The organism is Rhodanobacteraceae bacterium, from assembly GCA_016713135.1.
Taxonomy (GTDB): Bacteria; Pseudomonadota; Gammaproteobacteria; order Xanthomonadales; family SZUA-5; genus JADKFD01.
In genome coordinates this window covers 519044-576714 of sequence record JADJPR010000001.1, presented here as the reverse complement: position 1 = coordinate 576714, position 57671 = coordinate 519044, and the positions used below count along the sequence as shown (strand labels likewise).

Sequence of the window (57671 nt, the reverse complement as noted above, 5' to 3'; positions counted from 1 at the left end):
AGGGTGTCGTCGGCCAGCGCCTCCGACAGCATCTTGATCGCCACATGTCGCTGCAGCGAGGGCTCGAAGCCCTTGTAGACCACGCCCATGCCACCGCGCCCGAGTTCGGCGACGATGTCGTAATGACCAACCTTGCTGCGCTGTGCCATGGCGGTTCCGATCTGCGCGGTTAGGCGCCAGTGTAGCGCCGTGCGGGTGTGGGGATGCTGACCAGACACGCAGTCCCGCACAGCGCGGGGCCGCCGTCCGGTCAGTCCTCAGATGGGGAAACGCAGCGAGGCGGCGCGGGAGCACACGGGGCGGCGCGGGTGTTCAGGTTGGGGAAAGGCGGGGGAGAGCAGAGGCGGGGCAGGGGGCAGGGGGAGCAACCTTGCCGCACGGCCCGACAGTGACGCGGGCCACGTCCCTTGCCCCCTGCCCCGCTCTCGCTCTTCCCCGCTTTGCGCTCAAAACGGCACCAACTCCACCCGCCGGTTCTTCGCGCGTCCGGCTTCATCCGCGTTGCTGGCGACCGGTGCGAGGTAGCTGACGCCGTTGGCGGCCAGGCGGGCGGCGTCGATGGCGTGCTCGGCCACCAGCGCGGCGCGCACCGCTTCGGCGCGGCGTTTGGACAGGCCGAGGTTGAAGTCCAGGCCGCCCTGGTTGTCGGTGTGGCCGACCACATGCACCTTGAGTGCCGGGTCTTCCTTCAGCAGTCGCGCGATCTCGGCGAGGGTCGGCTGCGATTCGGGCTTCAGGGTCGCCTGGTTGGTGTCGAAGTAGATGCCGTAGAGGGCGACCTTGCCGGCCACCGTCAGCGCCTGCTGCATCTCGCTGGCGGAGACGAACTGGATGTCCTTCTTCATCCCCGCGACCTCGATCACCTCGACCGCGGCATAGGCGCCCTGCACCGACTTGTAGGTGGCATCCGGCTGCGGCCATTCGACCGTGATCAGCGAGACCCAGGTTTCGCCATCGTCGCCGGCGCGCTTGAGGGTGGCGCTCTTCACGGTCGAGTCGCTCGCCGCGTACAGCACGTATTCGCTTCGGTTGTTGCGCGGCTCGTTGTCGAAGAAGGGCGCGAGAAAGTTGGTGAATTGGCCCGCGGCCGGATCGCGGCTGGAGTCGTAAACGATCTCGAAACCCTTGCCGGCCAGTTCCGCCTGGTACTGGCGCAACATCTCCAGCGCGCTCAAGCCCGGCGCCTCGTACCAGATCGTGGTGCGCTTGCCTTCCACCGTCACCGGCGGCTGCGCGTAAACCCGCTTGCGCGCTGCGAGGTCGTACTCCTTGAAGGTGCTGGTCTGGAAGCTGTAGCTGTCGAAGCGCTTGCTGTCATAACCAACGATCTCGCTGCCGCCTACGCGGCCGAGCAGCGGGTGGTCCTGGCTTTGCGGCAGGTCGGCGGCGGCCAGCGGCAGGGCCAGGACGAAGGACGCGAGGGCAAACATTCGACGCATGGGAATCTCCGGTTTTCGGGTACTGTGCCAGATACGGAACAACGCGGCTGGAGGCGACATCCGTGCACATTCTGATGCCGCTGCCGCGCGCCGACTACGACCCGAGCGAGGCCGGCGTGAGCCATGCCGTGCTCACGGCCGCGGGGCACCGGATCAGCTTCGTCACGCCGGACGGGCAGCCGGCGCAGGCGGATCCGCTGATGCTGGACGGCTGCGGCTTCGATGCCTGGGGCCGCGTACCGGGGCTGCGCCGGCTGCCGCTGATCGGCCTGCTCCTGCGCGCGGACCGGCGCGCGCGGGCCGCGCACGCGGCGATGACCCGGGACCCTGCGTACGCGCGCCCGCTGCGCTACGACCACATCGATCCGCAGGCTTTCGACGGGCTGCTGCTGCCCGGCGGCCACGCGCAGGGCATGCGCGAGTACCTCGAGAGCGCGGTGCTGCAGCAGGTCGTCGCGGAATTTTTCGGGGCTGGCAAGCCGGTAGGTGCGATCTGCCACGGGGTGGTGCTGGCGGCACGCTCGACCATGCCGGGAACTGCGCGCTCGGTTCTGCACGGAAAGCGCACGACAGCGCTGACCTGGGCCTTCGAGCGCAAGGCCTGGATGATCACGCGCTGGGGCGGCCGCTGGTGGGACCGCGACTACTACCGCACCTATCGCGAGCAGCCGGGCGAGCCGGAAGGCTGGTGCAGCGTGCAGGCCGAGGTCACGCGCGCACTGGCACACCCCGAGGATTTTCTCGATGTGCCGGCGGGCGCACCGCACCACTGGCGCAAGGCCGGCGGCATGGCGCGCGACACCCCGGACGACGAGCGCCCGGCCTTCGTGGTGGTCGACGGCCAGTATGTTTCCGCGCGCTGGCCGGGGGACGCGCACACCTTTGCCAGGCGATTCGAGTCCTTGTTACGCTGAACCCGTGGAGCGGAGCTTGCTCCGAACCCTGCGCATTCCACCAGCCGAGCGAGCCCGGCTCTACTCGCCGCGGAAAATCTGATCGATGGCGTGTCCGTTCTCGTCGTCCCAGTAGCCCTTGGTGTCCTTGAGCTTGTCCTCGACCAGGAAGCGCGGCGGCGGCTGGCCGAACGGCGCGACGGCCACGCCGGTCTTGTGGCTGTCCGGGTAGCCGACGACCTCGGGCACCTGCAGGGTGGAGATCGCGAGGTACACCAGGTCCACGTTGCCGGTGTTGATCAGCTGGTGCGCATGCTCGGAGGAACCGGGCGCGCAGTAGATGTAGTCCTGCGGGCCCACCTCGTACCACTCGTCGCCGTAGCGCAGCACGCCGGTGCCGGCGAGCACGAAAAAGTGCTCCTCGTTGGCGAAATGGTGGTGCGCCGGGAATGCCGCCTTGCCGGGCGGCACGCTGGTGACATTGCTGCCGATCCTGGTGGCTCCGAGCGGGTGCGCCAGGCGGCGCATCCGGGCCTCAAAGCGGTCGCCGTGGGCGATTTCTACCTGGGGCGCATCGGCCAGGTTCAGGATCGGCTTCATGGCGGCTCCGGGAAAGGCGGCGTAAACGCCAGCTTACACCTGAGGACTCTTCAGCGCGCCGGATGGAGCACGAACGAGGCCTCACCGGAGCGCAGCGGCAAGCCGCGCAGCGTGCCGGCGTGCTCGCTGACGCGATGCGATTCGGTGCACACGGTCGGCGGATTGTTCTGCACGCAGACATCACCGAGCTGGGTCAGCGGATTGCGCATGCGGGTGTAGCCCTCCTCGCAGAAATACACCAGGGTGGGAAAGACGTAGCGACTGGACAATGGGCGAATGGCCTCGGGAGCAATGCTGCGGCGATAGGCCTGGAGCGCCGGATGTTCGCCAGGTCCGACCGCGAGTTCCAGGTTGAACAACAGCACTGTCAGATCCGAGGACTCACAGACATTGCCCGGACACATCCCGCGCAGGCGAGTGGCGCGTGCCGGCGGTGCGCTCCCCTCGTAACGCACGCATGCGCCATCGAGTGCCGGTTGCAGCTGTGCCGCACGGCTGTCGCGGCCACGGGGGGTCTCGCTGACCATCGTGTAGTCGCCGGCAAGGCGCGCCGACGGGAAGTCGAGTGGCTGGTCGGCCGGGCTGAAGTAGCGCAGTGGGCGCCGGATCGCGCCTTGCTGGAATTCCGCCTCCGCGTTCGAGCGGAACACGATGGTCGCCACGCCCAGCGGACTGGGACGCACATCCGGTGCGCTGACCGGGCAGGTCGGGCAGGGACCAGTGATCTCCTGCAGGGGCGCGCGCAGGGTGGCCAAAGGCGCCCCGGCGGCCTGCTCCAGTTCGTTTGCCAGCGTCAGCTCGCCGCGCATCGTGCGCCAGCTGGGGCGGCCCTGCTCGTCGAATTCCGAGATGACGACAAAGGTGCGTCCGGAGGGCGCGATCTCGACGGCATAGAAGCGCCCGGTGACCGGCTCTTCCCACCACAGGCCGGAATTGGGCTTGAGGGGCGCGGCGAGCGCGGAGAATGCGCTCAGCAACACGGTAGCGGTGAACATCAGGCGCTTCATGGTGGAATCCTTGATCATTCTGGCGTGAAGTTTGTTGACGCTTGGCGCACGAAGTTCAACGCCTTCGTTGCGTCCTCACCGCAGGTCGTGAAAACCTTGCGCCTCGCCGCCGAGCCCTGTCCGAGAGCATGAATCCGATCGTCTACGCCATTCCGGTCTTCTTTGCGCTGATGGCGCTGGAATGGGCGGTCGCGCATGCGCGCGGCCAGCGCGCCTTCCGCCTCGGCGACACCATCAACAGCGTGGGCCTGGGCGCGATCTCGCAGATCAGCGGGCTGTACGCGCGGCTGCTCGGTTTCGGGGTCTACGTGGCGGCCTACGAGGCGCTGGCGCTGTGGCAGCTGCCGGCGGATGCCTGGTGGGTGTGGGCGCTCGGCCTGCTGTGCTACGACTTCATGTACTACTGGCACCATCGCCTCGGCCACGAGATAGGCGTGCTGTGGGCGGCGCACGTGGTGCACCACCAGAGCGAGGACTACAACCTCGGCACCGCGCTCAGGCAGACCAGCAGCGGCTTCCTGCTCGGCTGGGTGTTCTACCTGCCGCTGGCGGTCGCCGGGATCCCGCCGCTGGTGTTCGGCGCGGTCGCGCTGATCGATCTGCTTTACCAGTACTGGATCCACACCGAGCAGGTCGGGCGCCTCGGCTGGTTCGACCGGGTGTTCGCCTCGCCATCGAATCATCGCGTGCACCATGCGGTGAACGACCGCTATGTGGACAAGAACTATGGCGGCATCCTGATCCTGTGGGACCGGCTGTTCGGCACCTTCGAGGACGAGCGCGCGGACGACAAGCCGGTGTACGGCACGCGCAAGCCGCTGCACAGTCTGGACCCGATCTGGGCCAACCTGGAGGTTTACGCGGCCCTGGCGCGGATGAGCTGGCGCACGCGCAACTGGCTGGACAAGCTGCGCGTGTGGATCAAGCCGCCCGGCTGGCAACCGCCCGACCTGGCGGCCAGCGAGCCGCACCCGCCGTTCCAGATCGCCGCGCTGCGCGAATACGATCCGCCGCTGGCCGGCCCGGCGGCGGTTTACGCAGGCCTGCTGTTCCTGCTGCTGATCGCCGCCGGCACCCATGTGCTCGCGCTTGGCGGCGGCGCGCCGCTGGCCGGCCTTCCGGGCGGCGCCTACGCGGCCTGGGTGGTGCTGTCGCTATGGGCGCTGGGACGCTGGACCGAGGCGAGGACCGAATCCCGCTGGACCTTGAGCACGCTGCAGGCCGCCGGCGCGGCCGCCGCGGCACTGCATGGCGCGCCCGTGGTGGCGGGGGTGCTGGGGGGGGCGGCGGTTGCGGCGGTCATGCTGGCACGCTCGCGCTGACGGCGCGCGTTGGTGTTGGTGTTGGTTGTTGGTGTTGGCAAGAGCCGCCAGGCCGGTCATCCCGGCATGTCGCTCCTTCCAACACCCACAACCAACACCAACACCGCTTATCGGGAGTCGGTCATAGCCGCCAGGCTGGCCACCACGGCTCTTCGCTCTTTCCAACACCAACAACCAACACCCACACCCGCTTCTGCCTTCAGCGTCCCGCCATCAGCGCCTGTCGCAGCGCTTCCTTGACCTCATCCTGGGTGCCGCGCTTGACCGGCTGGCCTGCGCGCATGAGTTCGAAGCAGATCACGTCCTGGCGGCCGTCGGGGTGGTGGCGCACGATCTTGTTCAGCGCGTACTCGCCCTTGGTGCCAAGTGCGATGCGCACGTTTTTCGGCGCGGCGGGCGCTGGCGCCGGTGTGCGTGCGGGAGCGGGCTGGGGTGCCGGCGCGGAAACGGGCACCGGCTGCGTGATGGGCGAGGACAATGCGCCCTGCATGGGCAAGTCCGGGAACTCACTGTTGCCCTCGTCCATCGGCAGCAGGTCGAAGCGCGGGGCGGATGCATCGCGCAGTGGCACGGTGTCGAACAGCGGCTCTGCGGGGCGGCGCTGCTCGACCACGTCGAACCCGGGAATTGACGGCGGCGCCGCGGGGCGCGCCGGGGACGGAGTGCGCGGAGTCGGCGGCGCGGCGGTTGCCGTTGGGGCCTCGATGATGTCGAACCCGGGAATGACCGGCGCGGCTGGTTTGGATGCCGGCGGCGCGTCAATCAGGTCGAAGCCGGGAATCGGGCCCGGCGCCGCCGGCGGACGGGCATCGACCATGTCGAATCCGGGAATGCCTCCAGGCGCGGCCGGCGGGCTGGCGGCTGCGGGCGCGGCGGGTCGAGGTGGCGCAACCGGCGCTGCGGGTGCGGCCGGCCGTTCCGATGCGCGCGGCGTTTCAGCCGCAGGCGTGCGCACCGCGGGTGGCTTGGTCGAGATCAGGCCCGGAGTCCATTCCAGGGGCGGCAACTCCTCACGCGTCTCGACCGGTGGCGGTGGCGGTGCCTTGACCGGCGGCTTCTGGGCGCCCGGTGTCGCGCCGAGTTTGGCTGCCCAGGCCGCCTTGGCGGCAGGCGGACCGCCCGGGCCGGGCGGCGGCGGCGGTGGCAATGCGGGGCCTCCCGCGGTCGCCGGCACCATGCCCGCCGGGGTGGCCGCCTGCAGTGCCTGCGCTGCCCGCGCGCGCGCCGCTGCGGCCAGGCTGCTGGCCCGCCTGGCGCGTTGCGCGGCCTGGTCCGCCTTGCGCCGCTTCTGGATCGCCCAGGTCACGGCGCTTCCGATCGCGATCAGCAGCAGCGCGGCGATCCACGGCCGCGCCGCGAGCCAGCCGACCACGATGGTGACGAGGCCCGCAATCAGTCCGAACAGGCCGCCGGCAATCGCGAGCGAGACCGAGACCAGGCGCCCGACCACCGGGATCATGCTCAGGAAGCCGCCGAGCCAGCTGGCAACACCGGCGGCGCCGATCACCGCACCGGCCAGCCCTACGATCCGCAAGGTATGGGTGAGGCTGTCCTGCTGCTCCTCGGCCATCCTGACGAGGGACCGCGCGTCCAGGGTCCCGCCGGCCGCCAGCAGGATTTCGTCGCCGTTGCTGGCGCGCCACGGGTACAGATGCTCGCCCTCCTGGCGCGCGATCAGGGTCAGCGGATAGTCGTTGGAGTAGGCGTAGAAACTGACCTGGAGATCGCCGAGCTCGGGCTCATTGGAGGCTTCGTTGCCGCGGTAGTAAACGCCCGGCTCCAGCTGGTACCAGCGTTTGGCGGCCAACCCGCTGCTGATCCGCGGCAGCTCCTGCAGATACTTCGGCCAATTGCCGAGGCTGTTGGGTTCGTCCGGAGTATCGATCTCCCACAGCGCCTGGCGCGCAACCTCCTCGCTGTCGAAGCGATAGGGACCAAAGCGCGCATCCGCGGCGAAAAAGCCGTCGCTCTCGAGCACCGGCCTGGGGTTCTCGTGGCCCTGCGGCTGATGGAACTGGCTGGAATCGTGATACTCGGAGTCCCAGCCCTGTTCGTAGTGATAGGTGGTCCGCTTCTTGCGCCCGCGTCCGGTGGTTTCCTCGTACTCGATCCACTGGAACATCTCGACATGGCGATAGAGCACCGCGCCGTCGGTACCGATGCCGAAGAAGGGATCGCGCGCGCCGGCCTGGCTGTGGACCCGCGCGCTGAGGTGAATCGGCTTGCCATCCAGCGCCGGATTGACCGCGCCGAGCTGCGCGCTCTGCACCTGGTCAGCCAGTTCGGCGAGGCCGTCGGCGTGCTTCTTCGAGTAGCTCTCGTTCCAGAACAGCACGAACAGCGAAGCGAGGAAGATGAAGCCTGCGCTGAAGGTGCGCGTGCCACCGCTGGCGCGGCTGAACCAACTTCCGCCCTCGTCGCTGCTGCCGTCGTCCGTGCCCTCGATCTCAACCTCGTCCAGCATGCAGACCACTCGCCATTGCGCACAATTCGCGAATGTTAACGGTCGTCAGCGCCCCGTGAACAGGCCTCGGGCAGCGCCGCCGGACGGTAGCGGAAGTGACCCGTCAGCTGAAAGCCGCGGAGCATGTCTTCCTCGCGCGTACCGGCGCCGATGTTGTGCACCACCAGCGGCGTGCCTGAGGCCGACTTGCGGTCCGAGACGATCCCGATGTGCGGCACGCCCGACGGCAGGCGCCAGGTGACCAGGTCGCCCGGCAGAAACTCGGCATCCTCGCCAGCGGTGCCGAGGGATTGCCCGTGGCGGCTGAAGAAAGTGGCGAGGTTCGGCACCCGGCGATGGTCGATGTTGCGGTCCGGAGCGCGCAGGCCCCAGTTCTGCGGGTAGCGTGCGAAATGCGCGCGCATGTCCTCGTGGACCAGTCGCTGCAGATCGATGCCGAGGCGGCGCCAGGCGCGCACCAGGACATCGGTGCACACGCCACGCTCGGGCGGTACGTCGCCGCCGGGATAGGCCAGGCGGACATAGGTGGGGTCGTAGTGCAGGGTCACGCCGATCTGCTCGCGGCTGGCATCCACCAGGCACTGCAGGCCGGATTCCTGCGCGATCGCGATCACGGGCGCCGCGGCCAGCAGCCAGGCGGCGACCAGCCGCCGCAACGCCGTGCGCATCACGCGAGCGCCTCGCACTGCTGCTCCAGGGTCATCAGGTGGTCCTCCCAGAAGCGCGCCTGGGTGGCGAAGGGGAAGGCACGCGGGAAGGCCGGATCGTCGTGGCGAGCGCACAGCCAGCCGCCGTAGTGCAGCAGGCGCAGCGCGCGCAGCGCTTCGATCAGTTCCACCTGGCCCCAGTCGAACATGCGGAACACCTCGTAGCCCTCCACCAGCGCGGCGAGCGCGCGCTGGCGCCCATCCTCGTCTCCGGGCAGCAGCATCCACAGGTCCTGGATTGCCGGGCCCTCGCAGCAGTCGTCGAAATCGACCAGCAGCGGACCCGATTCGTTCCACAGCAGGTTGCCCGCATGCAGGTCACCGTGCAGGCGCAGCGTGGGCAGTTTGCCGACCTGCGCGTAGCGTTCATGCACCGCGTCCAGCAGGCGCGCGCCGGAGCTGGCATAGCGCGCCTTCAGGCCGTCCGGAATCAGCGGGCCGGCGAGCATTGCCTTCAGGCCGCGCTCGCCGACGCGCGCAACCGACAGTGGCGGGCGCTTGCGGAAGTGCCCGCGCGCGCCGATCTGGTGCACCCGTGCGACCAGTCGCCCGAGCCATTCGAGGTGTTCCTCCGCCTCCAGCTCCGGCGCGCGCCCGCGCAGCCGCGGGAACAGCGCGACGCGATAGCGCGCGGCGGCGTGGCCGGCAGCGTCCTCACTGTCGCCGCGCGCGGCGATGTCGATCTCCACCAGGCTGCGGCCTTCGCCATCGCGGATAGGTGCCGCGACCGGCAGCTCCGCCGCGGCCAGTTCGTCGAGAAAGGCGTGCTCTTCAAGGATCTCGGCGTCCGTCAGGCGGCCGGGACGGTAGAACTTCGCAATCAGCGGCTCGACGCCCTCGCGGCCGACCTGGTAGACCCGGTTTTCGAAGCTGTTGAGCGCGAACAACCGGCCATCGCTGGCCACCCCGAGGTGCTCCACCGCGGCGAGCACCGTCTCCGGCCGCAGCGCATCGAAAGGATGGCCGTTCACGGCACCTTCTGCACCACGGCCATGGTCAGGCGCGAGATGCAGCTCAGCTCGCCGGCATCGTTCTCCAGGCGGATCTCCCACACCTGGGTGCTGCGGCCGATGTGCAGCGCACGTGCGGTGCCGGTGACCCAGCCCGATTTCACCGCCCGCAGATGGTTGGCATTGACCTCGAGGCCGACGACCTTGGCGCCACTGCCGGCGACCACCAGCCCGGCGCCGATGCTGCCGAGCGATTCGGCCAGCACCACCGAGGCGCCGCCATGCAGCAAGCCGTAGGGCTGGTGGGTGCGCGCGTCCACCGGCATGCGCCCACGCACGTAGTCATCGCCGATGTCCGTGATCTCGATGCCAAGCGAATCGTGGATAGTGCCGCGGCCCAACGCGTCGAGCTGCTGCGCGGACACCGGGGATTGCCAGAGGGCCATGGAGAGTTCGCCGTCAGGATGGCCGCTCAGGTTAACCCGGAAGTCTGCGGAACGCGTAGCCGGCACGCGGCGCAGACCGTTCCAGGCTCCTTGCAGCAGGCACCCGATGACGCGCGGCGCGCGCCACCGGGTCATCCCGCCTCAGCGCGTCAGCCGCCGCACCGCCGGCAGCACCAGCAGCAGCGCCAGCAGCCACAGCGCACCGCCGCCGAGCGTCGGGATCGGCTCGAAGGCCAGGATCACCACCGCCGGGTCCGCATCATCCTCATCACCACCGGCGTTGCCGATCTCGTCGTCGACCTCGGTGTCATTGCCGGCATCGCCGTCCGGATCGGAGTCGCGGTCGAGGATGCTCGGCACCGGCTGGCCCTGGTTGTCCTGCGCGCTGCTGATTTCCGCGACATTGCGCAGCTCGCCGGCCAGCGCGGTGTTCTGCACCCGCACCGTGAGCGTGACCTGCGTGCTGGCCCCCGGTGCCAGCGGTCCGGCGATGGTGCGCGTGGCGACATTGCCATTGCCGGTCCACTGCGCGTCCGCGAGCAGCAGGCCGGGCGGCAAGGTATCGCTGACGACGATGTTGCGTGCCGCCACGGTGCCCTGGTTGTACACCTCGATGGCGAACACCACCGTCGCGTTGAGTCGCACCGGATTGGCCTGGCCGGGGGCGAGCGTCTTGCGCAGCGCAAGATCGAAGTTGTACACGAGGCCGAAGTCCACGCTCAGGTTGGAGTTGGCGTCGCTGTCGCCATCGGTGACCGGTTCGGCGCCGAATTCGAGGCCCACGCCGCGCGCGCAGATGCGCGTGACCGGGGTGCCGGCGCTGCCGTTGTCGTCGCCGTCGATGTCGCCATCCGGATCGGCGGCGGGTTCGGTCGGGCCGGGCACGCCGTAGCGGCGGCCGCTGCCGGAGCTGGAGATCCAGTCCGCCGGCGCATCGATGCACACCAGGTAGACATCCGGCACCAGCTCGGCGAACAGGTAGCGGCCGTCCGGCCCGGTGGCCTGGCTGGCGATGGCCGCGCCATCCGGCGTGCCGTTGTCGTCGGCATCGCGGAACAGCTGCACCGGGATGCCCTCGAAGGGCGTGTCCCCGGCGTTGAAGCTGCCGCTGTTGTCGCGATCGCGATAAACCAGGTTGCCCAGGCTCATCTCGCCGACACCGACGCTGGCGGTGTAGTCCTCTACCTCGCCGCCGGCAACCAGCCCGGCCGCCACGCAGGCGGCGCTGGCGGGCTGCAGGCGCACGCGCGCCCAGGTCTGGCCGGTCGGGCCGAAAGACGGCACCGCGCCAAAGGCCAGGGTGAAGCTGGCGCCATTGCTGCCGCTGGGTACCGCCACGCTGGCGGCTTCACGGGTGTCGTCGAAGTCGCCGTCGCGGTTCCAGTCGATATAGCCGCAGGCCTGCGCGGCCGCGCCGGTGCTGTTGCTCGCGGTGATTCGCAGATTGGCCGGGCTGCCGAGGTGGAAGCCGGCGAGATCGGTGGTGTTGACGCCGTCCTCGTCGTCCGGCGTGCCGGCGAGGTCATCGCCGTTGGCCGCGGTATTCGGCACACCATCGGCCTCGGCATCGACCAGCGCGCCGAGGTACAGGCCATCGACGATGTCGTGCGCCGCGCCGCCATCGGCGAGCAGCGTGCGGTAGTTGCCGTTGTCCACACCGGCGCCGGTGTCCGGCAAATCGCCGTAGTCGCGCCGCGTGATGGTGACCGGGTAGTCCTCGACCTCGCCGTCGGTGTAGGCACCCGACTCGGCGCAGCCGGCCTGGGTGCTCAGGCGGAAGCGCGCGTAGCTGCTGCCCACCGGCGCGATCGGCGCTGTGCCGAAATCGACGGTCACGAGCTGGTCGACGCTGCTTCCCGGCACGTTGGTCGGCGCCACCAGTTCGAGCGTGCCGCCCACGGTGTCGGCGAAATCGCCGTCGCCGTTCCAGTCGACCATGCTGCACAGGTAACCGGCGCGCCCCGTGGTGTTGGTCACGCGCACCCGTACCTGGGCCGGCAGGGTCGAGATGAAGCCGAGGTCGGCCACGGTGACGCCATCCTCGTCATCGCCCGCGACCGCGCAGCTGCCGCTGGCGGCGCCGGCGCCGAGATCGTCGCCGTCCGCGCCGCTGCCCGGCTGGCCGTCGGCTTCGGCGTCGACACAGGCGCCGATGCGCAGACCGGGCTCGATACCGTGCGCCGCGCCGCTGTCGGCCACCCGCGTGAAGTAATTGCCGGGGCCGGTGGCGAAGGCCGGATCGGGCAAATCGCCGAAGTCGCCCGCGCGCACCGTAATGCGGTAGTCCTCCACTTCGCCATCGACCAGGCTCGCGGCATCGCCGCCGGTGGCGGGCTGCGCCGCACAACTGGCGCTGGAGTAGCGCAGGCGCAGGTAGCGCTGGCCCTCGCTGCCGGCCGGGACGATGCCGAACACGGCGAGCACGCCGGCGTTGCTGGCACCGTTGGCGACCGGCGTGACGCTGGTTTCCGCGGCATCGGCAAAGTCGCCGTCGCCGTTCCAGTCCACATAGCCGCAGAGGTTGGCGCCGGCGCCGCCGGGCAGCAGGTTGGTCGCGCGCACCAGGAACTGGGATGGCGCGCCGGTCACCGCGATGCGGATCAGCGGATCGAGCCCGTCCTCGTCGTCGCCGGCCAGGTCGTCGCCATCCGCGGCGGCATTCGGCTGGCCGTCGCCCTCGGCGTCCACGCCCGCACCGAGGAACAGCGTGCTGCCGGTGGTGTCGATGGTGTGCGCCACTCGCGCGTCGCTGCGCAGGGTCACGTAGTTGCCCGCGCCGCTGCCGGCGCCGGTATCCGGCAGATCGCCGAAATCGGCCACGCGGATGCCGGCGGTGTAGTCCTCCACCTCGCCATTGGTCGCGGCGCCGTCGGGCGCGCAGGCGCCGGCGGTGTCGGTCGACAGGCGCAGGCGCGCGTAGCGGGTGCCGGCCTGGGCGCCGGCCGGAACCGCGAAGTTGAGGGTCGCCGTGGCATTCGCGCTGCCATCCGCCACCGCGGCCGACTGGCTCTCGCCGGCGTCGGCGAAGTCACCGTCGCCGTTGTAGTCGATGAAGCCGCACAGCCGCGCCGCGCTGCCGGTGATGTTGGTCACCTGCACCGGGATCGGGTTGCTGCCGCCGGCGATCAGGTTGCCGAGCGCCGCCAGCGCGGCCGCGGAAAGCCCGTCCTCATCGTCGTTGGCGGTCGCGCAACCGCCCTGCAGCGTGATGCCGGCGGCCAGGTCGTCCCCGTCGGCCGCCGTGCCAGGCGCGCCATTGGCTTCGCTGTCCACACACGCGCCCAGCCGCAGGCCATCGCGCAACGGGTGCAGCGGGCCGCCGTCGGCGAAGCTCGTGCGGTAATTGCCCGGGCCGCTGCCGGCGCCGGTATCGGGCAGGTCGCCGTAATCCGGCGGCGTGATCGTCACCGGATAGTCCTCGACCTCGCCGCGCAGGGCCGCGCCGCTGGCGGCGCACGGCGTGCTGCCTTCCTGCAGGCGGAAGCGCGCGTAGCTGGCGGTGGTCGTGGTGACCGGCACATTGCCGAAATTCAGCGTCTGGGTGGCGTTGCTGACGCCAGTGGCGACGCTCAGCGTGGCACTCTCCGGGGTGCCGCCGACGGTGTCGGCGAAATCGCCGTCGCCGTTCCAGTCGATGAAGCCGCAGAGGTTGGCGGGTGCGCCGGTGTTGTTGCTGACCACCGCGCGGACGCTCGCCGGCAGGGTCGACACCAGCGCGAGGTCGCCCACGGTGACGCCGTCCTCGTCGTCATTGGCGAGCGCGCAACTGCCCTGGGTGACGCTGCCGGCGCCGCTGTCGTCGCCGCTCGCCAGTGCGCCGGGCTGGCCGTCCGCCTCCGAATCCACGCATGCGCCGAGGCGCAGGTTGCTGTCGAGGCCGTGCACCGCGCCCTGGTCGGCGATGCGCGTGCGGTAGTCGCCGGCGGCCGTGCCGGCGGCCGCGTCCGGCAGGTCACCGAGGTCTGCGGCGAGCACCGGGACCAGGCCGTCCTCGACTTCGCCACGCGCCGCCGGGCCGGTCGGCGCGTTGCCATCGCCGGCCTGGTCGGAATAACGGCAGCGGTAGTAGACGCTGGTGTTGCCGGCGCTGGCCGGCACCGCGATGGTGAGGGTCTGCGTGCCTGCCGCCAGCAGGGTCTCGTTGAAGACCTGCTCGCCGCTGTCGACCAGGCTGCCATTGCCGTTGAAGTCGAAGAAGCAGTTCAGGCGGCCGGCGGCGCTGGCGATGAGTTGCACCGGATTGCTGCGGCCGGCCACCAGGCGCCCGACGTATAGCGCATCGACGCCAGGGAAGCTCACGCCGTCCTCGTCGTCGGCATTCAGGTCGTCGCCGTTGGCGTTGACGTTGGGCTGGCCATCGCCCTCGGCGTCCACGCCGGCGCCCAGGAACACGCCCGGCACGATGCCGTGCGAGGCGCCCGCATCGGCGCTCAGAGTCGCGTAGTTGGCCGGTCCCGCGCCCGGGCCGGTGTCCGGCAGGTCGCCGAAGTCGCGCGCCTCGAAGGCCACGCGGTAGTCCTCGACCTCGCCATCGGCCGCCAGGCCGTTGGGCGCGCAGGCACCCGCGCCCGAGGCCAGGCGCAGGCGCAGGTAGTTCACCCCGGTGCCGATCGATACCGGTGCCGTGCCGAAGTTGATGTTGACGCTGGCCGGCGCGCCGCCGGACGGCACCGCGACCGCGACCGACTCCAGCGCACCGCCGACGGTGTCGAGGAAATCGCCGTCGCGGTTCCAGTCGATGAAGGCACACAACTGCGCCGCGCCGCCGGTGCTGTTGAGCACGCTGACGCTGGTCGCCGTTGCTGCGCCGGCAAGGTAGCTCGGGACGGTCGCGAAGCCGTCTTCGTCGTCGCCGGCCACCGCGCAACTGCCCTGCAGATTGCTGCCCGTTCCCAGGTCGTCGCCGTTGGCGTTGGCGTTCGGCTGGCCATCGGCATCGGCGTCGACGCAGGCGCCGATGCGCAGGTCCGGGCGCAGCGGGTGGCCGGGGCCGCCGTTGGCGATCAGGGTCTCGTAGTTGGCGGGGCCGATGCCCGCGGCCGTATCCGGCAGATCGCCGCGGTCGATAGGCACCAGCAGCGTGCCGATGTAGTCCTCGACCTCGCCGTTGGGCGCGGCAGCGTCGTTGTCGGCGGCGCAGGCGGACTGGTTGTCGGCCAGGCGGAAGCGGAACAGCCGCGAGGCCTGCGGCGGCGTCAGGTTGTAGGTCGCCGGACTCGCCGCAAGCGTGCCGAAGGCGAGGGTCACGGTCTGCGCGCTGACCGCGCCGCCGATGTCGACGAAGGCGGTCTCGTTCGCATCGCCGAAGTCGCCGTCGGCGTTCAGGTCGGCGAAGCCGCACAACCGGCCGGGGTTGCCGGTGGTGTTGGTCACCAGCGCGCGCACATTGGCCGGCAGGCCGGTGGTGAGCGCGAGGTCGGCCACGGTGATGCCGTCCTCGTCGTCCGGCGTGGCCCCGGCGCTGTCGTCGCCACTGGCCGCGGCACCGGGCTGGCCGTCCGCTTCGTTGTCCACCGCCGCACCGAGCAGCAAGCCGGGGACGATGCGGTGCTGCGGGCCGTTGTCGCCGGCGCCGCGCAGCAGGGTGCGGTAGTTGCCGCCGCCGATGCCGGCCGCGCCGTCGGGCAGGTCGCCGAGGTCGAAGCCGAGGATCTCGGCCTGGTAGTCCTCGATCTCGCCATCGGCCGCGGCGCCGGTGAAGCTGGCGACGCCCGTGGTGGACACGCGGAAGCGGAAGTTGGCCACCCCGCGCGAGGCACTGCAGGGCACCGCCAGCGGCAGCGCATTGGCGCCCGCCGCGAGGACCACGCCGCTGGCGATCCGCTCGCCGGGATCGCCCCAGTTGCCGTTGCGGTTGAAGTCCGCCCACGCATCGAGCAGGCCGGGCGCGGTGCTGGTCACCTGCTGTTGCGGCAGGCCACGATCGGCGCGAAGGCGACGCCATCCTCATCGTCGCCGGCCACCGCGCAGGCGCCGACCGCCGATCCGCCGGCGGCGGCATCGTCGCCGCTGGCGGCGGCATTCGGCTGGCCGTCGGCCTCGGTGTCGACGCAGGCGCCGAGGCGCAGCGTCCCGGCAGGATCCACCGCGTGGCGCGCGCCATTGCTGGCAGAAAGCGTCGGTAATGGCGCTGGCGCATCGCCCCAGTCGTTGCCGAGGATGGTGACGCGATAGTCCTCGACCTCGCCGTCCGCGCCGGTGCCGGTGGCGCCGAGGCCACCCGCGCGGCTGATGCGCCAGCGGCTGTAGGTCTGCGCCGCGGCGGCGCTGCAGGGCACATTGAAGTTGAGCGGGTTGGCGCCGGCCACCAGGGCCTGGTTGGCGTACACCTGCTCGCCTGCACCGAACACCCCGTCGGCGTTGAAATCGACGAAGGCGTCCAGGCGCCCGCTGGCGCTGGCAGTGACGCTCACCGTGGCATTGCCGCAGGCGGCCAGCGGGCTGGTGAAGCTCACGCCGTCCTCGTCGTCGAAGCACAGCCCGACGCGCTCGCTGCCGGCCGCCAGGTCGTCGCCGGTGGCGGCGACGTTCGGCTGACCGTCGGTCTCGAAGTCGACGCAGGCGCCGAGGTAGACCGCATCCAGCGGATCGATCGCATGCTGCGCCGCGCCGCCGCCCTGGGTGCCATAGCTGACCGGCGCATCGGGGAAATCGCGGCCCTGGATACCGACCACGTAGTCTTCGACTTCGCCATCGGGCGCGGCGCCGGTGGGCCCGGTGCCGGCCACGCTGGCGCAGCGGAAACGCGCATAGCTGCGGCCTGGCGAGGCGCCGGCCGGCACCCCCGAGGTCAGCACGGTCGGCGGCCCGACCGGCACCGCGAGGTTGCTCGCGACCTGTTCGCCGACGCCGTCGCCGAATACGCCGTTGCGGTTCCAGTCGACCCAGGCATTCAGGGTGCAACTGGCGCCGCCGGCGGTGACGCTGAAGCTTGCCGTGGCGCCCGGGACGAAGGGCCCGCTGAAGCTCACGCCGTCCTCATCGTCGCCCGCGCTGGCGCAGGCACCGACGACGCTGCCGAAGCCGGCGCTGTCGTCGGCGTTCGCACCGATGCCCTGGTTGAAGCCGTCGTCGCCATCGACGCAGGCGCCCAGGCGCGGCGCGCCCGGCACGCCGATGCGATGGAAGGCGCCGTTGTCGAGCACGCTGGTGTTGTAGTCGCCGCTCGCGCTGCCGGCGATCACGTCCGGCGCGTCACCGTAGTCGTATTCGGGGACCGCCACCACGCCGCCGGGAATGAAGCCGAAATCGACCGTCAGGTTGGTGTTGTTGTCGCCATCCTCGCTGGTCGGCTCGCCGCTCGACGTCAGGGTGACCGCGCGCGCACCGATCAGCGCGCCGATGTCGCTGCCATTGTCGTCGCCGTTGACGTCGTTGTCCGGATCCGGCGCGGGATCGTTGCCTGTCGCGGTGACCCGCCCGAACAGCGCGCCGGCGCCGCTGAAGGCCTGCGGCGAAACCACCACGATGTAGTTGCCCGGGGCCAGGCTGGAGAAGCGGTAACGCCCGGCGAAGCCACTGGCGGTGGCGGTGGTGGTCGTCGCGAGGAATTCGTCGAGGTCCGGCACGGTGTTGCCGTTGGCGTCGAGGTAGAGGTCGAGGCGCACGCCATCGACGCCGGTCTCGCCGTTTTCGGGCTCGAACACGCCATCGTTGTCGCTCTCGTTCCACACCTGGTCGCCAAGCGCCAGGGTGCCGGTCGGCGCGACCAGGCCGGCATCGACGGTGCGATTGACTTCGGACGGCGCGAGCACGACGAAGGCGGTCACGCCATTGGCCAGTGCCGCGTCCGAATCGATGCTGTCGTCGCCGCCGGCGTTCTGCGCGGTGAAGGCGGTGGCCACCGCCGGGCGGATGAACTGCACGAAGTAGCGCACGCCGGGGATCAGGCCGTCGAACAGGTAGTAGCCGGGCGCGCCGTAGAGGTCGTCGGCGGTGACCGTGGTGGCCGCCAGGGTGTCGCCGGTACCGGGCTCAGCCACGCTGTCGCCATCGTCGATCCACAGGCGCACGCTGACACCGTTGGCGCCGTCGAAGGGCGACTCGGTCTGGGTGCCGTTGCTGTTGCGGTCGAACCAAACGTAGTCGCCGAGCGCCGCGCGCTCGGTCGGCACCACGCCGAAATCGTTGGTGGGATCGGCCTGGTTGGCGCCGAGCACGCGGATTCCGGTGCAGCCGGTGGCCGGGTTCGCATCGGAATCGGTAGTGTCGCCGCCGACATCGCGCGGGCTGAACACGAAGGTGGGCGGGGCGGCGATGCACACGAAGTAGTTGCCCGGCGCCAGGCCCGGGAAGTTGTACCAGCCGGGGGCGCCGCCGGGGCCGTTGCCGGTGACCGTGGAGGCCACCGGGATGTCATCCAGGGTACCCGGCAGGCCATCGGTACCCGGCTGCCACAGGAACACCGGCACCGCATTGAGCCCGGTGGGACCATCGTCCTGCTGGCCGTTGGCATTGTCATCGGCCCACACGAAGTCGCCCAGGCTCGCGGCCTCGCAGGCGCCGATGCTGATGCCCACCTTCTGCGGTTCGGCGGCCAACGAACCCAGGCCATCGGCGCGGTCCGCCTGGTAGGCGAAGCTGTTGAACGCGGCCAGCCCGGCGGGCACCGTGCCCGGGGTCACCATCAGGAAGTTGAAACTGAGGAAATCGAAGGGCTGCACCACCCGGTTGCCGAATTCAATCTTGTACGAGCGCACCGAGGTGATCGGCACCGGCGGCACCGTGGTCCAGTTGGGCGCGTCGCAGCTGCTGGTCGGACCACCGACCTCGCCGCGGCAGGGATTGCCGCTGGTCGAGTAGTACAGCGTGGTGCCGGCCGGCGGGGTGATCGGTGCCGCCAGCAGCGGCGTCCATTGCGAGCCGCGCGGCGTGGTGTCGCGCACGCCGGTGTCGCCGACGAAGGGCAGGATGTCGATCAGAACGAAGTTCTGCATCGGCACCGTGCCGACGTTCTGCACGCGCAGGGTGTAGTCGATGGCCCCGCCGATCAGGGTGCCGTTGGACACCGCCACCGAGCCGCCGTCGCAGGTGCCCTGGATGGTCTTGCTCGAGATCAGCTGGGCGATGCCTGCCACCGTGATCGTGCCGGTCGCGCGACAGAGCTGCTCGCTGGTGTCGGCGTCGCCGTCGTAGTCGAGGGTGTCCGGGACATTGGAAGTGCTGCAGCGCTGGCCGAGGCCGGGCGCATCGCTGTCGAGGGTGAAGTCATTGCTCAGCGATCCGGACGGCGTGCCGTTGCGGATCGTGGTGTTGATGTTGATCATACCTGCGAATTGACGCCGAGGTTGCCGCTGCCGGCATTCCAGCGCCAGCGCAGCAGGGTGCGCCCGGTGCCGGCGAAGTTGGGGATCTGGTCGAAGACCTGCGGCGCCGGCAGGCCGGTGCCCTGGGCGTCGAAGGTCCAGCCGGTGAAATTCAGGTTGACCGGCAGCAAATCGGTCGCCACCAGCGCTTCGAGCGGCACCGGATCGCTGGACTGGCTGGCGGTGCGCACGCGCAAACGCCAGGACACGGCCTGGCCGGGGTTGAACGGCCCGCCGCCGGAGAGGTTGTCCTTGGCCGGATTCAGTTGCACGAACGGGCCGCTGACGTTGAAGGTCTCGCAGTCGTTGCGGTTCACCGCGGTCGGGCCGGCGGTATAGGTGGCGGACAATGCGCCGCAGTTCTGCACACTGTCGCCGACCGCCACCGGCCCCCCGGCGTTGTCCGGATTGACGATCCGTCCGGTCACCAGCGGCCGTGCGGACGGCGCCATTCCCGGCGCCGCCTGGCCGTATTCCCAGCGGATGCGCGTCAGGTATTCGCCGGCACCCAGGCCCGGTGGCGGCGCGGTCAGCGTGGTGTTGGTGGTGGTGTTGGGCGAGGAACCCCAGAGCGTGAAGATCCCGGGCGCGGTGTTCTTCTCGTAGCTCACGCGCACGCCCTCGCCGACCGCGAAGGGGCTCAGGTTGTTGTAGGCGCCGGTGCTGACGCTGAGCACGTTCAGTTCCACCGGAAGGGTGTCGATGATGACCAGGGTGTCGAGCGGGACGTTGCCGTTGTTGCTGAAATTGAAGTCGTAGGCGAAGGTCTGGTTCAGCGTCGGCGGATTCGGCGTGCCACTCGCCATGTTCTTGCTGAAGCTCATGCCCGGCGCAGGCACGAAGGTGGTGACCGGGTGGGTGATGGTCCCGACGCCGAGGTTCTGCGGCGGCTGGCCGAGCGGCGTGGCGTCGGTGGTGAAGCTGTTGGTGACGTTGCTGCCACTGGCGAAGGTGGCGGACGGGAAGGTCACGTTGACCGCGATGTCGCAATTGCCGCCGGGCGCCAGAGGCAGGCTGCATGGACTGGTCCAGGTCAGGGTGGCGGGCGTGGTGCCAACACAGCCCGGCTGGCAATCGGCCGCCGGCGTGGCGCCGTTGAACACCGTGCCCGACGGCAGCGTGTCGACCACCGGGCCGATCGCCGTGAGGTTCAGTGCACCGTTGTTGTTGGGCACCGAGATGCGCAAGCGATAGCTCTCGGGCTGGTCGAGGTTGGCCGGCGAGGTCTGCAGCGTCTTGCTCATCGCGGTCTGCACGCTGGCCACCGCGGTGACCGTGACCGGCGGGGTGGTGAAGGTCCCCGGCGTGGCGCCGAGGTTGATGCCATCGGCAGTGTTGATCGCCACGGTGCCATTCGGCGTGCTGCCGTTGGGGAAGCGCACATTGATGATCAGATCGCCGGAGTTGCCCGCCGGCAGCGGGTTGATCATCTGGAAGCGCACCCGGGTGCGTCCGCTGCCGCCGAAGTTCGGGGTCACCGTGATCGCGGCGACATCGCCGGTCGGGCTGGCCGGGACGGTGGAGACGAACTGCACTTCCTGCGGCAGCAGATCGACGACCTCGGCATTCAGGCAGGGCCCGGAGACGCTGCTGCAGTTGTAGGTCAGGCGATAGCCGAAGGTGGCGCCCACCTGCTTGGTGTTGCCGGGATCCACCTGGATGGCGGCTTTCTGCAGCGACTGTGCGAACAGCGGTTCGACAGCGAACAGCGTCAGAACGACCACAGCGCCGATGAAGGCGCGCGCAACATGGCGCATGGCGAAATCCCGGTTGGTTGGACCTGTCGCTACCACCGGATGCCCCCTGGCACCGATCAGCGATGGTCTTGCCGATTCTCGTCTGCCGTGCGCGCAGGCCGCCATCGGCCCGGAAGGGCGATAAGCAAAGAATTGTCCCTTGCCGCGGAGCAGGCGTCAGCGGCGAAGCTCGTAGAACTCCACGCTCTCGCCATCGGCATCCAGAATCATGCGCACGCGACCATCGCCCAGCCCCTCGACCAGCCCGACGCTGTCGTCGGCAAGGTCCTCGCCGTCGAAGTCGCCGAAAGTGGCGCTGTACGGGCGGTAGGGATCGTCATTGACCGAACGGCCGCCGAGGAAAACCCAGTGGCCGTCGGACTTCGGATACAACTGGCCGTGGCGGCGTTGCGAACCGCTCGTCTTGGTGAACATCAGGGTACCGTCTTCGGTCAGTTCGATCCGGCAGCGGAAGGCCGGATAGGCAAACAGGCCGTTCGGATCAACCTGCAGCGAGCGGCAGCGCCAGTCGCCGGTCAGCGCGTCGAATTCGACCGTCTTCGCCGGCGCATCGAGCAGTGCCTGCGCGCCCGGGCGGTCGCTCAGGCCGTAGTCGTCTTCGCCCAGTTGCGCCAGCGACTGTGTCGCGCGCGCGTGCGCCTGGTCGATCGCCGGTTCGTGCACATCGTGCATCACGCCACGCCAGCCCTCGTCATTGTCCGCGGCGAGGACCGCGCAGGAAAGCAACAGCAAGGGCAGGATGGCGCGCATGGCAGTCACCGGGCTTCAGGACCGCAACACTCTGCGGCGCCGGCGGGTGCGATTCAAGCGCGACCTCAGGCACGTCCGGGCCGGGGCCGCCCGCCCCTTGCATTCGACCTTTTCCCGGTGGAAGCCTCCACTGCCGGCGCGGATGCTGCGCCCCTGGCCCGCGGCCGACGAGAGCGATGTCGATCTCTCCTGCCCTGTTCCTGGTGATCGTGATGCTGGCGCTGGGCAAGGCCTATGCGCACACCTCGCTGCTGCCGCAGAACACGCCGGAAGTGATCAACCGTCTGGTGATCTGGCTGCTGCTCCCGGCGCTGGTGCTGAAGGCGGTGCATGGCCTGCAGTTCCATGCCGACCTGCTGGTGCTGGTGGCCACGCCGTGGCTGCTGGCCGGCCTCACGGTGCTCGCGGTCTGGTTGCTCGGGCGGGCGTTCGGCTGGCGCCGCGAGGTCATCGCCTGCCTGCTGCTGTGCGTGGCGCTCGGCAACACCGCCTTCCTGGGTTATCCGCTGGTCGAGGCGACGCTCGGGCACGATGCGCTGAAGTACGCGGTGGTCTACGACCAACTGGGCTCCTTCATGCTGCTGTCCAGCTTCGGCCTGGTTGTCGTGGCGCTGCATGGCGGTGCAACGAGGCCCAGCCTGGGCGCGGTGGTGCGCAAGATCGTCAGTTTCCCGTCCTTTGCCGCGCTGATCCTGGGCCTGCTGCCCTGGGAGCGCCCGCCGCTGGTGGCCCACCTGATCGAGGTACTCGCCGGCCTTCTGGTGCCGATGGCGATGTTCGCGGTGGGCTTCCAGCTCAAACTCGTGCCCTCGCGCGCGGTGGCAGTTCCGCTGGCCGCGGGCCTTGCGCTCAAATTGCTGCTGCTGCCGGCAGCGGCCTTCGCGATCGCCACACTCGCCGGGGCGGAACGCCAGGTCGTCGCGGTCAACACCTTGCAGTCGGCGATGCCGGCGATGATCACCGCTGGCGCGCTGGCGATCGATGCCAAGCTCGCACCGGAACTTGCCGCCGGCCTGGTCGGCTATGGAATCATGATCGCCGTGGTCTGGCTGCCACTGCTGGCGAGCTGGCTCGCCTGAGCCGCGTCCAGCGCCGCTCAAGGATCAGCGCGGACGCACCCGCGTGAGCCAACCGGCGAAGGCACGCTGTTCCACCCGGTCCAGTAGTTGCGCGGCCAGGCGCGGGGCGGCGCGACCGTCTTCCGCCAGTGGGCGCGGGCTCAGGGTCTGCGCGAGCGCCTGGTGGACCGCGCCGGCGAGTTGCGGCAACGCGACCTCGATGCAGCCGCGCGGAACCGCGCTGGCGCCAACCCAGAACACCGTGCGTCCGATCCAGCGCGCTTCCATGGCCAGCAACGGATCGTCGGTGATCAGGATGCGGCTGCGGCGCAGCAGGGCCAGCGCGCGCCAGTGCGGCAAGGCGCCGAGGCGGCGCACGCGCTGCTGTACCTCGCGCTCGCCGAGCGGCGGGGCGCCGATCCAGTCGATGCGCAAGTCTTCGTCCTCGCGCGCCAGCAGCGCCTCGACCAGGCGCTCGGCGTCCGGTGCGGACAGCGTGGTCGAAATGGCCACGCGCGCGCCTGAGGGCTCATGGCCGATGCCGACCGCCTCGCTCTGCTCACGGCAGAGGTCGTAGAGCGGGTCCCCGGTTTCCATCGCGCGGCCGCGCGGCAAGTCCAGCGGCGGCGCCTCGCGGCCGAGGTAGAACCAAGTGCACAGTCCGGACAGCAGGCGCCAGCGCAGGCGCGGGGCCTGGTCGGCGCTGGAGGCGATCAGGGCGGCGCTGATGCCGGCACCGCGCGCGCCGATCGCGGCCGCCAGGCCGCTGCGCGACGCACCACCGGCGACGATCATCTGCGGCCGCAGCCGCAGCGCCAGGCGCAGCAGCGCGAAGGCCGCGGCGCTGGCGCCCTTGGCGCCGGGCAGGCGCAAATCCGGCGCCAGGCCGTGCTCGCGCAGCGCATCGCGCACCGCCGGGCCGGATTCGCCGGTGTCCACCAGCAGCGCGCCATCGCCGCGCCCGCTGCTGCGCAGCGCGCGCAGCAGCGGCAACAGCCGCAGTGCTTCCAGGCGGGTGCCGGCCACCAGCATCAACGGAGCCGATTGTTCGCCTGCCAGTGCCCGGGGGAGTCGGAACGCGCGCATCGGAACCTCGCCGTCGTGTGCAGGCTTCGACAGCGAGGGTGCGCGCGAGTTCCGTGCGCGCGCCGTGAAACGCTCCACAGTTGCGTACTGCGCGCCGAGGATGCTGGCGCGGCCTCGCGGCTGGCGGATGGCGCGGGCACGGCGGGTGGTCATGACGCGAGGCTTTCCGTGTACGTGGGCACGAGGGCACGAGGGCACGAGGGCACGGAAAGGCGCGACCAGCGCGAGACCACGCTTCTACGTGCCCTCGTGCCCTCGTGCCTTCGTGCCCTCCAGGCTTTGCCCCCGGTGCGACTTTCCAAGGGCACGGAAAGGCGCGACCAGCGCGAGACCACGCTTCTACGTGCCCTCGTGCCCTCGTGCCCTCGTGCCCTCCAGGCTTCAGCCGTCATCGCCTACCGCTTCCCCTTCATCGCCTCGCTGAGCAGGGACCCGAGTGTACCCATTGGCGATGGCTTGGGTGTGTCGCGTTGCGCAGGCGCGCGCGAGGGCGGTGCGCCGCGGCCGGCCGGCGCGGTCTGCGGGCGCGGACCGCCGGGGCCCCCGTGGCGCCGCTCGGCCGCCGCCTCGCGCGACTCGCTGAGCTTGAGCGAGAGCCCGATGCGCTTGCGCGGCGCGTCGACCTCGAGCACGCGCACCTTGACGATCTGCCCGGTCTTGACCACTTCGCGCGGGTCCTTGATGTACTTGTCCGACAGTTCCGAAACGTGCGCGAGGCCATCCTGGTGCACACCGATGTCGATGAAGGCGCCAAAGGCCGCGACATTGGTGACCACGCCCTCCAGCACCATGCCGGGCTTGAGGTCGTTCAGGGTGTGCACCTCGGCGGAGAACTGCGCGGTCTTGAACTCCGGGCGCGGATCGCGGCCGGGCTTCTCCAGTTCGCGCAGGATGTCCTTGACCGTCGGCACACCGAAGCGCTCGTCGGCGAAGGCCTTGGGGTCCAGCTTGGCCAGCACCGCGCCGTTGCCGATCAACTGGCCTACCGGCAGGCCGGTGTGCTGCGCGATGCGGTCGACCACCGGGTAGGCCTCCGGGTGCACCGCGGAGGCGTCGAGCGGCTGCTCGCCGCCCTGGATGCGCAGGAAGCCGGCGGCCTGCTCGAAGGTCTTCGGCCCCAGCCGCGGCACTTCCAGCAGCTTGCGCCGGGTGGTGAACGCGCCGTGCTCGTCGCGGAAACGCACCACCGCTTCGGCGGTGCCGGTGGACAGCCCGGACACCCGCGCCAGCAGCGGCGCCGATGCGGTGTTGAGGTCCACGCCGACCGCGTTGACGCAGTCCTCGACGATGTTGTCGAGGCGATCGCCGAGCTTCACCTGGTTGACGTCGTGCTGGTACTGGCCGACGCCGATCGCCTTGGGCTCGATCTTGACCAGCTCCGCCAGCGGATCCTGCAGCCGGCGCGCGATCGACACCGCGCCGCGCAGCGACACGTCGAGGCCCGGGAATTCCTTCGCCGCCAGTTCCGAGGCGGAATACACCGAGGCCCCGGCCTCGCTGACCACGATGCGCGTGAGCTTGAGCTCCGGGCGCGCCAGTGCGAGCTCGGCGACGAAGGCCTCGGTCTCGCGCGAGCCGGTGCCGTTGCCGATGGCGATCAGGCGCGCGCCGTGCGCCTGCGCCAGCTTGGCGATGGTCGCCGCGGAGGCCTCCACCGCATTCTTCGGCTGCAGCGGATAGATCGTGTCGGTGGCGAGCACCTTGCCGGTGGCGTCCACCACCGCCACCTTGACCCCGGTGCGCAGGCCGGGATCGAGCCCGATCACCGCGCGCGGGCCGGCCGGCGGCGCCAGCAGCAAATCCTTGAGGTTGTCGCCGAAAATGCGGATGGCCTCTTCCTCGGCGCGCTCGCGGATGCGCCCGAACAGGTCCAGCGTCAGGCGTACATGCAGCTTGTAGCGCCAGGTCTGGCGACAGGTCTCGACCAGCCATGCGTCCGCGGGACGGCCCTTGTCGGCGATGCCGAACCGGTGCGCCACGCGGCTTTCGGCGCGGCGGTGGCCCTGCTCGATCGCTTCGGCTTCCTCGGCCCCGCCGCGCGCATCGTTGCGGCGCACCGGCACCGGTTCCAGGTCCAGGTCGAGGATGCCCTCGGCGCGCGCGCGGAACAGCGCCAGCGTGCGGTGCGAGGGGATCTGCGCCAGGCTGTCGACGAAATCGAAGTAGTCGCGGAACTTGGCGCCCTCGTTCTCCTTGCCCTTGATCAGCAGCGCATGGATGCGGCCCTGCTCGTACAGCCATTCGCGCAATTCGCCGACCAGCGCCGGATCCTCGCTGAAGCGCTCGGCCAGGATCGAGCGCGCGCCTTCCAGCGCGCCGGCCACATCGGCCACGCCTTTCTCCACGTCCACATAGGCCAGCGCGGCGGCCTCGGGCGCCTGGGTGGGATCGGCCAGCAGGCTGTCGGCCAGCGGCTCCAGCCCGGCCTCGCGCGCGATCTGCGCCTTGGTGCGGCGGCGCGGCTTGTACGGCAGGTACAGATCCTCCAGACGCGCCTTGGTGTCCGCGTGGACGATCTCGTCGCGTAGCGCATCGCTCAGCTTGCCCTGCTCCTCGATGCTCGCCAGTACCGCCGCGCGGCGATCCTCCAGCTCGCGCAGATAGCCCAGGCGTTCTTCCAGCGTGCGCAGCTGGGTGTCGTCCAGGCCGCCGGTGACTTCCTTGCGATAGCGCGCAATGAACGGCACCGTGGCGCCCTCGTCCAGCAGCTGCACGGCGGCAGCCACCTGTTGCGGACGGGCAGCAATTTCCTGGGCGATACGGGTTTCGATCGGGGGTAGAGCCATGATCTGCAGCGGGTTCCAGCCTGGAAGGGCGGCCGAGGATAGCGGCGGCGGCGTGGCGAATGGCAATGGCCAGCCGAACGGGTGGCGAAAATCCGCCAACTTGCAGTGAACACCGCCCAACCTTGCAGGATCTCAAATCCAGCTTCAAGCCGGAGCACCCACCCGGGCTGCCGCTCGCGTGGTCTCCTGCCGCTCGGCCAGACCCAAGCCCTTTGCGGGCGCTGGTGAGCCAGCGATCATCGATCGAGGCACCCAAGGGCACCCCATGAACGCGCGCATACAACTGGCCCTGGCGGTCAACGGGATCTACCTGGTGGCGGCACTCTGGCAGCAGGCGTCAGCCGTCACGATCCTGGTGCTGTTCTGGGTAGAGAACGCGCTGGGATTCCTGGCGCACCTGGCCCTGGCGGAAGCGCATTGGTACCGCACGCGCGACCCCGCCCACTACCGCGATTCCGTCGGCGGCAAGCCCGCCCGCCACGCGCACACATTCATGCTGCACGCGGGCACCTTCCTGGTTGGTCACGGCATCTTCGTGCTCTTGCTGGCCGTGGCGGAGATGCCACCGCTGGGCGCTGACCCGCGGTGGCAGGCGAACCCATCCGACATTCGCCTGGGATGCTTGGTCCTGCTCGCCCTGGCCGTCTTCGGCACCCTGCAGGAATGGCGGAAGCTGGCAACCGTCGCCGACCTGGAGGAACACGGCCGTATCCACTACGCGCGGATCATCGGCTTGCAGGCGATCGTCATCCTCGGCCTGGTCACCCTCTCCTACCTCGGACCACTCGGCATGCTGCTCACGGTCGTGACGGTCAAGGGGATGATCGATGTGTACTTCGCACGTTACGGATAGCGCCAGCGCGAGCGGACGGCCGTCGATCCCCCCGATCGCCAGGATGTCGCGCCCGGCCCCCGGCGCGGTGGTCGTCGAGGCCGGCGAAACGCTACCCAACGAGGCATCCACCGCGTCTTCGCCCACATCGGGCAAGATCCGACATGGGCGGCGCGCCCGGCCGCATCCGCTTGCGGCATTGCCTGGGCGGGAACGCTGCCTCCGCGCCGCGCTTCTACCAATACCAACAGCCCATGCCAACACCAGCTCTCTGGCGGCTTAATCCAGCTTCCCGTGACAGGCCTTGTACTTCTTGCCGGAGCCGCAGGGGCAAGGATCGTTGCGGCCGACCTTCTCCCCCGCGCGCACCGTGGGGCTGGCCTGCTCGGCGCGGTCCCAGCCAGCTGCTGCCAGGCCCTGGGCCTGCGCGGCTTCGTCGTCGGTGCCGAGGTTGCCGGCGTCGGGGTGCTGGAACTTCATCGGCGGGGCGACGCGACGCGCCTCGGCCTGCTCGATGTCGTTCTCGCTGCGCACGCGCACGCGGGCGAGCATGCGGATGGTCTCGCTCTTGACCCGCTCCAGCAGCTGCTGGAACAGCTCGAAAGCCTCGCGCTTGAACTCCTGCTTGGGCTGCTTCTGCGCATAGCCGCGCAGGTGGATGCCCTGGCGCAGGTAGTCCATGCGCGCCAGATGGTCCTTCCACTGGCTGTCGAGGACGTTCAGCAGGATCGCCTTCTCGGCCATCCGCATGATTTCCTCGCCCATCAGCGCCTCGCGCTCGCGGAAGTGGCGGTCGACCGATTCGATCACCTTGTCGACGATGCCTTCGGCGTTGATGTCCGGATCGTCCTTGACCCAGGTGCGCGGCTCGATCTCGACGCCGAGATCGTCCATGAAGGTGCGCTTGAGCTCGTCCAGGTTCCACTGCTCGTCGATCGATTCCGGCGGCACGTGCGGCGCGGCCATCGAGCGCACCACGTCGTGGCGCACCGAGACCAGGGTCTCCTGCACGTCGGCGGCGTCCATGATCTCGTTGCGCTGCTCGTAGATCACCTTGCGCTGGTCGTTGGCGACGTCGTCGAAATCCAGCAGGTGCTTGCGGATGTCGAAGTTGTGCGCCTCCACCTTGCGCTGCGCGTTCTCGATCGCGCGGTTGACCAGCGGATGCTCGATCGACTCGCCCTCCTTCATGCCTAGGCGCTGCATCAGCGAGGCCAGGCGGTCGGAGGCGAAGATGCGCATCAGGCTGTCTTCGAAGGCGAGGTAGAAGCGGCTGGAGCCCGGGTCGCCCTGGCGGCCGGAGCGGCCGCGCAGCTGGTTGTCGATGCGGCGGGACTCGTGGCGCTCGGTGCCGATGATGTGCAGGCCGCCGGACTTGAGCACTTCCTCGTGGCGCAGCTTCCACTCGTTGCGCACCGCTTCCTTCTGCGCATCGCTGGCGTCGGGGCCGAGCGCGTGCAGCTCGGCTTCGAGGCTGCCGCCGAGCACGATGTCGGTGCCGCGACCGGCCATGTTGGTGGCGATGGTCACCGCGCCCGGGCGCCCGGCCTGGGCCACGATGTGCGCCTCGCGCTCATGCTGCTTGGCGTTCAGCACCTCGTGCGGGATGCCTTCCTTCTTGAGCATGCCGGCGAGCAGCTCGCTGGTCTCGATCGAGGTGGTGCCGACCAGGCAGGGCTGGCGCTTGGCACGGCGTTCGCGGATGTCCTCGATGATCGCGACGAATTTGTCCTTGCGCGTCAGGAACACCAGATCGGTCGCGTCCTTGCGCACCATCGGTCGGTGCGTCGGGATGACGATGACTTCGAGCCCGTAGATGCTGTTGAACTCGAAGGCTTCGGTGTCGGCCGTGCCGGTCATGCCGGACAGCTTCTTGTACATGCGGAAATAGTTCTGGAAGGTGATCGACGCCAGCGTCTGGTTCTCGCGCTGGATCGGCACGGCTTCCTTGGCTTCGATCGCCTGGTGCAGGCCATCGGACCAGCGGCGGCCCGGCAGGGTGCGGCCGGTGAACTCGTCGACGATGATCACCTCGCCGTCGCGCACGATGTAATCCACATCGCGCTGGTACAAGTGCAGTGCGCGCAGAGCCGCATTCAGGTGGTGCACCACAGCGAGGTTCTGCACGTCGTACAGGCTCTCATCCGGCTTGATGATGCCGTTGCGAACGAGGATCTCCTCGACGTGCTTCATGCCGGCTTCGGACAGGTGCACCTGCTTCTGCTTCTCGTCGACCCAGAAATCGCCTTCGTCTTCCTCGGTCTTCTGGCGCGTCAGTTGCGGCGCGACGCGATTGATCTTGAGGTACAGCTCCGGCGACTCGTCCGCGGGGCCCGAGATGATCAGCGGCGTGCGCGCCTCGTCGATCAGGATCGAGTCCACCTCGTCGACGATCGCGTAGTGCAGGCCACGCTGCAGCCGGTCGGCCGGCTGGAAGGCCATGTTGGTGCGCAGGTAGTCGAAGCCGTACTCGTTGTTGGTGCCGTAGGTGATGTCGCAGGCATAGGACTGGCGCTTGGACTCCATGCTCTGGCCCGGGACGATCACGCCCACGCTCATGCCGAGCGCCGAATACACCGGGCTCATCCACGCGGCATCGCGCTTGGCCAGGTAGTCGTTGACGGTGACCACGTGCACGCCCTTGCCCGGCAGCGCGTTGAGATAGACCGGGAGCGTGGCGACCAGGGTCTTGCCCTCGCCGGTGCGCATCTCGGCGATCTTGCCCTGGTGCAGCACCATGCCGCCAATCAACTGCACATCGTAGTGGCGCAGGCCAAGCGTACGGCGCGCCGCCTCGCGCACCGCGGCGAAAGCCTCGGGCAGGATCTGGTCTTCGGTCTGGCCGTCGGCCAGCCGCTTGCGGAACTCATCGGTCTTGGCCAGGAGTTCGGCATCGGTCAACGCCTGGAAGGAAGGTTCGAGCTCGTTGATGCGAGCGACGGTCTTGCGCATGCCGCGGACCACACGGTCGTTGCGACTGCCGAAGATCCGGGTCAGAAGGGCGTTGAGCATGGGCGGGGAATGGGACAGATGAGGGAAAGCGGGGGCGGCGAGTCTACCCGATTCGGTTTCGGGCAGCCGCGCAGGCGAGGGCCGCAGGCAACCCGCGGGAGCCTTCGTATTGGGGACGCTTGGCCGGGAATCAAGCGCCGGGCGTGAAGGATTCGTGCACGTCGGCCATCCAGGACCCGACGGGATCAATCGCAATCCCAGCCGTCGATCGCCGCCCGGCCCGGTTGCTCAGGGTCGTAATGAATGGCGAAGACCCGCCCCGGCTGGACCGCCGGCACATCCAGGCGCGAGACCAGTGCCCGCGCATGGGCCGTGTGCACGCGCCCGTCGCCGCGGTCCACGTCGAGCACGAACTCGACCACCGGATCGTCGTTGATGCTGATGCCGGTATCGACGAGTTCGCGCACCCGCGCGCTCGCCGGCACCCCGTCGGCGATGATCGCGCAGGCCTCGGTGCGACCGCTGTAGCGGCCGATGATGGCACCGCAAGCGGTGAGCAGCAGGCTGGCGGCGGCAAGCAGCAGGGTGCGCGAGGCAGTCATGGTGGCGTTCCAGCAAGCGATTCCAGACCGGATACGCAGGCGCGCGGCGGCGGGGGCCGGTGTCCTCGGCGCCCGGCGCTGGGCATACTGACGGCCCACTTCGGGCAGAGGTGTCGCGTGCGTATTTTCCGTTTCTGGGTCAGGCACCGGGCGACGCTGGACATCGCCGGGGACACCACCGAGGTTGGGTGCTGGGGCGGGGCCGATGCCTCGGAGGCGGCCGCGCATGCGGATGCCGAGCAGCGCCTCGCAGTGGTCCGCGCGCGCATCGGCGGCCAGCCGCAACCTGGCGAGGGCTACGAAGCCGACATCCGCGAAGAACTGATCGAGCGCCTGGATGCGGACAACGCGATCACGCGCAACCGCTACGGCGCGCTGGTGCTGAATTCCGCCGACCACCTGATCATCGACATCGATGAGCCGCGCTACCGCTTCTGGGAAGTGCTGTTCGGCCTGCGCGACCCGCGCAAACGCAAGCAGCGGATCCTGGCGAACCTGGACAAGCGCGCGCGCGCCGCGGACTGCACCGGCCTGGGCCTGCGGGTGTACGAAACGCACAAGGGCATCCGCGTGATCGTCACCGGGCGGGTGTTCCCGCCGACGGCCGAGGAGAGCGCGCGCTTCATGCGCAGTTGCAATGCGGACTGGCTGTATCTGACGCTTTGCCGCAAGCAGGCCTGCTACCGCGCACGGCTGACGCCCAAGCCCTACCGCATGCGCTTGCGCGCGCACCGCGTGCAGTACCCGCGGGACGCCACGCAGGAGGCCGCGCTGCGCGAATGGCTGCCAGGCTACGAGGCGGCCAGCGCGCGTTACGCCACCTGCCGCCTGCTGCGAGTGATCGGGGTGGCCGCAAGCAGCGCGGTGATCGATTACCACGACCGGGTCTGCGCGGTGGACAGCGGGCGCCCGCTGGCATGAAGCGGCTACGCCGATGCGCAGGTCGTATGCTGCGGGCATCAACCCGAAGGCGGAGAATCGATCGATGCGATGGCACACGCTGCTGGCCGCGGGCGCGGCGCTGGCCCTGACCACCACGTACGCGCTGGCGGCGGATCCCGCACCGGGCCTCTACATCAACGAGGGCGGCTTCGGCGTGCTCGAGATCAGCCGCGCCGCGGACGGCGCGCTCAGTTTCGGCATCGAGGAGATGGGCGCCAATGCGCACACCTGCTCGCTGGGCGGGGAGATCCGCGCAGGCCGGGCGGAACTGCCGACGATGGAGAACGAATCCTGCCGCCTGGAATTCCGCGCCGACAAGGCCGGCGTGCACGTGGAGCAGCACGCGGACGACCAGGAGCGTTGCCGCTACTTCTGCGGCGCGCGCGCCAGCTTCGGCGGCTTGTACCTGCGCCCGCCTGCGGGCTGCCTGCCGGCCGAGGTCGCCGCCACGCGCAAGCGCTTCAAGCAGCTTTACGACCAGCGCAAGCACGCCGACGCAGCGAAGCAGCTGGAAAGCCTGCTGCCGAGCTGCGAGCGCGTGATCATGGACATCGACCGCGGCTGGATCGAGAGCGACCTCGCCATCACCCGGCACAAGCTCGGCGATGACGCCGGCTGCCGCGAGATCCTCGCCGGCCGCGCGGAGCTGGCGGCAATGAGCGACGAGGAGATCGTCGACAGCTACCCGCCGGTGGAAGGCGAACTGTACGGCCGGCTCGCGGGCGCGGTGCGCACCAACCTGAAGCTCTGCTCTGACTAGGAAGAGCGCAACCATGCGCATCGGCGAGTCCTGGCGCCGGCTGCTCGGCTACGGAGCGCTATTGGGCGCGGGCAGCTTTGCCCTCGCCTGGCTCGACTACCAACGGGTGGCCAGACTGCACAGCGATGGCGTCTACACCTTCCTGGTGGCGCTCGCGTTCCTGGCGCTGGGTGTGTTTGTCGGCGCCCGCATCGTCAGCGCGCGCGAACCGCGGGCGGCAGATGCGGGCAATCCGCAGGCGCAGTCGGCGCTCGGCATCAGCGAGCGCGAACTGGCCGTGCTGCAAGCAATCGCCTCCGGTGGTAGCAACAAGGAGATCGCCCAACAACTGGGAATCTCGCCCAATACGGTCAAGACCCACGTCGCGCGGCTGTTCGAGAAGCTCGGCGCACGCCGGCGTACCGAGGCGATCCAGCGCGCGCGGGAGCTGGGATTGCTGGCGTAAACCACATCCGCATGGCGATTTCCGCCGTCCGGGCGGGTGATTCGGGCCGAATCACCCATCCGGGTGATTGCCCGCGGGGGGTGCGTGGCCCTCAATGGCCGTCCCAACCCAGACTGAGAGCATCGTTCATGTTCGCGAAAATCCTGAAGTACGGCACCATCGCCGGCCTGGTGGTCGGTAGCGTGCTCTTCGGCATGACAGTGGCGTTTGCCGAGCACCCGCCGATCGAGTACGGCATGCTGATCGGCTACGCCAGCATGCTGATCGCGTTGAGCGCGATCTTCGTGGGGTCAAGCGTCAGCGGGACGAGGTCGGCGGCGGTGTCATCGGATTCTGGCCTGCGCTGGGGATGGGCCTGGGCATCAGCCTGGTGGCGAGCATCCTGTATGTGCTGGCCTGGGAAGCCGCGATTGCGGTCACCGGCAGCGACTTCGCCGCCACCTACACCCAGCATCTGATTGAGCAGCAGCGTGCAGCTGGCGCGAGCGAAGCGGCGCTGACCCAGATGCGTGCCGAACTGGATGCCTTCGCCGTGCAGTACGCCAACGTCTGGTTCCGGATGGGGATCACCTTCACCGAGATCTTTCCGGTGGGCGTGCTGGTCTCGCTGGTCGCCGCCGGACTGCTGCGCAATCCGCGCTTTCTCGCGGTTCGTCAGCGCTCCACGTCGCGATGAACCAGACTGGAACGCGGAGACGCGGAGGACGCAGAGAGAGAATCAGGGTGCTTTCCAAGCGACCCTTTGCGCCTTGGCGTCGTTGCGTTGGAATGGCCGCGTCGGATGAAAGCAGGTCGCCGGTTGTGCTGCGCAGATGCTCGGCGGGTGCTTGCGGGGCGTACCCGGTGAACGCGCTGCGGGAGCATCCGCTGCGCACAGGCCGCTGACGCGTCAGACGGCAGGGAGCAGCGAGCCGCCGTGCCTATGGGTTGCGCATGGCTCGCACGCCCCTGCCTGTCCTCACCTGACGGTTTCTTTCCGCCCGGTTTGCTGCAGGCGCGTGACACCATCCCGGCCTGCGTCGCGCATGTTGTTGCGCTGCGCCCGAGTGACGCAGAGCACCTGGCCGATATGGCTGTAGATGGGCTTGACTCGCTCGCAGACGATGCGCTCGCCGTCGTTGGCTGTCAGGATCGAGTTGGCATGCTCCTGCGCATTGATCAGGCGAATCTTGTCGTCCTCGCTCAGTTCATCGATCGATGAACGACCTTCGAGGAGCTGCTCGATTTCAACGAGCCTGGATTCCAGGGCGGGCCTGGCTTTCCTCGGCACCTCTTCCCAGCGCCCACCTGGCGCCAGTTCCGACCGAACCATGGCGATCAACTCGGGAACTTCGGCCGGCGATACCAGCTCACCAAAAACCGGCTTCGGTTGTTCTGGCTGGGGCGCAGACAGGACTTGCCCGGACAGCGCAAACAAACTTGTCGCCAGCAGCAGAGACCCCCAACGCGCAGACTTCATCATGGCAAGTTTCTCTTCGGAGGTGGAACGGGGCTTCTCAGTGTAGTGCTGCGCAGGTGAATTGAACATGGTCTCCAACCGATTGTGATCCCCTGCAAAGCTCGACATCCGGTCACCTGATTCGTACCAATCCTCATCGCCGATGGACCGGCGATGCGAAAAGCGTTCGGACAAGGTCCGAACCCACAGATGCCGCGAGCTTGCTGTGCGTGGGTTTGGACCTTGTCCAAACGCTGTTGCTCTTGGGGCGCTCCCGCGATGAGGATTGGTACGAATCAGGTCCGGTCATGACGGAGCAGATGCGAGATCGAGAAGCGCGGGTTGTTTCGGGTTTCTTCAGCGTGACGTTGATTCGAAGCACGCGGCAACGCATCTGCCCTGGTTGATCACGCCCGATCCGACCATGTGCCGCAAGTTCGGGTTCGATTCATGCAGTGCCGGTCGGCTCAGCGAGCTTGCTGCCGCCCCGTCAGACCGAGTTCCTCAAGGAGTTCCTCGGCGTTCGCGACCCGCTCCAGATTCCACAGCAGGTAGCGCACGTCCACGCTGATGTTGCGCGACAGTGCGGGGTTGAAGCCGAAGTCGCCGGCGACGTTCTCCCACACACGGTCGAAGTTGATGCCGACGAGTTCGCCGCGGGCGTTGACCACCGGGCTGCCCGAGTTGCCACCACTGCTGTCGCCGTCGGCAAGGAAATTCACCGGCACCAGGCCGCTGGACTTCTCCACCCAGCGCTCGCCGGGATCCCGGGCGGCGGCGAGCACCGACTCGGGCAGCGCGAAGGGCTCGGCGCCGGTGTGCTTCTCCAGCATGCCGGCGAGCGTGGTGAACGGGGTGTACTGCACGCCGTCGCGCGGCGAATAGCCCTGTACATGGGCGAAGCTGACGCGCAGCGTGCCGTTGGCGTCGGGCGCGATCGGCTTGCCCGCATGCGCGGCCACCGCGCGGCGCCAGACCGGGCGGTGAATCGCGCTCTGCGCCAGCCAGTTGCGCTCGTGAGCGCGCAGTGCGGCGACGTCCTCGCTCCAGGCGATGCCGAATTCCAGCATCGCGTCCTTGCGCGCACGCAGGGTTGCCAGGTCCTCGCCCAGCATCGCCTCGCGCACGCTGGTGTCGAGCAGCTGGGTGCCGGCGTACAGCGCGTCGATGGCGCTCTCGATGGCCGCGGCATCCTTGCCGGCAAAACGGGCGTCGATAGCGGCAATGCGCTGGTCCGCCGGCAGCGCCAGCGCGCGCCGCACCAGCGCGGCGAGGATCTGGCGGTCGGCCGCCGCATGGTAGTTGGGCTGCTCGCGGGCCAGGCGCGCGACGAGTTTGGGCCGGTCGGCGTCGGTGTAGCCGGCAGCGCGCGCGGCGTCCGCCTTGGCGCGTTCGACCGCGTTCTGCGCCAGAGTGGCACCGAAGTACAGTGTCTTGGGCAAGGGCGGGATACCGCCGGCGGGCGCATCGATGCCCAGCGGGATCAGGTTCAACAGGAAATCGCGCTCCCACGTCTTCTCGCGCTCGGCGAGCAGTGCACGCAGCGCCTCGCGCGCGGCCAGTGCACCCGCGTGCGCAGGCTGGTCCTGGGCCCAGGCTGCGACGGCATCATCGGCCGCCTGCTGCTTCGCCACGATGCGGCCGCGGTCCAGGCCGGCAATCTGGCCCTGGGCGTTCTTGTGTCGGTTGGCGATGCCCTTGACGTTGGCCGCCACCGCGATCTGGCCTGCGGCATCGCCGGCACTCGCCTCTTCCAGGATGCGGATCCACTCGCCGAACACATCCTCGCGACGCACGAAGAAGCGCTCGCGGCGCTCGCGCATCTCCTCGCCGATCAACGCGCGCCAGGTGATCCCGGGATAGCCCAGCAGCATCAGGAAATCGCCCTCGGAGACGCCGGTCTTCGCGATCGGGAAATGAAACTCGGGCGCGTAGGGACGGTTGTCCGCCGAGAAATCCGCCGGCTTGCCGTCCTTGCCCGCCCAGGCGCGCGCGATCGCGAAATCGCCGGTGTGGCGCGGCCACATCCAGTTGTCGATCTCGCCACCGTACTCGCCGACGGCACGCGGCGGCGCGTAGACCAGGCGCGCATCGCGCAACTCGATGGACTCGATCAGGGTGTAGTTCACGCCTTCGTCGTACACCGCCACCTTGCACTTGGTGTCGGCCTGCTGCTGGCAAGCGGCCACCAGCGCTTTCTGCTTCGCCTCGATGGCCGCGAAGCGCGCCAGCGGGTCCGCACCCGCGGGCACGGCAGCAAGGATCTCGGCGGTCACATCGGTAAAGCGCTTCGGGATCTCCACCCGCACCGTCGCGCTCGGCAGCTCGTCTTCGCGCTTGCGGGCGAGGAAACCGTCTCGGATAAGATCGCGCGCCGGCGTGCTGTGCTCCTGCAGCATCGGGAACAGGCAATGGTGGTTGGTGACGATCAGCCCGGTCCGCGAGACGAAGGCGCCGGAGCAACCGGCCAGGTTGACCGTGCCCGCCAGCAGCCCGGTGCCGCGCTTGGCATCCCACAAACCCGAGGGCGGCAACGCCAGCCCCTGCTCCTTGAGCCACGCCGGATCGATCTCCAGCACCTGCTTGGGCGTCCACTTGCCATCGAGGGCAAGCACCGGGGTGGCGGCGACCAGCGCCGCAATCGCAAGAGTCAGTGTCTTCATCGCCCCAGTATAGGTCCGCGCCATCGGTGCTGGCGGAAGCCCACGGGGCCCAGAATGAGATTGGTGAGGGTCGGGGAAAGAGCTCTGGACGCAGAGAACGCAGAGGAGAAGCAGAGAGAACACGGAGAAGAGCGATGGTCCTGCTCTCCGCGTCCGATCACGACACGGCGTGCACCGCGCGAGTCCAAACCAGATGATCTCTGCGTTCTCTCTGCTTCTCCTCTGCGTCCTCTGCGTCCCGCTTCTGGTGTCAGATCACTTCAAGCCGCGCAAGGCGAGAGGCCAGCCCGATGATCGGCGTGCTGCTTCTGGTGTACACCAAGCGCCGTCAATGCAGGTTCCACGTCAGGTTGACGCCCACGGAGCGTTCGGGGGCGAGGGCCGAGAGGACGTCGGCGGTGGCGAAGTAGTCTTCGTCGAGGGCGTTGCGCAGGTACAACTGGGCGCTCCACTGCGGGCTCGCGTGCCAGGTGAGGTCGAGATCGACCACGTCCACGGCGTCGCGTTCGACTTCCTCGAAGCCGGGGCGGTCCATTTTCCAGCGGTGGCTCCAGTAGGCGCCGATGGTGAAGTCGCCGATGTCATAGCGGGCTTCGAGAGAACCGGTCAGCGGCGGCGATCCATACAGCGGATCGCCGGTGGTCTCGTCCTTGCTGCGCACCACGGTCATGCTGGCGGTCAGGGTCAGCTCGGTGGTCGGGGTCCAGCCGAGTACGCCTTCGACGCCATGCAGGCGTGCATCGGCGACGTTGGAGTAACCGTTCACGCCCGGCTGGATGGCGAAGAGCTGGATCAGGTCATCGACACGCGTGCGCCAGAGGTGCACTTCCGTGCCCCAGTTGCCCGAACGCCATGCATAGCCCAGGTCCACGCCCAGCGAACGCTCGGACGAAAGATCCGGGGAGCCGACGATGTTGCCCTGTGGGGTGACACCGGTGAAATAGCGCTCCTCGAGGGTGGCGAAGCGGTAGCCGGATGACAGGTTCAGGGTCCAGCGGCTGGTGTCGTCCGGGGTCCAGTTGGCGCCGAGCGTGAATGCGCTGTCGGAATCGTGGGCCGACGCTCCGCGCTGCTCCTGCTCGATGTGGCTGAAACGCGCGCCAGCCTCGAGCGCGAACTGCTCGCCGATGCGCCAGTCGCTGAGGCCGAACACCGACCAGGAGTCCTCAACGCCTTCGCGCAGGCTGTAGCTGCGGTTTGCCAAGGTGCTGCGTGCGTCGAAGCCGTTGACGTCGCGGCGCCCGAGGAACTCGACGCCGACGTTGTGGCTGAATTCGCCCGATCCGAAGGTCTGCTGCAGCGTCGCGCCGATGTCCATGCTCTCGACGTAGGCGTAGGTGTCGGGCGACCCCGGCCGCTGGTTGTAGGTCAGCAGCGACTGGTCGTGTCCGTGCACGCTGACCTCGAATCCGTTGTCGTGGCGCAGGCGCAGGCGGGCCAGGGTGTGATCGTCCTCGGGGTAGGTGGTGTCCCGCGTCGGGTAGCGGTTGTTGGACTTGCCGATGTCGTCCGTGCGCGAGGGCAGCAGCAGCGCGTCGAAGGCATAGTCGCCGATCTGCGCGCGGTACTGCAGGCTGGCGCTGTCGCGCTCGAAACTGTTGTTGAGCGGGGTCCCGTTCGCCGACTGGTTGTCGTCCGAGGTGTGCCGCGCAACGCCGACCGAGAAGTGCTCGTTGCCGAAGCCGCCGGTCAACGAGGCTTCTTCCCCGGAATCGGCGTAACCCGCCGAGACCATCGCGCCATCGAACCAGCGCGGCTCGATGGAGATCGCGCCGCCCAGTGCGCCGGGGCCGAAGTGGACCGTGGCGGGACCGCGCGTCAGGTTGATCTCGCCGAGCAGGGAGGGCTCGACGAAGGCCACCGGCACGCCCGCGCGGCGCTGCGCGGTGATCGGCATGCCGCCGACCACCACGAGGATGCCGTTGCCGCCGCTGCCGCGGATGGAAAAGGTCTCGAAGATGCCGTTCTGTCCGGTGGCGCCGACGCCCGGCAGGCGCGTGATCAGGTCCTGGAGGTCGATCGGCGATGCGACTGCCTCCTGCCAGGTGATGACGTCGGTGGCGAGCGCCGACGGAAGATCCGCGGCGGTGCCCTTGGCCTTGACCTCGACCGGTCCGCTGAGCCACGCCTTCTGCGATTCGGCCCCCGCCTCGGCGGTTCCTGACTCCGCGGCCACATCGCTGGCGAGCGCGGCCACCGGCTGGGCGAGGATGAGCGCGAGGGTGGCAGCCAGAGGGCTGCGCCGGGCAAACAGGATCATGCGATGGACTCCGATGGCCGCGCGTAAAAGCGGGGGAGTGTAGCCAGCACCCGGTGCCGCGCCATCGCCCAACGGATGGACCAGAACTCATCCTGCAGGTGGACGATCGGCGGTGACCGGGGCTCTCGTCCCATCGTACACAGCAAGCCCGGAACGCAGATCGCCGCCGGGGTCTCCGGCGGCGATCAGGCGTTGCGCGAGTTGGAGCGAAGCTCAGCGGATGACGCTGACGAACTTCTTCGGGTTGATCGCCTTGCCCTCGAACCACACTTCGAAGTGCAGGTGCGAACCGGTGGCGCGGCCGGTGGAGCCCATCTTCGCGACCAGCTGGCCGGAGGTGACCACGTCGCCGACCTTGACCAGGTTCTTGTCGTTGTGTGCGTAGCGGGTGACGTAGCCGTTGCCGTGATCGATGTCGATCATGTTGCCGTAGCTCGGGTGGCGGCCGGCGAAGATGACCACGCCGCTGGCGACGGTCAGGATGTCGGTGCCCTTGTTGCCGTCGAAATCGACGCCGGCGTGGAAGGCGCGCGAGCCGTTGAAGGGGTCGATACGGTAGCCGAAATTGGAGGCCATGAAGCCCGAGCGCACCGGCATGCCCGATGGCATGAACTCGGCTTCGAGGTCGCGGTCCACCAGCAGGTTCTCCAGCACGCCGAGCTGCTCGGCCTGCGCGCTGAACTGCGCGCGCAGACGATCGAGCGACTCGGAGACTTGAGGAGCGAAGATCTGGTCGTCGATGGTCGAGTGCGTCTCCGGACCACCGATGCTCGGCGACTTGGAGAAGTTGAACTCGCCGTCATCGAGCTTGCCCATGCGCGTGAGGCGCTGGCCGAGGGCATTCAGGCGTGCCGCCTGTGCCTGCAGTTCGCCCAGCTGGATCGCCAGCGAATCGAGATCGCGCTTGCTGCGCTCCTCGGTCTCGTCCAGCTGCGACTGCTGTGCGATCAGTTGCTGGCGCAGCGTTTCCACATCGCTGGCGCTCAGGCCTTCCACCTTGCCGAATCCCCGCCCCGCGAGGAACCCGACGCCCACCACCGCGGTCAACAGCAGCACCGCCGCGCTCGCCAGCCATGCGCGCGTGCGCGGGCTGCCGAGGTTGAAACTGCGCGTGCCAGTGCGCGGACCGCCAATCAGTATGATGTTCATGACTCGTACCCAAGTTCGCCTTCGCCGGTGCGCTGGACAAGGATCGCGATGCCCCGCTACCCCGCCCTTGGTGAAACGCTCCAGGACTTGCCCGGCCTCGTCGCGCTGGTACAGCAAGCGCGTCGTATCGCGGATCTGGACCAGCGCCTGCGCGCCTGCCTGCCACCGCGACTTGCCGCCGAGTGCCGCCTCGCAAACGTCCGCGACGGCAACCTCGTGTTCCTGGCGCGTACGCCCGATTGGGCGTCCAAACTGCGCCTTTCGAGCCGACAACTCCTCCACGAGGCCAGTTTGGCCCTCGGTGTGAGTGAACTGCGACTCACCGTGAAGGTCGCCCGCCCAGACGCGAATTCCCCGTTCGCGTAAGCACGTACGACCCTGTCAGCGTCCGGCCCCGTACTGGCTGCCTTTCGCGGACCAACCGGCTCAACACCGGTTGTCGTCGTGGCCTGTTGGCCGAATCAGCATCCTGCCGATTTCACTTCCCTGTCTTGCCTTGTTCTTCTTGAGTTGACGCTTTGTTCTTCTTGATACCGGCCGGGGCGTGGCCGGTGCCTCCTGCTCACACCGCCTGCGCGGGGTGGGCGTAGGAGATCGGTACTTCTTCCGGGCGGTCGAATATGACTTCTTCCCAGGCGCTCTCGTCGGCCACCAGGGCACGCAAGAGTCTGTTGTTGAGGAAGTGACCGGATTTGTGCCCGTAGAACGCGCCGATGAGGCTGTGTCCCAGCAGGTACAGATCGCCGATCGCATCCAGGATCTTGTGTTTCACGAACTCGTCTTCGTAGCGCAGGCCGTCCTCGTTCAGGACGCGGTAGTCGTCCAGCACGATGGCATTGTCCATCGAGCCGCCGAGCACCAGATTGCGTTCGCGCAACATCTCGAGGTCGCGCATGAAGCCGAAGGTGCGGGCGCGGCTGACTTCCTTGACGAAGGAAGTGGTCGAGAAATCGATCTCGGCCTTGCAGGTGCGCTGGCTGAAGGCGGGGTGGTCGAACTCGATCGAGAAACCGACCTTGAAGCCGTCGAAGGGCTCGAAGCGGGCCCATTTGTCGCCATCGCGGACGACGACTTCCTTCTTGATGCGGATGAAGCGCTTGTGCGCGTTCTGCTCTTCGATGCCCGCGCTCTGCAGCAGGAACACGAAGGGACCGGCGCTGCCGTCCATGATCGGCACTTCGGAGGCCGACACATCGACATAGGCATTGTCGATACCGAGGCCGGCGAAAGCGGAGAGCAAGTGCTCGATGGTGGCGACGCGGGCGCCATCCTTGACCAGCGCGGTGGACAGGCTGGTGTCGCCGACATTCTCGGCACGCGCATGCAGGCACACGGGCTCGGAGAGATCGGTACGGCGGAACACGATGCCGGTATTGACCGCCGCGGGACGCAGCGTCATGTAAACCTTCTGGCCGGAATGAATGCCTACGCCCGTTGCGCGGATGACGTTCTTCAACGTGCGCTGACGAATCATCGTGTGTGGTCTCTGCTGCTGACGGGCGGTACGGCCGGCGGACTCTAACACACGGTCGTGGCGCAGCAAAGACACCCGTGGCGCTGCGCGCAACACCTTGTTGCGTTCAGACCACACGGAGGGTTCCGGGTTGTGGGTTCTGGGTTGTGGGAGAAGCGCACAGCCCGGGTGCCCGAGCTGCCCACAACTCACAACTCAGAACCCACAACCCACCCGAACGCACTCCGCCACCCCCGGGGGCCATCCTGGTCCCCGGGGGCGCTGGCACAGCACAACACTCGACTCGATCAGTCGGCCTGGCGACGCAGGAAGGCCGGAATGTCGAGGTAGTCGTACTCGTTTTCCTGGGCCGCGGCGGGCGCAGCGGCAGCGGCGGGCGCGCCACGGAAGCTGCGCACCTGCTGCGGGCGCTGGGTCGGCTGCGGGTGGGCCACCGGCGCCGGCGCCGGGGCAACGTCCAGCTCCGGGCGCACCACGCGGAAGTTCCCGCGCGCCGGCGCGGCGGCATAGACGTCCACCGGATTGCGCTGCGCAGCGCGGTTGAGTCCGGTGGCGACCACGGTCACGCGAATCTCGTCTTCCAGGTCCATGTCGAGCACGGTGCCGATCTTGATGTTGGCATCGTCCGCGGCGAACTCGGCGACCGTCTGGCCGACCTCGTGGTACTCGCGCATGGTCAGGTTGGCACCGGCGGTGATGTTCACCAGGATGCCGCAGGCACCCTTCAGGTTGATGTCTTCCAGCAGCGGATTGCCGATCGCTGCCTCGGTGGCGGCCACTGCACGGTCGTCGCCGCGCGCCTTGCCGGTGCCCATCATCGCCAGGCCCATCTCGGACATGACCGTGCGCACGTCGGCGAAGTCGACGTTGATCAGGCCCGGGCGGGTGATCAGGTCGGCGATGCCCTGCACCGCACCGAGCAGCACGTCATTGGCCTCGCGGAAAGCGTTCAGCAGCGACACTTCGCGGCCGAGCACGGTCAGCAGCTTCTCGTTCGGGATGGTGATCAGCGAATCGACGTGCTGGGCCAGTTCCTCGATGCCCTTCTGCGCCACCGCCATGCGCCGCTTGCCCTCGAAGGGGAAGGGCTTGGTGACCACCGCGACGGTCAGGATGTCGAGGTCCTTGGCGATCTGCGCGATCACCGGCGCGGCGCCGGTGCCGGTACCACCGCCCATGCCGGCGGTGATGAACACCATGTCGGCGCCACGCAGCGCCTCGCTGATGCGCTCGCGGTCCTCGATCGCCGCCTGGCGGCCGACTTCCGGGTTGGCGCCGGCGCCGAGGCCCTTGGTCACGTTGGTGCCGAGCTGCAGCAGGGTGATGCCGTCGGCGCGCTTGAGCGCCTGCGCATCGGTGTTGGCGCAGACGAATTCCACGCCCTCGATGTTGCCGCCGAGCATGTGGTTGATCGCGTTGCCGCCACCGCCGCCCACGCCGATGACCTTGATCACGGCATTCGGTGTCGCACTCTCCATCAGTTGGAACATGTTCTTGACCCTCGCAATGTGTGCCAGCCAGTTTTTGTGTCCGGTCCACGCGTCCCTGCGCTTTCCGGTCTCCCCCGACGGGAACCCCTGCCCCGTCGCTCCCACTGCGCCCCGCATGGCTCCTTCGGGAGCCCTGCGTGACGCGAAATCCCGTTCAACCCACCTGCATCAGAACTCCCCGCTGACGAAGGCCTTGATCCGCTGCAGCAGGCTGCGCGCGCCGCCCGCCGGGCGCGCGCTGGCGCGCGGGCGCACCTGCGAGCCGTAGATCAGCAGGCCCACGCCAGCCGCATGGATCGGGTTGCCGACGATGTCGGCCAGACCGCTGACGTGCTGCGGCAGCCCCAGGCGCACCGGCATGTGGAAGATCTCCTCGGCCAGTTCGACCGCGCCGTCCATCCGCGAGGCGCCGCCGGTGAGCACGATGCCCGCGGCGATCAAGTCCTCGTAACCGCTGCGCCGCAGCTCCGCCTGCGCCAGCGAGAACAACTCCTCGTAGCGCGGCTGGACCACCTCGGCCAGGGTCTGGCGCGCCAGCCGGCGCGGCGCGCGGTCACCCACGCTCGGCACCTGGATGCTCTCCTCGGCGGTCGCCAGGTGCGCCAGCGCGCAGGCGTACTTGAGCTTGATCTCCTCGGCGTGCTGGGTCGGCGTGCGCAGCGCCACCGCGATGTCGTTGGTCACCTGGTCGCCGGCAATCGGCAGCACCGCGGTGTGGCGGATCGCGCCCTGGGCGAACACCACGATGTCGGTGGTGCCGGCGCCGATGTCGATCAGCGCCACGCCGAGCTCGCGCTCATCGTCGGTGAGCACCGCGTGGCTCGCCGCCAGCGGCTGCAGGATCAGGTCGTCCACTTCCAGGCCGCAGCGGGCGATGCACTTGGTGATGTTCTGCGCCGCGCTGGCGGCCGCGGTCACCAGGTGCACGCGCGCTTCGAGGCGCACGCCGCTCATGCCGATCGGGTAGCGGATACCTTCCTGCTCATCGATCACGTACTCCTGCGGCAGCACGTGCAGGATCTTCTGGTCGGCCGGGATCGGCATCGCGCGCGCCGCGTCGAGCACCCGGTCGACGTCGAAATCGGTCACTTCCTTGTCGCGGATGGCGACGATGCCGTGCGAGTTCAGGCTCTTGACGTGGCTGCCGCTGATGCCTGCATAGACCGAGCGGATCTCGCAGCCACTCATCTGCTCGGCCTCCTCCACCGCGCGCTGGATCGACTGCACGGTGGACTCGATGTCCACCACCACGCCGCGCTTGATGCCACGGCTGGGCTGGCTGCCCATGCCGATGATCTCGACCGGCTCGCCCGGCGCGTACTCTCCGACCATCGCCACCACCTTGGAGGTGCCGATGTCGAGGCCGACGATCAGGGTCTTGTCGGATTTGCGCGTCACGTGCCGTTGCTCGATTCGATGGAGGGATCGGCCGGAGATTCCGGGTCCTGGTAGCGCACGGCGTAGCCATGCGTGTAGCGCAGGTCGACCGCGGCGATCGGCCGCGGGTCCAGCGTCGCCAGCCGCGGCAGGCTGGCGATGAAGCGGCGCCAGCGCGGTAGCTGGTCGCGGCTGCCGAGCTGCACCGCAAGGCCGTCGGCCAGGCGCAGTTCCAGCGCGCCGCGCGGGGACAGATGGGCTTCGGCGATCTGTCGGCCGTGCGCCTCGATGTCGCGCTGCGCGGTGCGGTAGTACTCCGCCAGCTGCGGCATCTGCGCCGGTTCGGCCGCGAGCAGCGGCAGGCCGCGGGTGTCGCCGGCGCCGCGCGCCTGGAACACATTGCCGCTCACATCGACCAGACGGTCGCTGCCCAGCCGACCGAGCACCTCGCGCTCGCGCACGCTGATCTCCAGCGTGTCCGGCCACACCTTGCGCACCTCGGCCTCGGCCACCCATGGCAGCGACAGCGCCGCCGCGCGCACTTCGGCGAGGTCGACGCCAAGGAAGCCGCGCGCCGCCGCCGGACCTACCGCGGCGCGGATCTGCTCGGCGCTGACACGCGCGAACGGTCCGCTGACATCGACCCAGCGCAGCGGCAGCAAGGTGCCGCCGTTGTGCGCCACGAACGCGCCGACAACCAGCACCAGCAGCGCGGTCACCGCGAGGAGTGCGGAGAGGCTGGCGACGAGGGTGCGGCGGTTCATCGGGCACCTCGATGGGGCGACGAAGGAGAAGCGCGGCAGGGGGCAAGGGGAATGGGACCGAGCCCAAGGCACGATTGGGGCGACTGGCGAGTACCCATCGCGACAGCGCGCGACCGTGCTCCGAGGCGGGTCCCCCGCCCCCTGCCCCCTGCCCCGCCTTGCTTCTCGCGCTTGCGCGCTGCGAGCACGATCAGGCTCATCGCCCACCCCCGCGCAAGCTCGTCTCCAGGATCCGCCAGCAGAGTTCTTCGAAACCGATGCCGGTCTGCGCCGCGGCCTTCGGCACCAGGCTGTGGCTGGTCATGCCCGGGGTGGTGTTGACCTCCAGCAGGTGGAAGCGGCCGGCGGCGTCCTGCATCACGTCGATGCGGCCCCAGCCGGCGCAGCCGACGGCGGCGAAGGCGCGTTCGCACAGGGCGCGCAGCTCGGCTTCCGCAGGATCGGCGAGGCCCGGGCAGATGTAGCGGGTGTCGTCCGAGATGTACTTGCTGTGGTAGTCGTAGAACTCGCCCGCCGGGACGATGCGGATGCTGGGCAGCGCGCGGCCATCGAGGATGCCGACGGTCAGCTCGGGACCGACGATCATCTGCTCGACCAGCAGTTCGCCGTCGTAGCGCCGGGCGAGTTCCACCGCGGCGGCAACGTCGGCCTGCGCGAACACGCGGGTGACGCCGACGCTGGAACCTTCGCGCGAGGGCTTGACGATCGCCGGCAGGCCGACCGCGGCGACCGCGGCAGCGACGTCTGCGCCGCGCTCGAGCACCGCGAAGGCCGGCGTGGGGATGCCGAGCGCCTGCCACACGCGCTTGGTGCGCACCTTGTCCATGGTCAGCGCCGAACCGAGCACGCCCGAACCGGTGTAGGGCATGCGCAAGGCTTCCAACGCGCCCTGCAGCACGCCGTCCTCGCCGCCGCGGCCATGCAGGATGTTGAACACGCGGTCGCACTGACCGCCCTGGATGTGTGCCAGCAGCGCCGGAATCCCGTCCACCGGGGTTGCATCGACCCCGCGCGCGCGCAGCGCATCGAGCACATTGCCGCCGCTGTTGAGCGAGACCTCGCGCTCGGAACTGGTGCCGCCCATGACGACGGCTACGCGCCCGAAGGCGGCGGGATCGGTGATGCGGGTCATGCTGCGTCTCCGGTGCAGACGCGATCGCCCAAGGTCCGCACCACGAAGGCCTGTGTGAAGAGCCTTGTTGTCCGCGAAGAACGCAAAGTTCGCAAAGAAGAGCTTCCCTTTGCGTCCTTTGCGTCCTTTGCGGACATCAAACAGCTCGTGTACTCGCCGCACCATTGCGCCGGCACAGTCGCGGATTCGAGGTGATGGTTCATGCCGCACCCCCGCTGCGCAAATGCCCGCGCTGTTCGAGTTCGGTGGCCACCGCGCCGATGTCGCCGGCGCCCTGCAGCAGCAACAGGTCGCCGTCGCGCAGCAGGTCCGGCAGCACATTGCAGAGTTCGCGCGGGTGCTGCACGAACACCGGGTCGACTCGCCCGCGTGTGCGCACGGCGCGCGCCAGGGCGCGGCCGTCGGCGCCGGCGATCGGCGCCTCGCCGGCGCTGTAGACCTCGCTCAGCACGACCACATCGGCCAGGCTCAGGACCTCGGCGAAGTCGTCGAGCAGGTCGCGCGTACGGGTGTAGCGGTGCGGCTGGAAAGCCAGCACCAGGCGCCGCTGCGGCCAGCCCCCGCGCGCAGCCTCGATCACCGCGCGCAGCTCGCGCGGGTGATGGCCGTAGTCGTCGACGAACATCACGCTGCCGGCATCGATCGGCAGGTCATGGTGGATCGAGAAGCGCCGGCCGACGCCGCCGAAGCGCGCCAGGCCGTGCACGATGGTGCCCGGATCGACCCCGATCTCGAGCGCGATCGCGGCCGCCGCACAGGCGTTCTGCACGTTGTGGCGGCCCGGCAGATTCAGCGTCGCGGCGATCGGCGCCTCGTCCGGCAGGTGCAGCAGGAACTGCATCTGGTTGCCTTCCTGGCGCAGGTCCGAGGCGCGCACATCGGCGTCCGCGGCGAATCCGTAAGTGCGCACCGCGCGCGGGCTGCGCGCTGCCAGCGCGCGGGTCTCGGCATCGTCGGCGCACAGCACGGCGAGGCCGTAGAAGGGCATGCGGTGGAGGAAGTCGTCGAAAGCCTGCTTCAGGCGCGCGAAGCTGCCGCCGAAGTTTTCCAGGTGGTCGGCATCGATGTTGGTGACCACCGCCATCACCGGTTGCAGCAGCAGGAAGGAGCCGTCGCTTTCGTCGGCCTCGGCGACCAGGTACTCGCCGGCGCCGAGGCGCGCGTGCGTGCCGGCGCTGTTCAGGCGTCCGCCGATGACGAAAGTCGGGTCGAGCTGGCCTTCCGCAAGCACGCTGGCGATCAGGCTGGTGGTGGTGGTCTTGCCGTGGGTCCCGGCGACCGCGATGCCGCGGCGGAAGCGCATCAGCTCGCCCAGCATCTCGGCGCGCGGCACCACCGGCAGGCGCCGCGCGCGGGCGGCGACCAGCTCGGGGTTGTCGCTGCGGATTGCGCTCGACACCACGACCACATCGACCTCGGCGACATGCGCCGAGTCGGCGTGGCCGCGGCAGACGCGGATGCCCAGATCCGCCAGGCGCCGGGTCACGCCGGTGTCCGACTGGTCCGAGCCGCTCACCGCATAGCCGAGGTTGTGCATCACCTCGGCGATGCCGCTCATGCCCGAGCCGCCGATGCCGATGAAGTGCACGCGACGGAAGGCGCGCATCGAATCCTGGCCCGGACGGAAACGCGCGGCGATGCTCATCGGGCCACCTCCAGGCATCCGTTCGCTACCGTTTCCGCGGCGTCCACGCGCGTCTGGGCGCGCGCCGCCTCGGCCATCGCCAGCAGGCGGGCGCGGTCGGCGGAGAGCGCCTGCAGGCGGGCGGTCAGGGTCGCCGCGTCGAGCGTGGCCTCGGGCATCAGCTCGGCGGCGCCCGCCTCGGTCAGCCAGCGCGCGTTCGCGGTCTGGTGGTCGTCCACCGCGTGCGGATACGGCACCAGCAGCGCGCCGAGTCCCGCCGCGGTCAGCTCCGCCAGGGTCAGCGCGCCGGCGCGGCACAGGCACATATCGGCCCAGGCGTAGGCTGCCGCCATGTCGTCGATGAAGGGCACCACACGCGCCTCGATGCCGGCCTTGCGATAGCCGAGCAAGGCGTCGTCGTACAGTCGCTGGCCGCACTGGTGCCACACCTGCGGGCGCTGGTCCGCCGGGATCTGCGCGAGCGCCTGCGGCAGCAGCCGGTTGAGCGCCGCGGCGCCCTGGCTGCCGCCGATCACCAGCAGTTTCAGCGGGCCGCTGCGGCCGGCCATGCGCTCGGCCGGCGGCGGCAGGCTGGCGATGGCGCTGCGCACCGGATTGCCGACCCACTGGCCGCGACCGGGGAAGGCTGTCGGGAATCCGGTGTAGACCCGCTGCGCGAGCCTGGCCAGGGCGCGATTGGTCATCCCCGGGATGCTGTTTTGTTCGTGCACCACCAGCGGCCGGCGCAGCCACCAGGCAGCCAGGCCGCCGGGACCGGCGGCGTAACCGCCCATGCTCAGCACGCTGCGCGGCTTCAGGCGCTTGAGCACCTGGCGCGCCTGCCAGAAGGCACGCGCCAGGTCCAGCGGCAGGCGCAGTTTCTTCGCCCAGCCCTTGCCGCGGACGCCGCTGACGCGGATCGCCTCGAACGGCAGGTCGTGCTTGGGCACCAGGGTCTGCTCCATGCCGCCCTCGGCGCCGAGCCAGACCACCGGAATGCCCTGTTCGCGCAGGCTCGCGGCCACCGCGAGGCCCGGGAATACATGCCCGCCCGTGCCACCCGCCATCACCAGCACCGGCGCGCTCATCGGACCACCCCGCCGACGCCTTCGCCCGGACCCAGGGTGCGCGGCTCGCGCAGCGCCGCGCTGACCTTCAGCAGCAGGCCGACGGCGACGCAGCTCATGATCACGCTGGAGCCGCCGGAGCTGATCAGCGGCAGGGTCAGGCCCTTGGTCGGCAGCGCGCCGATGTTGACGCCGATGCTGATCGCCGCCTGCATCGCAAACCACAGCGCAATGCCATAGCCCAGGTAGGCCTCGAAGGCGCGCCCCTGGCGCAAGCCCTCGATCCCGAGCTGGAAGGCGCGCCCGGTGAACACCGCGAACAGCGCGATGATGACCAGGATGCCGACGAAGCCGAGCTCCTCGGCGATCACCGCGAGGATGAAGTCGGTGTGCGCCTCGGGCAGGTAAAACAGTTTCTGTACCGATTCACCCAGGCCCACGCCGAACCATTCACCGCGGCCGACCGCGATCAGCGCCTGGGTCAGCTGGAAGCCGCCGTCGAAGGGATCCGCCCAGGGATCCATGAAGGAGAACAGCCGGCGCATGCGATAGGGCTCGGCGAGTGCCGCGAGCACCATCACCGGCACCGCGATCAGCAGGATTCCCATCAGGTGGCGCGCCGAGCCGCCGGCCAGCCAGACCATGCCGCCGGCGATCGCCATCAGCAGCAGCGCACCGCCGAAGTCCGGCTGCGCCAGCAGCAATCCGATCAGCGCGCCGGCCACCACCAGCGGCTTGATCACGCCGAGCAGGCTGTGTTGCAGGGTTTCCTGGTGGCGCACGAAGTAGCCGGCGAGGTAGACGATCAGGAACAGCTTGACCGCCTCGACCGCCTGGAAATTGGCCAGCCCCAGGTTGATCCAGCGGCGTGCGCCCTTCACGGTCACGCCTATGCCGGGCAGGAACACCAGCAGCAGTAGCACGAAGCCGCCGAGGATCATCACCTGCGAATACTGCTTCAGCCACTCGAGGTCCACGCGGTAGGCGATCCATCCGAGGCTGCTGCCCAGCACCAGGAAGATCAGGTGCTTGGTCAGGAAGTAGAACGGACCGACATGCATCTCTTCGGCGATCGCGATCGAGCTCGACGAGACCATGACCACCCCGATCGAAGCCAGCGCCAGCGCGCTGACCGCCAGCCAGGGATCCAGCGCCACCTTGGGCGCTGCGGGCAGTTTGCGGGCTTGCAGGACGGCAGCCATCAGCGCACCTTCAAGGTCGCGAGGCCGATCAGCACCAGCACCACGCTGATGATCCAGAAGCGCACGATCACGCGCGGTTCCGGCCAGCCCTTCAACTCGAAGTGGTGGTGCAGCGGCGCCATGCGAAAGATGCGCTTGCCGGTGAGCTTGAACGAGGCCACCTGCAGGATCACCGACAGCGTTTCGAGCACGAAGATGCCGCCCATGATCACCAGCACCAGTTCCTGGCGCACGATCACGGCGATGGTGCCGAGCACGGCGCCGACGGCGAGCGCGCCGATGTCGCCCATGAACACCTGCGCCGGGTAGGTGTTGAACCACAGGAAGCCCAGGCCCGCGCCCGCCAGCGCCGCGCACACGATGGTCAGCTCGCCGGCGCCCGGGATGCGCGGGATGCCGAGGTACTTGGCGAACTCGGCGTGGCCCGAGGCATAGGCGAAAATGCCAAGTGCGCCGGCGACCAGCACGGTCGGCATGATCGCCAGCCCGTCCAGACCATCGGTGAGGTTGACCGCGTTGGAGAAGCCGACGATCCAGAAGTAGGCGACGATCATGAAGGCCGCGCCGAGCGGGATCGCGACGGTCTTGAAGAAGGGCACGTACAGCGCGGTCGCGGCCGGGGTGTCCGCGGTGGTGTACAGCAGCACCGCGGCGGCGGCGCCGAACAGCGATTGCAGCAGATACTTCCAGCGCGCCGGCAGACCGCGGCTGTCCTTCAGCACCAGCTTGCGGTAGTCGTCGATCCAGCCGATGAAGCCATAGGCGATCAGCACGCCCAGCACGATCCACACGTAGCGGTTGTGCCAGTCCGCCCACAGCAGGGTGGCCGCCGCCACTGCCATCAGGATCAGCAGCCCGCCCATGGTCGGCGTGCCTGCCTTCGAGAGGTGCGACTGCGGGCCGTCCTTGCGGATGGTCTGCCCGATCTGCTTCTCGGTAAGCGAGCGGATCAGGCGTGGGCCGAGCCACAGCGACAGCGCCAGCGCGGTCAGCGCCGACAGGATCGCGCGCAGCGTGATGTAATTGAAGACGTTGAACGCGCTGTAGAAATCGCGCAGCCATTCGGCAAGCCAGAGCAGCATCAGTGGTGTCCTCCGTGGCTGCCGCCGGTCAAGGCCTCGACCACCCTTTCCATGCGCGCCGAGCGCGATCCCTTGACCAGCACGGTGACGCCCGGTTGCCATTGCGTCCGCAGCTCGCCGATCAGCGTCTCGACCTGCGCGTAGTGCTGCGCGCCATCGCCGAAAGCGTCGGCGGCAGCCAGCGACATCGGGCCCACCGCGTACAGCCGGTCGATCCCGCGCGCCTTGGCCAGCGCGCCGCAACGCGCATGCAGCGCGGGCGCCTTGGGCCCGAGTTCAGCCATGTCGCCGAGCACCAGCCAGCGCGGCGAGCGCTCCAGCGCCAGGGTGTCGATCGCCGCGGTCAGCGAGCCGGGGTTGGCGTTGTAGCTGTCGTCGTACAGCGTGCCGCCGTCGATCTGCACCCGGCGCTGGCGCCCGGCCACCGCCTCGGCGTTCGCCAGTGCCGCGGCGATCGCCGCCAGCGGCGCATCCACGGCCAGCGCGAGCGCACTTGCGGCGAGCGCGTTCATCACGCCATGCCGGCCCGGCAGCGGAAGTTCGATATCCGCGTTACCGGACGGCGTGCACAGGCGGAAGCGCGAGCGCAGACCGATCTCGACCGCCTCGGCGCGCACCGCGGCCGGGCCGTCCATGGCGAAGTCGATCACCCGGTGCTTGCCGGCCTGGCGGCGGAAATAGTGCGCCCAGGTGTCGTCGGCGTTGATCACGGCGATGCCGTCGGCCGTCAGGCCGCGGTAGATGCCGGCCTTGGCCTCGGCCACGCCCTGCTCGCTGCCGAGGCGTTCCAGGTGCGCCGGCGCGATGTTGGTGATCGCACCCGCATGCGGCGGGGCGATGCGCGTCAGCTCGTCGATGTCGCCGGGCTTGCCGCAGCCCATCTCGATCACCGCGTACTGGTGCGCGCTGCGCAGCCCGAGCACGGTAAGCGGCACACCGATCTCGTTGTTGTAGTTACCCGGCGTGGCCCAGGTGGGACCGACCTGCGCGAGGATGGTGGCGGTCAGCGCCTTGGTGGTGGTCTTGCCGTTGCTGCCGGTCAGCGCCACGCGGCGCACATCGAGCATCTCCAGCCAGGCGCGTGCCAGCGTCTGCAGCGCGGCGAGGGTGTCGCGCACCACGATTTGCGGGACCGCCAGCGGCAGTTCGCGCGCCACCAACACCGCGCCGGCGTGCCCGACCACCTTGGCCACATGGTCATGCCCGTCGCTGTGCTCGCCTTTGAGCGCCACGTACAGCGCCCCCGGTTGCAAGGTGCGCGAATCCTGGCCGACCGCGGTCAGCACCACGTCCTCGCCGACCAGGCGCCCGCCGCACCATTGCGCCACTTTGGAGGCGAGGGCCTTCATGCCGCCCTCCGCTGCCGGGCAGCATTCCTCGGGCGACCTTGCGGTCGTCGAAGGGCAGCACGCGGCCGGCGCCCTGCCCGGCCTCGTGGCCCTCCCCGGCCCGGCGATCAGCACGATGTCGCCGCGCATGGCCTCGCCGATGGCGCGCTCGATCGCGCGGCGGCGATCGCGCTCGACCAGCACCAGCCCCGGGCGGCGCAGGCCGGCGCGGGTGTCGGCGATGATGCGGTCGCCATCTTCGCCGCGCGGGTTGTCGTCAGTCAGGATGACACGGTCGGCAGCGGCCTCGGCCGCCGCCGCCATCTGCGGGCGCTTGCCGCGGTCGCGCTCGCCGCCGCAGCCGAACACGATCGTCAGCTGGCGCGGCGCGTGCTCGCGCAGGCTCGCCAGCGCCTTGGCGATCGCGTCCGGGGTGTGGGCGTAGTCGACGACGACCAGCGGAAAGGCGCCGCCGCCGAGGCGGTTCATGCGCCCCGGGACTGGCTGCAGTTGCGGCACGATCTGCGCGAGTTGCGCCGGCGTGGCGCCGAGTGCGCGGAGCGCAGCGCAGGCGGCCAGCAGGTTGTCGACATTGAAACGGCCGACCAGCTGGGTATGCACCGGGATGCGCTCGCCATCGCAGCACAGCGTGAAGCGCATGCCGTCGTGCTCCAGCGCCAGGTCCTCGGCGGCGAGGTGCGCGCCCGGGTCGCCCGCCGCGCTGTAGCCGATCACCGGCGCGCGCGTCATCGACACCAGCCGGCGGCCCCAGGGACAATCGAGATTGATCACCGCGGCAGCCAGCCCCGGCCAGTCGAACAGGCGGGCCTTGGCCGCGAAATAGCTCTCCATGTCGCCGTGGTAATCGAGGTGATCGCGGCTGAGTTGGGTATAGACCGCGACATCGAACTGCACACGTTCGACCCGGCCCTGGGTCAGCGCATGCGAGGAAACCTCCATCGCGACGGTGTCGATGCCGGCGCTGCGCATGTCGGCGAGGAAGCGCTGGGTGGCGCAGATGTCCGGCGTGGTGCGTTGACCCGGGACCAACTGGCCGAGCGGCCCCGCGCCCAGGGTGCCCTGGGTGGCCGGGCGGCGCCCGAGCAGCGCGGCGCCCTGGGCGATGAACTGCACGGTCGAGGTCTTGCCGTTGGTGCCGGTGACGCCGATGACGTCGAGCGCTGCGCTCGGCGCCCCGTAGACACGCTCGGCGATCGCCGCCATGCGCGGACGCAGTTCGTTTGCCACCAGCACCGGCACCGCGGTGGGGAGCGTCGCGTCGGTCGGCAGCGGCGCCTCCGCCAGGATCGCCGCGGCGCCGGCCTCGATGGCGCGCGCGGCGTGCCAGTAGCCATGGTCGCTGGCACCGCGCAGGGCGAGAAACACATCGCCGGGGCGCAGCTCGCGGGTGTCCAGCGCCACGCCGGTCAGCGGCAACGCGAGCGCCGCCGGATGGCGGCCGGTCGCCACGATGTGCAGTTCGTCCAGCAAGGTGCCGAGGGTCAGCGCACTCATGGCGTGGCCGGCTCCCCGACGGATTCTGCGGCCGCCTCGATTTCCTCTTCCATGCTGCGCGCGGCTTCCATCAGCAACGGACTGTCCGGCGGAACGTCCATCAGGCGCAACGCACCACCGATGACGCGGCCGAACACCGGCGCCGAGATCAGGCCGCCGTAATAGACGCCGCCGCTCGGGTCGTTGATCACGACCACGCAGGCCAGGCGCGGAGCCGACACTGGCGCGAGCCCCGCGAACAGCGAGATGTAGCGCTTGTCCTGGTAGCCGCCACCACCGGCCTTGCGCGAAGTACCGGATTTGCCGCCGACGCGGTAGTACGGCACCGCGGCCTGGCGCGAGGTACCGGCAGGGCCGGTGACCGTTTCCAGCATCGCCAGCACGCTGTCCGCGAGCGCCGGGTCGATCACCGAAGCTTCGGGATTGGCACCGCCCTTGACGAAGGTCGGCGCGCGCACGCGCCCGCCGTTGGCCAGCGCGGCATAGGCCGTGGCCAGTTGCAGCGGCGTCACCGACAGGCCGTAGCCGTAGGAGAGCGCCGCCTTCTCCACCGGGCCCCAGCGACGATAATCCGGCAGCACGCCAGGCGACTCGCCGGGGAAGCCGGAGCCGGTGATCGCGCCGAAGCCGAAGCGCCGCAGCACGTCGTAGTGCGCCTCGCTGTCGATTTCGCGGCCGAGCTTGATCGAGCCCACATTGCTCGACTTGGTGATGATGCCGGTGACGTCCAGCAGACCGAAGTTGCGGATGTCCTTGACCAGGTAGGTGCCGATCGCGATCTGGCCCGGCGAGGTCTCGACCTTGGTCTCGGGGGTGAACTTGCCGCTTTCCAGCGCCGCAGTCACGGTGAAGGGCTTGATCGTTGAGCCCGGCTCGAACACATCGGTGACGGCGCGATTGCGCACCGTCGACCCGCGCTGGCGGTCGCGCTGGTTCGGGTTGTAGCTCGGCTGGTTGACCATCGCCAGCACTTCGCCGGTGGGCACGTCGATCACCACCACCGAACCGGACGAAGCGCCGTGCTCGGCAATCGCCGCCTTCAGTTCGCGATAGGCGAGGTACTGGATGCGGCGGTCGATGCTCAGCACCAGGTCCTTGCCCGGCTGCTCGGCCTCGATCAGATCGATGTCCTCGACTCGGTGCCCGCGGCGGTCCTGCAGCACGCGCTTGGTGCCGGGCTTGCCCGCCAGCCAGTCCTCGAAGGCCAGTTCCAGGCCCTCCTGGCCGCGGTCGTCGATGTCGGTGTAGCCGATCACGTGCGCCAGCGCCTCGCCCGCCGGGTAGTAGCGGCGGAACTCGCGCTGCGCGTGCACTCCCGGGATCGCGATCACCACCGATACGCCGGCAACCTCGCCGTCCGCGCGCTTCGCACTCAGCGAGATGCGCCACTTGCCTGGGTGCCCCGCGACCTCGACCGGCCCCTCGTGGCCGCGCACGCGCCCTTCGAGCGTCGCCTTGAGCCGGTCCTTGTCTTCCGGCCAGCGCAAGCGCTCGGCAAGGGTCTGCCCGACCAGCGCTTCCGGCGCGCTGCCGAGCATCGCAGCGAAGGACTCGCCGGCGCTGACGATGCGGCCTTGCGCGTCCAGCTCGGCCGTGCGGTTGATGATCTGGTCCGCGTCCTGCGGGCTCATGTGGCGCTTGAGATAGACGAACTCGGACTCGGCGCGCTGCACCAGGCGCTGCATCAGCGGCTCTTCGTCGATGCCGAGCTCGCGCGCCAGCTCGGGCACGCGCTCCGGGCCGTTGGCCAGCAGGTCGCGCGGGTCCGCCCACAGCGACACTACCGGGGTCGACACTGCCAGCGGCTCGCCGTTGCGGTCGCTGATCATGCCGCGGTAGGCCGGAATGGTGACCGTGCGCAGATGCCGCGCGTCGCCCTGGGCCTGGTAGAAGTCCTTGCCCAGGATCTGCACCGCGAGCGCCTTGCCGATCAGCCCGGTGGCAGCGAGCACCAGCACCATCACCACGACATGCAGCCGCAGGCGGTAGTTGGGCGGACGCAGGCGCGGCTTCATGGCGCCACCACCACGATGTCGGCCGGCGCCGGGAACTGCATGAGCAGATCGCGCGTGGCGACCTGCTCGACCCGATGGGCGTCGGCCCAGGTCGATTGCTCCAGCTGCAGCTGGCCCCACTCGATGTTCAGCTCGTCGCGCTCGGCGTTGAGCCGTTCCAGCTTGAAGAACAGCACGCGGTTCTCGTGGCGCGCGTAGACCAGCGCGATCGCGCTGCCGATCACCGCAGCCAGCATCAATCCGAGCAGGATGCGCCCCAGGCTCATGCGAGGCGCTCCGCGATGCGCAGCACCGCGCTGCGGCTGCGCGGATTGGCCGCGACCTCTTCCTCGCTGGCGCGTTCACGGCCGAGGTCGCGCAGGGTCAGGGTGGCTGCCTGCGCCGGCGGCAGGCGGCGCGAGCCCTGCGGCTGGCGCGAGCGCAGCTGGATGAACTGCTTGACGATGCGGTCCTCCAGCGAATGGAAGCTGATCGCCACCAGCCGCCCGTGCGGCGCCAGCAGCGTGTGCGCAGCCGCCAGGCCGCGCTCGACCGCGCCGAGTTCGTCATTGACCGCGATGCGGATCGCCTGGAAGGCGCGCGTGGCCGGATGGATGCCGTCGAAATTCTTCGGCAGCACGCTGGCGATGAAGTCAGCCAGCTCCACCGTGCGGGTGAACGGCTGCTCCGCGCGCCTGGCGACGATGGCGCGCGCGATCCGCCGCGCGAACTTCTCTTCGCCGTAGCTCGACAGCACCTCCGCGAGCTCGGCCTCGGACACCGACGCCAGCCACTGCGCGGCGCTGACGCCAGTCTCCGGATCCATGCGCATGTCGAGCGGCCCATCGCGCAGGAAGGAAAAGCCGCGTTCGGCCTGGTCCAGTTGCGGCGAAGACACGCCGAAGTCGAACAGGATGCCGTCGACGCTGCCCGCGGTCAGCGCATCGGCGATATCGGCGAAATTGCCGCGACGGATTTCGAAGCGCGCGTCTTCCGCAGCCAGTTGCTG

40 protein-coding genes and 2 pseudogenes (2 of these 42 running past the window's edge) are annotated in these 57671 nt (G+C 69.3%); 9 read left to right on the top strand and 33 right to left on the bottom strand.

Annotation, left to right across the window (positions count from 1 at the left end; translation table 11 throughout):
- Positions 1 to 149, bottom strand: the 5' portion of a protein-coding gene (locus tag IPK27_02145; GenBank protein ID MBK8066455.1) for a protein kinase. 1951 nt of this gene lie to the left of the window's left edge; 149 of the gene's 2100 nt are visible here — the first part of the coding sequence; it begins with the start codon at positions 147 to 149; its stop codon lies off the left edge, out of view.
- Between the two features lie 297 nt (positions 150 to 446).
- Complete coding sequence (locus tag IPK27_02140) at positions 447 to 1439, bottom strand: OmpA family protein (protein ID MBK8066454.1); 993 nt, start codon at positions 1437 to 1439, stop codon at positions 447 to 449.
- A 74-nt stretch (positions 1440 to 1513) separates the two neighbouring features.
- Here IPK27_02140 and IPK27_02135 point away from each other — a divergent pair, with 74 nt between their 5' ends.
- Complete coding sequence (locus tag IPK27_02135; protein MBK8066453.1) at positions 1514 to 2353, top strand: DJ-1/PfpI family protein; 840 nt, start codon at positions 1514 to 1516, stop codon at positions 2351 to 2353.
- 60 nt (positions 2354 to 2413) lie between these two features.
- On the opposite strand, the gene IPK27_02130 is transcribed toward IPK27_02135, so the two are convergent.
- Positions 2414 to 2932, bottom strand: a complete 519-nt coding sequence (locus IPK27_02130) for a cupin domain-containing protein (GenBank protein ID MBK8066452.1) — start codon at positions 2930 to 2932, stop codon at positions 2414 to 2416.
- A gap of 50 nt (positions 2933 to 2982) precedes the next feature.
- On the bottom strand, positions 2983 to 3957 hold the full coding sequence (locus IPK27_02125; protein ID MBK8066451.1) for a hypothetical protein: 975 nt from the start codon (positions 3955 to 3957) through the stop codon (positions 2983 to 2985).
- A gap of 110 nt (positions 3958 to 4067) precedes the next feature.
- On the opposite strand from IPK27_02125, the gene IPK27_02120 reads away from it, so the two are divergent.
- Positions 4068 to 5261: a sterol desaturase family protein gene (locus IPK27_02120; protein ID MBK8066450.1), complete on the top strand. Its 1194-nt coding sequence runs from the start codon at positions 4068 to 4070 to the stop codon at positions 5259 to 5261.
- 199 nt (positions 5262 to 5460) lie between these two features.
- Here IPK27_02120 and IPK27_02115 read toward each other — a convergent pair whose 3' ends face one another.
- The 8 genes from IPK27_02115 to IPK27_02080 form a co-directional block, all read right to left on the bottom strand.
- Positions 5461 to 7725, bottom strand: coding sequence for a TMEM43 family protein (locus IPK27_02115; GenBank protein MBK8066449.1), 2265 nt, complete (start codon positions 7723 to 7725; stop codon positions 5461 to 5463).
- A 35-nt stretch (positions 7726 to 7760) separates the two neighbouring features.
- Positions 7761 to 8393 (bottom strand): DUF1287 domain-containing protein, encoded by a 633-nt coding sequence (locus tag IPK27_02110; protein MBK8066448.1) that lies wholly within the window; start codon positions 8391 to 8393, stop codon positions 7761 to 7763.
- Entirely contained in the window at positions 8393 to 9403 is a 1011-nt protein-coding gene (locus IPK27_02105) for a serine/threonine protein kinase (protein MBK8066447.1), read from the bottom strand. The genes IPK27_02110 and IPK27_02105 overlap by 1 nt, the downstream gene beginning before the upstream one ends.
- Complete coding sequence (locus IPK27_02100; protein MBK8066446.1) at positions 9400 to 9828, bottom strand: hotdog fold thioesterase; 429 nt, start codon at positions 9826 to 9828, stop codon at positions 9400 to 9402. The genes IPK27_02105 and IPK27_02100 overlap by 4 nt, the downstream gene beginning before the upstream one ends.
- 141 nt (positions 9829 to 9969) lie before the next feature.
- Positions 9970 to 15729 (bottom strand): DUF11 domain-containing protein, encoded by a 5760-nt coding sequence (locus tag IPK27_02095; GenBank protein MBK8066445.1) that lies wholly within the window; start codon positions 15727 to 15729, stop codon positions 9970 to 9972.
- Positions 15726 to 19094, bottom strand: a complete 3369-nt coding sequence (locus IPK27_02090) for a hypothetical protein (protein MBK8066444.1) — start codon at positions 19092 to 19094, stop codon at positions 15726 to 15728. The genes IPK27_02095 and IPK27_02090 overlap by 4 nt, the downstream gene beginning before the upstream one ends.
- Positions 19091 to 20890 (bottom strand): hypothetical protein, encoded by a 1800-nt coding sequence (locus IPK27_02085; protein MBK8066443.1) that lies wholly within the window; start codon positions 20888 to 20890, stop codon positions 19091 to 19093. The genes IPK27_02090 and IPK27_02085 overlap by 4 nt, the downstream gene beginning before the upstream one ends.
- Positions 20891 to 21046: 156 nt before the next feature.
- Entirely contained in the window at positions 21047 to 21640 is a 594-nt protein-coding gene (locus IPK27_02080; GenBank protein MBK8066442.1) for a DUF4893 domain-containing protein, read from the bottom strand.
- Positions 21641 to 21816: 176 nt separating this feature from the next.
- Between IPK27_02080 and IPK27_02075 the strand changes: the two genes are divergently transcribed.
- Positions 21817 to 22719, top strand: coding sequence for an AEC family transporter (locus IPK27_02075; protein ID MBK8066441.1), 903 nt, complete (start codon positions 21817 to 21819; stop codon positions 22717 to 22719).
- A gap of 24 nt (positions 22720 to 22743) precedes the next feature.
- Here IPK27_02075 and IPK27_02070 read toward each other — a convergent pair whose 3' ends face one another.
- Both IPK27_02070 and IPK27_02065 read right to left on the bottom strand, forming a co-directional pair.
- Positions 22744 to 23937 (bottom strand): hypothetical protein, encoded by a 1194-nt coding sequence (locus tag IPK27_02070; protein MBK8066440.1) that lies wholly within the window; start codon positions 23935 to 23937, stop codon positions 22744 to 22746.
- A gap of 242 nt (positions 23938 to 24179) precedes the next feature.
- On the bottom strand, positions 24180 to 26570 hold the full coding sequence (locus IPK27_02065) for an RNA-binding transcriptional accessory protein (GenBank protein MBK8066439.1): 2391 nt from the start codon (positions 26568 to 26570) through the stop codon (positions 24180 to 24182).
- 265 nt (positions 26571 to 26835) lie between these two features.
- Between IPK27_02065 and IPK27_02060 the strand changes: the two genes are divergently transcribed.
- A complete protein-coding gene (locus IPK27_02060; protein ID MBK8066438.1) occupies positions 26836 to 27423 on the top strand; it encodes a hypothetical protein in 588 nt (195 codons plus the stop codon).
- Between the two features lie 258 nt (positions 27424 to 27681).
- Here IPK27_02060 and secA read toward each other — a convergent pair whose 3' ends face one another.
- Positions 27682 to 30414 (bottom strand): preprotein translocase subunit SecA, encoded by a 2733-nt coding sequence (gene secA, locus IPK27_02055; protein MBK8066437.1) that lies wholly within the window; start codon positions 30412 to 30414, stop codon positions 27682 to 27684.
- A gap of 185 nt (positions 30415 to 30599) precedes the next feature.
- The gene (locus IPK27_02050) at positions 30600 to 30935 is read right to left on the bottom strand and encodes a hypothetical protein (protein MBK8066436.1); all 336 of its coding nucleotides are present in this window, start codon (positions 30933 to 30935) and stop codon (positions 30600 to 30602) included.
- Between the two features lie 138 nt (positions 30936 to 31073).
- Here IPK27_02050 and IPK27_02045 point away from each other — a divergent pair, with 138 nt between their 5' ends.
- From IPK27_02045 to IPK27_02030, 4 genes and pseudogenes are all read left to right on the top strand, one after another.
- Complete coding sequence (locus tag IPK27_02045; GenBank protein ID MBK8066435.1) at positions 31074 to 31877, top strand: hypothetical protein; 804 nt, start codon at positions 31074 to 31076, stop codon at positions 31875 to 31877.
- Between the two features lie 64 nt (positions 31878 to 31941).
- Complete coding sequence (locus IPK27_02040; protein ID MBK8066434.1) at positions 31942 to 32658, top strand: hypothetical protein; 717 nt, start codon at positions 31942 to 31944, stop codon at positions 32656 to 32658.
- Between the two features lie 13 nt (positions 32659 to 32671).
- The gene (locus IPK27_02035) at positions 32672 to 33103 is read left to right on the top strand and encodes a response regulator transcription factor (protein ID MBK8066433.1); all 432 of its coding nucleotides are present in this window, start codon (positions 32672 to 32674) and stop codon (positions 33101 to 33103) included.
- A 128-nt stretch (positions 33104 to 33231) separates the two neighbouring features.
- A pseudogene (locus IPK27_02030) lies at positions 33232 to 33779 on the top strand (DUF4199 domain-containing protein).
- Positions 33780 to 34061: 282 nt separating this feature from the next.
- Here the strand turns inward: IPK27_02030 and IPK27_02025 are convergent.
- From IPK27_02025 to IPK27_02010, 4 genes are all read right to left on the bottom strand, one after another.
- On the bottom strand, positions 34062 to 34736 hold the full coding sequence (locus IPK27_02025) for a hypothetical protein (protein MBK8066432.1): 675 nt from the start codon (positions 34734 to 34736) through the stop codon (positions 34062 to 34064).
- 272 nt (positions 34737 to 35008) lie between these two features.
- Entirely contained in the window at positions 35009 to 37204 is a 2196-nt protein-coding gene (locus IPK27_02020) for a S46 family peptidase (protein ID MBK8066431.1), read from the bottom strand.
- A 328-nt stretch (positions 37205 to 37532) separates the two neighbouring features.
- Entirely contained in the window at positions 37533 to 39464 is a 1932-nt protein-coding gene (locus IPK27_02015; GenBank protein MBK8066430.1) for a TonB-dependent receptor, read from the bottom strand.
- A gap of 213 nt (positions 39465 to 39677) precedes the next feature.
- Positions 39678 to 40520, bottom strand: a complete 843-nt coding sequence (locus tag IPK27_02010; protein ID MBK8066429.1) for a peptidoglycan DD-metalloendopeptidase family protein — start codon at positions 40518 to 40520, stop codon at positions 39678 to 39680.
- Positions 40521 to 40661: 141 nt separating this feature from the next.
- On the opposite strand from IPK27_02010, the gene IPK27_02005 reads away from it, so the two are divergent.
- Positions 40662 to 40979 carry a DUF721 domain-containing protein gene (locus tag IPK27_02005; protein ID MBK8066428.1) on the top strand — a complete coding sequence of 106 codons (318 nt, stop codon included), beginning with the start codon at positions 40662 to 40664 and terminating at the stop codon, positions 40977 to 40979.
- Positions 40980 to 41175: 196 nt separating this feature from the next.
- On the opposite strand, the gene IPK27_02000 is transcribed toward IPK27_02005, so the two are convergent.
- The 13 genes and pseudogenes from IPK27_02000 to rsmH form a co-directional block, all read right to left on the bottom strand.
- Positions 41176 to 42087, bottom strand: a complete 912-nt coding sequence (locus IPK27_02000) for a UDP-3-O-acyl-N-acetylglucosamine deacetylase (GenBank protein MBK8066427.1) — start codon at positions 42085 to 42087, stop codon at positions 41176 to 41178.
- A 287-nt stretch (positions 42088 to 42374) separates the two neighbouring features.
- A complete protein-coding gene (ftsZ, locus tag IPK27_01995; GenBank protein MBK8066426.1) occupies positions 42375 to 43577 on the bottom strand; it encodes a cell division protein FtsZ in 1203 nt (400 codons plus the stop codon).
- Positions 43578 to 43745: 168 nt separating this feature from the next.
- Positions 43746 to 44975: a cell division protein FtsA gene (ftsA, locus tag IPK27_01990; GenBank protein MBK8066425.1), complete on the bottom strand. Its 1230-nt coding sequence runs from the start codon at positions 44973 to 44975 to the stop codon at positions 43746 to 43748.
- Entirely contained in the window at positions 44972 to 45718 is a 747-nt protein-coding gene (locus IPK27_01985) for an FtsQ-type POTRA domain-containing protein (GenBank protein MBK8066424.1), read from the bottom strand. The genes ftsA and IPK27_01985 overlap by 4 nt, the downstream gene beginning before the upstream one ends.
- Positions 45719 to 45914: 196 nt before the next feature.
- The gene (locus tag IPK27_01980; protein MBK8066423.1) at positions 45915 to 46850 is read right to left on the bottom strand and encodes a D-alanine--D-alanine ligase; all 936 of its coding nucleotides are present in this window, start codon (positions 46848 to 46850) and stop codon (positions 45915 to 45917) included.
- A 199-nt stretch (positions 46851 to 47049) separates the two neighbouring features.
- Entirely contained in the window at positions 47050 to 48456 is a 1407-nt protein-coding gene (gene murC, locus IPK27_01975) for a UDP-N-acetylmuramate--L-alanine ligase (GenBank protein ID MBK8066422.1), read from the bottom strand.
- Between the two features lie 35 nt (positions 48457 to 48491).
- Positions 48492 to 49562: an undecaprenyldiphospho-muramoylpentapeptide beta-N-acetylglucosaminyltransferase gene (murG, locus tag IPK27_01970; protein MBK8066421.1), complete on the bottom strand. Its 1071-nt coding sequence runs from the start codon at positions 49560 to 49562 to the stop codon at positions 48492 to 48494.
- Positions 49559 to 50743 carry a putative lipid II flippase FtsW gene (ftsW, locus tag IPK27_01965; GenBank protein MBK8066420.1) on the bottom strand — a complete coding sequence of 395 codons (1185 nt, stop codon included), beginning with the start codon at positions 50741 to 50743 and terminating at the stop codon, positions 49559 to 49561. Before ftsW ends, murG begins: the two co-directional genes overlap by 4 nt.
- Positions 50743 to 51825: a phospho-N-acetylmuramoyl-pentapeptide-transferase gene (locus IPK27_01960; protein ID MBK8066419.1), complete on the bottom strand. Its 1083-nt coding sequence runs from the start codon at positions 51823 to 51825 to the stop codon at positions 50743 to 50745. Before IPK27_01960 ends, ftsW begins: the two co-directional genes overlap by 1 nt.
- Before the next feature lie 1197 nt (positions 51826 to 53022).
- Positions 53023 to 54668, bottom strand: a pseudogene (locus IPK27_01955) (UDP-N-acetylmuramoyl-L-alanyl-D-glutamate--2,6-diaminopimelate ligase).
- A complete protein-coding gene (locus IPK27_01950; GenBank protein MBK8066418.1) occupies positions 54665 to 56182 on the bottom strand; it encodes a penicillin-binding protein 2 in 1518 nt (505 codons plus the stop codon). The pseudogene IPK27_01955 and the gene IPK27_01950 overlap by 4 nt, the downstream one beginning before the upstream one ends.
- A gap of 497 nt (positions 56183 to 56679) precedes the next feature.
- Positions 56680 to 56943, bottom strand: a complete 264-nt coding sequence (gene ftsL, locus IPK27_01945) for a cell division protein FtsL (GenBank protein MBK8066417.1) — start codon at positions 56941 to 56943, stop codon at positions 56680 to 56682.
- 2 nt (positions 56944 to 56945) lie between these two features.
- Positions 56946 to 57671: the 3' portion of a 16S rRNA (cytosine(1402)-N(4))-methyltransferase RsmH gene (gene rsmH / locus IPK27_01940; GenBank protein MBK8066416.1), read on the bottom strand. The gene runs 219 nt beyond the window's last position; the window shows 726 of its 945 coding nt (coding positions 220-945); its start codon lies beyond the right edge, outside the window; its stop codon occupies positions 56946 to 56948.

What these genes read in the sequence shown, in the direction of transcription:
- IPK27_02125 (MBK8066451.1), bottom strand. Translation starts at nt 3,957, where the DNA reads ATGATCAAGGATTCCACCATGAAGCGCCTGATGTTCACCGCTACCGTG.
- IPK27_02100 (MBK8066446.1), bottom strand. Translation starts at nt 9,828, where the DNA reads ATGGCCCTCTGGCAATCCCCGGTGTCCGCGCAGCAGCTCGACGCGTTG.
- IPK27_02115 (MBK8066449.1), bottom strand. Translation starts at nt 7,725, where the DNA reads ATGCTGGACGAGGTTGAGATCGAGGGCACGGACGACGGCAGCAGCGAC.
- IPK27_02135 (MBK8066453.1), top strand. Translation starts at nt 1,514, where the DNA reads ATGCCGCTGCCGCGCGCCGACTACGACCCGAGCGAGGCCGGCGTGAGC.
- IPK27_02140 (MBK8066454.1), bottom strand. Translation starts at nt 1,439, where the DNA reads ATGCGTCGAATGTTTGCCCTCGCGTCCTTCGTCCTGGCCCTGCCGCTG.
- IPK27_01960 (MBK8066419.1), bottom strand. Translation starts at nt 51,825, where the DNA reads ATGCTGCTCTGGCTTGCCGAATGGCTGCGCGATTTCTACAGCGCGTTC.
- IPK27_02035 (MBK8066433.1), top strand. Translation starts at nt 32,672, where the DNA reads ATGCGCATCGGCGAGTCCTGGCGCCGGCTGCTCGGCTACGGAGCGCTA.
- IPK27_02000 (MBK8066427.1), bottom strand. Translation starts at nt 42,087, where the DNA reads ATGATTCGTCAGCGCACGTTGAAGAACGTCATCCGCGCAACGGGCGTA.
- IPK27_02015 (MBK8066430.1), bottom strand. Translation starts at nt 39,464, where the DNA reads ATGATCCTGTTTGCCCGGCGCAGCCCTCTGGCTGCCACCCTCGCGCTC.
- IPK27_02085 (MBK8066443.1), bottom strand. Translation starts at nt 20,890, where the DNA reads ATGCGCCATGTTGCGCGCGCCTTCATCGGCGCTGTGGTCGTTCTGACG.
- IPK27_02075 (MBK8066441.1), top strand. Translation starts at nt 21,817, where the DNA reads ATGTCGATCTCTCCTGCCCTGTTCCTGGTGATCGTGATGCTGGCGCTG.
- IPK27_02110 (MBK8066448.1), bottom strand. Translation starts at nt 8,393, where the DNA reads ATGCGCACGGCGTTGCGGCGGCTGGTCGCCGCCTGGCTGCTGGCCGCG.
- IPK27_02040 (MBK8066434.1), top strand. Translation starts at nt 31,942, where the DNA reads ATGCGATGGCACACGCTGCTGGCCGCGGGCGCGGCGCTGGCCCTGACC.
- ftsZ (MBK8066426.1), bottom strand. Translation starts at nt 43,577, where the DNA reads ATGTTCCAACTGATGGAGAGTGCGACACCGAATGCCGTGATCAAGGTC.
- IPK27_02130 (MBK8066452.1), bottom strand. Translation starts at nt 2,932, where the DNA reads ATGAAGCCGATCCTGAACCTGGCCGATGCGCCCCAGGTAGAAATCGCC.
- IPK27_02080 (MBK8066442.1), bottom strand. Translation starts at nt 21,640, where the DNA reads ATGCGCGCCATCCTGCCCTTGCTGTTGCTTTCCTGCGCGGTCCTCGCC.
- secA (MBK8066437.1), bottom strand. Translation starts at nt 30,414, where the DNA reads ATGCTCAACGCCCTTCTGACCCGGATCTTCGGCAGTCGCAACGACCGT.
- murG (MBK8066421.1), bottom strand. Translation starts at nt 49,562, where the DNA reads ATGAGCGCGCCGGTGCTGGTGATGGCGGGTGGCACGGGCGGGCATGTA.
- murC (MBK8066422.1), bottom strand. Translation starts at nt 48,456, where the DNA reads ATGCGCGCCTTCCGTCGCGTGCACTTCATCGGCATCGGCGGCTCGGGC.
- IPK27_02090 (MBK8066444.1), bottom strand. Translation starts at nt 19,094, where the DNA reads ATGATCAACATCAACACCACGATCCGCAACGGCACGCCGTCCGGATCG.
- IPK27_02020 (MBK8066431.1), bottom strand. Translation starts at nt 37,204, where the DNA reads ATGAAGACACTGACTCTTGCGATTGCGGCGCTGGTCGCCGCCACCCCG.
- IPK27_02120 (MBK8066450.1), top strand. Translation starts at nt 4,068, where the DNA reads ATGAATCCGATCGTCTACGCCATTCCGGTCTTCTTTGCGCTGATGGCG.
- IPK27_02005 (MBK8066428.1), top strand. Translation starts at nt 40,662, where the DNA reads ATGCCCCGCTACCCCGCCCTTGGTGAAACGCTCCAGGACTTGCCCGGC.
- ftsW (MBK8066420.1), bottom strand. Translation starts at nt 50,743, where the DNA reads ATGGCTGCCGTCCTGCAAGCCCGCAAACTGCCCGCAGCGCCCAAGGTG.
- IPK27_01985 (MBK8066424.1), bottom strand. Translation starts at nt 45,718, where the DNA reads ATGAACCGCCGCACCCTCGTCGCCAGCCTCTCCGCACTCCTCGCGGTG.
- IPK27_02065 (MBK8066439.1), bottom strand. Translation starts at nt 26,570, where the DNA reads ATGGCTCTACCCCCGATCGAAACCCGTATCGCCCAGGAAATTGCTGCC.
- IPK27_02060 (MBK8066438.1), top strand. Translation starts at nt 26,836, where the DNA reads ATGAACGCGCGCATACAACTGGCCCTGGCGGTCAACGGGATCTACCTG.
- IPK27_01980 (MBK8066423.1), bottom strand. Translation starts at nt 46,850, where the DNA reads ATGACCCGCATCACCGATCCCGCCGCCTTCGGGCGCGTAGCCGTCGTC.
- IPK27_02070 (MBK8066440.1), bottom strand. Translation starts at nt 23,937, where the DNA reads ATGACCACCCGCCGTGCCCGCGCCATCCGCCAGCCGCGAGGCCGCGCC.